Annotated in this window: 49 protein-coding genes, 1 tRNA gene and 2 pseudogenes; 28 read left to right on the top strand and 24 right to left on the bottom strand. The window is 60.8% G+C overall.

Annotation, left to right across the window (positions count from 1 at the left end):
• The 4 genes and pseudogenes from FY112_RS20280 to ptsN all read left to right on the top strand — a co-directional run.
• A pseudogene (locus tag FY112_RS20280) lies at positions 1-432 on the top strand (RNA polymerase sigma-54 factor); the annotation flags it as partial.
• A 130-nt stretch (positions 433-562) separates the two neighbouring features.
• Positions 563-1,486: an EamA family transporter gene (locus FY112_RS20275; protein WP_131707849.1), complete on the top strand. Its 924-nt coding sequence runs from the start codon at positions 563-565 to the stop codon at positions 1,484-1,486.
• Positions 1,487-1,778: 292 nt separating this feature from the next.
• A complete protein-coding gene (raiA, locus tag FY112_RS20270) occupies positions 1,779-2,354 on the top strand; it encodes a ribosome-associated translation inhibitor RaiA (protein ID WP_017958734.1) in 576 nt (191 codons plus the stop codon).
• Positions 2,355-2,424: 70 nt separating this feature from the next.
• The gene (gene ptsN / locus FY112_RS20265; protein WP_017995882.1) at positions 2,425-2,889 is read left to right on the top strand and encodes a PTS IIA-like nitrogen regulatory protein PtsN; all 465 of its coding nucleotides are present in this window, start codon (positions 2,425-2,427) and stop codon (positions 2,887-2,889) included.
• A gap of 72 nt (positions 2,890-2,961) precedes the next feature.
• Here ptsN and FY112_RS20260 read toward each other — a convergent pair whose 3' ends face one another.
• The 3 genes from FY112_RS20260 to FY112_RS20250 form a co-directional block, all read right to left on the bottom strand.
• Complete coding sequence (locus FY112_RS20260) at positions 2,962-5,301, bottom strand: methyl-accepting chemotaxis protein (RefSeq protein ID WP_131707850.1); 2,340 nt, start codon at positions 5,299-5,301, stop codon at positions 2,962-2,964.
• 242 nt (positions 5,302-5,543) lie between these two features.
• On the bottom strand, positions 5,544-6,443 hold the full coding sequence (locus FY112_RS20255; protein ID WP_151519131.1) for a ribokinase: 900 nt from the start codon (positions 6,441-6,443) through the stop codon (positions 5,544-5,546).
• An 80-nt stretch (positions 6,444-6,523) separates the two neighbouring features.
• Positions 6,524-7,750 (bottom strand): DNA recombination protein RmuC, encoded by a 1,227-nt coding sequence (locus FY112_RS20250; protein WP_151519130.1) that lies wholly within the window; start codon positions 7,748-7,750, stop codon positions 6,524-6,526.
• 206 nt (positions 7,751-7,956) lie between these two features.
• Between FY112_RS20250 and FY112_RS20245 the strand changes: the two genes are divergently transcribed.
• The 6 genes from FY112_RS20245 (at position 7,957) to truA (ending at position 12,608) form a co-directional block, all read left to right on the top strand.
• A complete protein-coding gene (locus FY112_RS20245) occupies positions 7,957-9,453 on the top strand; it encodes a globin-coupled sensor protein (RefSeq protein ID WP_151519129.1) in 1,497 nt (498 codons plus the stop codon).
• Positions 9,454-9,550: 97 nt separating this feature from the next.
• A complete protein-coding gene (gene def / locus FY112_RS20240; protein ID WP_131707852.1) occupies positions 9,551-10,066 on the top strand; it encodes a peptide deformylase in 516 nt (171 codons plus the stop codon).
• Positions 10,067-10,130: 64 nt separating this feature from the next.
• Complete coding sequence (locus FY112_RS38620; RefSeq protein WP_151519128.1) at positions 10,131-10,415, top strand: plasmid stabilization protein; 285 nt, start codon at positions 10,131-10,133, stop codon at positions 10,413-10,415.
• Entirely contained in the window at positions 10,412-10,834 is a 423-nt protein-coding gene (locus tag FY112_RS20230; protein ID WP_151519127.1) for a type II toxin-antitoxin system VapC family toxin, read from the top strand. The genes FY112_RS38620 and FY112_RS20230 overlap by 4 nt, the downstream gene beginning before the upstream one ends.
• A gap of 20 nt (positions 10,835-10,854) precedes the next feature.
• Entirely contained in the window at positions 10,855-11,790 is a 936-nt protein-coding gene (gene fmt, locus FY112_RS20225) for a methionyl-tRNA formyltransferase (protein WP_151519126.1), read from the top strand.
• Positions 11,790-12,608: a tRNA pseudouridine(38-40) synthase TruA gene (gene truA, locus FY112_RS20220; protein WP_027666163.1), complete on the top strand. Its 819-nt coding sequence runs from the start codon at positions 11,790-11,792 to the stop codon at positions 12,606-12,608. Before fmt ends, truA begins: the two co-directional genes overlap by 1 nt.
• A 119-nt stretch (positions 12,609-12,727) precedes the next feature.
• On the opposite strand, the gene FY112_RS20215 is transcribed toward truA, so the two are convergent.
• The 3 genes from FY112_RS20215 to dapD form a co-directional block, all read right to left on the bottom strand.
• Positions 12,728-13,324 (bottom strand): hypothetical protein, encoded by a 597-nt coding sequence (locus FY112_RS20215; protein WP_017958745.1) that lies wholly within the window; start codon positions 13,322-13,324, stop codon positions 12,728-12,730.
• A complete protein-coding gene (gene dapE, locus FY112_RS20210; RefSeq protein ID WP_151519125.1) occupies positions 13,311-14,504 on the bottom strand; it encodes a succinyl-diaminopimelate desuccinylase in 1,194 nt (397 codons plus the stop codon). Before dapE ends, FY112_RS20215 begins: the two co-directional genes overlap by 14 nt.
• A 100-nt stretch (positions 14,505-14,604) precedes the next feature.
• Positions 14,605-15,465 (bottom strand): 2,3,4,5-tetrahydropyridine-2,6-dicarboxylate N-succinyltransferase, encoded by an 861-nt coding sequence (gene dapD, locus FY112_RS20205; RefSeq protein ID WP_017958747.1) that lies wholly within the window; start codon positions 15,463-15,465, stop codon positions 14,605-14,607.
• A 193-nt stretch (positions 15,466-15,658) separates the two neighbouring features.
• Between dapD and FY112_RS20200 the strand changes: the two genes are divergently transcribed.
• A complete protein-coding gene (locus FY112_RS20200; protein WP_094087689.1) occupies positions 15,659-16,525 on the top strand; it encodes an LOG family protein in 867 nt (288 codons plus the stop codon).
• Positions 16,526-16,614: 89 nt separating this feature from the next.
• On the opposite strand, the gene FY112_RS20195 is transcribed toward FY112_RS20200, so the two are convergent.
• Both FY112_RS20195 and FY112_RS20190 read right to left on the bottom strand, forming a co-directional pair.
• A complete protein-coding gene (locus FY112_RS20195) occupies positions 16,615-17,247 on the bottom strand; it encodes an EF-hand domain-containing protein (protein WP_151519124.1) in 633 nt (210 codons plus the stop codon).
• 104 nt (positions 17,248-17,351) lie between these two features.
• The gene (locus tag FY112_RS20190; protein ID WP_151519123.1) at positions 17,352-18,059 is read right to left on the bottom strand and encodes a pyrimidine 5'-nucleotidase; all 708 of its coding nucleotides are present in this window, start codon (positions 18,057-18,059) and stop codon (positions 17,352-17,354) included.
• A 102-nt stretch (positions 18,060-18,161) separates the two neighbouring features.
• Here FY112_RS20190 and FY112_RS20185 point away from each other — a divergent pair, with 102 nt between their 5' ends.
• A complete protein-coding gene (locus tag FY112_RS20185; protein WP_131643990.1) occupies positions 18,162-19,238 on the top strand; it encodes a trifunctional transcriptional activator/DNA repair protein Ada/methylated-DNA--[protein]-cysteine S-methyltransferase in 1,077 nt (358 codons plus the stop codon).
• Positions 19,235-20,005 carry an isocitrate lyase/phosphoenolpyruvate mutase family protein gene (locus tag FY112_RS20180; protein WP_151519122.1) on the top strand — a complete coding sequence of 257 codons (771 nt, stop codon included), beginning with the start codon at positions 19,235-19,237 and terminating at the stop codon, positions 20,003-20,005. Before FY112_RS20185 ends, FY112_RS20180 begins: the two co-directional genes overlap by 4 nt.
• A 170-nt stretch (positions 20,006-20,175) precedes the next feature.
• Here the strand turns inward: FY112_RS20180 and FY112_RS20175 are convergent, their stop codons facing one another.
• Positions 20,176-21,324: an alpha-hydroxy acid oxidase gene (locus FY112_RS20175; protein ID WP_017958753.1), complete on the bottom strand. Its 1,149-nt coding sequence runs from the start codon at positions 21,322-21,324 to the stop codon at positions 20,176-20,178.
• Positions 21,325-21,393: 69 nt separating this feature from the next.
• The gene (argB, locus tag FY112_RS20170) at positions 21,394-22,281 is read right to left on the bottom strand and encodes an acetylglutamate kinase (RefSeq protein WP_003556104.1); all 888 of its coding nucleotides are present in this window, start codon (positions 22,279-22,281) and stop codon (positions 21,394-21,396) included.
• A gap of 143 nt (positions 22,282-22,424) precedes the next feature.
• Here argB and FY112_RS20165 point away from each other — a divergent pair, with 143 nt between their 5' ends.
• The 3 genes from FY112_RS20165 to FY112_RS20155 all read left to right on the top strand — a co-directional run bounded on the left by FY112_RS20165 (position 22,425) and on the right by FY112_RS20155 (position 24,357).
• Positions 22,425-22,964 (top strand): sigma-70 family RNA polymerase sigma factor, encoded by a 540-nt coding sequence (locus FY112_RS20165; RefSeq protein ID WP_017958754.1) that lies wholly within the window; start codon positions 22,425-22,427, stop codon positions 22,962-22,964.
• The gene (locus FY112_RS20160; RefSeq protein ID WP_026158485.1) at positions 22,961-23,680 is read left to right on the top strand and encodes an anti-sigma factor; all 720 of its coding nucleotides are present in this window, start codon (positions 22,961-22,963) and stop codon (positions 23,678-23,680) included. Before FY112_RS20165 ends, FY112_RS20160 begins: the two co-directional genes overlap by 4 nt.
• 122 nt (positions 23,681-23,802) lie before the next feature.
• Complete coding sequence (locus FY112_RS20155; protein WP_003544994.1) at positions 23,803-24,357, top strand: fasciclin domain-containing protein; 555 nt, start codon at positions 23,803-23,805, stop codon at positions 24,355-24,357.
• Between the two features lie 273 nt (positions 24,358-24,630).
• Here the strand turns inward: FY112_RS20155 and FY112_RS20150 are convergent, their stop codons facing one another.
• From FY112_RS20150 to rpmH, 8 genes are all read right to left on the bottom strand, one after another.
• Positions 24,631-25,707: a histidine kinase dimerization/phosphoacceptor domain -containing protein gene (locus FY112_RS20150; protein ID WP_151519121.1), complete on the bottom strand. Its 1,077-nt coding sequence runs from the start codon at positions 25,705-25,707 to the stop codon at positions 24,631-24,633.
• A gap of 120 nt (positions 25,708-25,827) precedes the next feature.
• Positions 25,828-26,103, bottom strand: a complete 276-nt coding sequence (locus tag FY112_RS20145; RefSeq protein WP_024323874.1) for a hypothetical protein — start codon at positions 26,101-26,103, stop codon at positions 25,828-25,830.
• 121 nt (positions 26,104-26,224) lie between these two features.
• The gene (locus FY112_RS37925; RefSeq protein WP_027666179.1) at positions 26,225-26,449 is read right to left on the bottom strand and encodes a hypothetical protein; all 225 of its coding nucleotides are present in this window, start codon (positions 26,447-26,449) and stop codon (positions 26,225-26,227) included.
• 132 nt (positions 26,450-26,581) lie between these two features.
• Positions 26,582-26,791, bottom strand: a complete 210-nt coding sequence (locus FY112_RS20135; protein WP_017958759.1) for a cold-shock protein — start codon at positions 26,789-26,791, stop codon at positions 26,582-26,584.
• A gap of 265 nt (positions 26,792-27,056) precedes the next feature.
• Entirely contained in the window at positions 27,057-27,710 is a 654-nt protein-coding gene (gene yihA, locus FY112_RS20130) for a ribosome biogenesis GTP-binding protein YihA/YsxC (RefSeq protein WP_151519120.1), read from the bottom strand.
• Between the two features lie 149 nt (positions 27,711-27,859).
• Entirely contained in the window at positions 27,860-29,650 is a 1,791-nt protein-coding gene (gene yidC / locus FY112_RS20125; protein WP_131619507.1) for a membrane protein insertase YidC, read from the bottom strand.
• A complete protein-coding gene (gene rnpA / locus FY112_RS20120) occupies positions 29,650-30,051 on the bottom strand; it encodes a ribonuclease P protein component (RefSeq protein ID WP_017958763.1) in 402 nt (133 codons plus the stop codon). The genes yidC and rnpA overlap by 1 nt, the downstream gene beginning before the upstream one ends.
• 20 nt (positions 30,052-30,071) lie before the next feature.
• Positions 30,072-30,206 (bottom strand): 50S ribosomal protein L34, encoded by a 135-nt coding sequence (rpmH, locus tag FY112_RS20115; protein WP_003545006.1) that lies wholly within the window; start codon positions 30,204-30,206, stop codon positions 30,072-30,074.
• A 419-nt stretch (positions 30,207-30,625) separates the two neighbouring features.
• Here rpmH and FY112_RS20110 point away from each other — a divergent pair, with 419 nt between their 5' ends.
• The 3 genes from FY112_RS20110 to FY112_RS20100 all read left to right on the top strand — a co-directional run bounded on the left by FY112_RS20110 (position 30,626) and on the right by FY112_RS20100 (position 34,590).
• Entirely contained in the window at positions 30,626-32,623 is a 1,998-nt protein-coding gene (locus FY112_RS20110) for a methyl-accepting chemotaxis protein (RefSeq protein ID WP_151519119.1), read from the top strand.
• A 247-nt stretch (positions 32,624-32,870) separates the two neighbouring features.
• Complete coding sequence (locus tag FY112_RS20105; RefSeq protein WP_151519118.1) at positions 32,871-34,391, top strand: HAMP domain-containing sensor histidine kinase; 1,521 nt, start codon at positions 32,871-32,873, stop codon at positions 34,389-34,391.
• Positions 34,392-34,513: 122 nt separating this feature from the next.
• Positions 34,514-34,590, top strand: a tRNA-Arg gene (locus FY112_RS20100).
• Positions 34,591-35,122: 532 nt separating this feature from the next.
• Here FY112_RS20100 and FY112_RS20095 read toward each other — a convergent pair.
• Positions 35,123-36,070, bottom strand: coding sequence for a hypothetical protein (locus tag FY112_RS20095; protein WP_151519117.1), 948 nt, complete (start codon positions 36,068-36,070; stop codon positions 35,123-35,125).
• Between the two features lie 132 nt (positions 36,071-36,202).
• Positions 36,203-36,430, bottom strand: coding sequence for a hypothetical protein (locus FY112_RS20090; protein WP_151519116.1), 228 nt, complete (start codon positions 36,428-36,430; stop codon positions 36,203-36,205).
• Between the two features lie 403 nt (positions 36,431-36,833).
• Here FY112_RS20090 and FY112_RS20085 point away from each other — a divergent pair, with 403 nt between their 5' ends.
• Positions 36,834-38,705 (top strand): adenylate/guanylate cyclase domain-containing protein, encoded by a 1,872-nt coding sequence (locus FY112_RS20085; protein WP_151519115.1) that lies wholly within the window; start codon positions 36,834-36,836, stop codon positions 38,703-38,705.
• Between the two features lie 32 nt (positions 38,706-38,737).
• Positions 38,738-38,922: pseudogene (locus FY112_RS38615) on the top strand (hypothetical protein).
• A 91-nt stretch (positions 38,923-39,013) separates the two neighbouring features.
• On the opposite strand, the gene FY112_RS20075 reads toward FY112_RS38615, so the two are convergent.
• On the bottom strand, positions 39,014-39,259 hold the full coding sequence (locus FY112_RS20075) for a DUF982 domain-containing protein (protein WP_131627864.1): 246 nt from the start codon (positions 39,257-39,259) through the stop codon (positions 39,014-39,016).
• Between the two features lie 176 nt (positions 39,260-39,435).
• Positions 39,436-39,957, bottom strand: coding sequence for a hypothetical protein (locus FY112_RS20070; RefSeq protein WP_131707863.1), 522 nt, complete (start codon positions 39,955-39,957; stop codon positions 39,436-39,438).
• 207 nt (positions 39,958-40,164) lie between these two features.
• On the opposite strand from FY112_RS20070, the gene FY112_RS20065 reads away from it, so the two are divergent.
• Together FY112_RS20065 and FY112_RS20060 are read left to right on the top strand one after the other, a co-directional pair.
• On the top strand, positions 40,165-40,347 hold the full coding sequence (locus tag FY112_RS20065; protein WP_131639877.1) for a hypothetical protein: 183 nt from the start codon (positions 40,165-40,167) through the stop codon (positions 40,345-40,347).
• Between the two features lie 27 nt (positions 40,348-40,374).
• Complete coding sequence (locus FY112_RS20060) at positions 40,375-40,665, top strand: hypothetical protein (protein ID WP_131707864.1); 291 nt, start codon at positions 40,375-40,377, stop codon at positions 40,663-40,665.
• 78 nt (positions 40,666-40,743) lie between these two features.
• Here the strand turns inward: FY112_RS20060 and FY112_RS20055 are convergent, their stop codons facing one another.
• A complete protein-coding gene (locus FY112_RS20055; RefSeq protein ID WP_151519114.1) occupies positions 40,744-42,222 on the bottom strand; it encodes a hypothetical protein in 1,479 nt (492 codons plus the stop codon).
• Between the two features lie 388 nt (positions 42,223-42,610).
• Here FY112_RS20055 and FY112_RS20050 point away from each other — a divergent pair, with 388 nt between their 5' ends.
• The gene (locus FY112_RS20050; protein ID WP_151519113.1) at positions 42,611-43,198 is read left to right on the top strand and encodes a hypothetical protein; all 588 of its coding nucleotides are present in this window, start codon (positions 42,611-42,613) and stop codon (positions 43,196-43,198) included.
• An 84-nt stretch (positions 43,199-43,282) separates the two neighbouring features.
• On the opposite strand, the gene FY112_RS20045 is transcribed toward FY112_RS20050, so the two are convergent.
• Positions 43,283-43,984 carry a class I SAM-dependent methyltransferase gene (locus tag FY112_RS20045; RefSeq protein WP_017958772.1) on the bottom strand — a complete coding sequence of 234 codons (702 nt, stop codon included), beginning with the start codon at positions 43,982-43,984 and terminating at the stop codon, positions 43,283-43,285.
• A gap of 198 nt (positions 43,985-44,182) precedes the next feature.
• On the opposite strand from FY112_RS20045, the gene FY112_RS20040 reads away from it, so the two are divergent.
• The 4 genes from FY112_RS20040 to FY112_RS20020 form a co-directional block, all read left to right on the top strand.
• Complete coding sequence (locus FY112_RS20040) at positions 44,183-44,503, top strand: hypothetical protein (protein ID WP_131619500.1); 321 nt, start codon at positions 44,183-44,185, stop codon at positions 44,501-44,503.
• A gap of 190 nt (positions 44,504-44,693) precedes the next feature.
• The gene (locus tag FY112_RS20035) at positions 44,694-45,065 is read left to right on the top strand and encodes a cell surface protein (protein ID WP_151519112.1); all 372 of its coding nucleotides are present in this window, start codon (positions 44,694-44,696) and stop codon (positions 45,063-45,065) included.
• Between the two features lie 154 nt (positions 45,066-45,219).
• Positions 45,220-45,525, top strand: coding sequence for a hypothetical protein (locus FY112_RS20030; RefSeq protein ID WP_151519111.1), 306 nt, complete (start codon positions 45,220-45,222; stop codon positions 45,523-45,525).
• 442 nt (positions 45,526-45,967) lie between these two features.
• Positions 45,968-46,424, top strand: a 457-nt coding sequence (locus FY112_RS20020; RefSeq protein ID WP_151519109.1) for a methyltransferase domain-containing protein, incomplete at its 3' end; no start/stop codon positions are given.

Below are 46,424 nucleotides of genomic sequence, written 5' to 3'. Positions count from 1 at the left end.
AAGCGAAATCGTCCGCCAGCAGGACGCCTTCCTGCTGCACGGCGTCGATTACCTGCGCCCGCTGAACCTGAAAACGGTCGCCGAGGCGATCAAGATGCATGAATCCACCGTCAGCCGCGTCACGTCGAATAAATATATGCTGACGCCGCGCGGCCTCTTCGAACTCAAATATTTCTTCACCGTCTCGATCAGCGCCGTTGCCGGCGGCGACAGCCATTCGGCCGAGGCCGTGCGTCACAGATCCGTGCGCTGATCCTGCAGGAGAGCCCGGAGGCGGTGCTTTCCGACGACGATATCGTCGAGATGCTGAAGAAGGGCGGCGTCGATCTCGCCCGCCGCACGGTTGCGAAATACCGGGAGGCAATGAACATCGCCTCTTCGGTCCAGCGCCGCCGCGAGAAGCGGGCGCTCGCCAAGGTCGCGGGCTTCTGACGCAGCAATGCTTCGACCTCGATCGAAGCATCCGGCCTGAAAATCCCGTTATTCCTCTCCAGCGCGCCAGCGTCTTTTCAGACGCGCAACGGCGCCGCAACCCTTTGAATTGTCTTCAACCAAGATCGAAATGCCGACCATGACGCCGCAAAATTCCAACCTTGCCAGGGAGCTTTTCCTGCTGCTGGTGCTGGCGACCCTCTGGGGTTCCTCCTACAGCTTCATCAAGATCGGCGTCGAGACGATCCCGCCGATCACGTTGATCGCCGCCCGCACGCTGATTGCCGGCGGCATTCTGCTGGCCGTCCTGCGCCACCGGCGTGTCCGTCTGCCGCGTGATCGTGCCACCTGGCGGCGGTTTTTCGTTCAGGCCTGTCTGAACAGCGTCGTCCCCTTCACGCTGATCGCCTGGGCGGAACAGTCCGTCGATGCCGGATTGGCGGTGATCCTGAATTCGGCAACGCCGATCTTCACCTTCCTGCTGGCCGTGCTGATCACCGGCCATGAGCAGGTGACGCTGCGAAGGCTTTTCGGCGTCATGGCCGGGCTTGCCGGCATCTGCCTCGTCATCGGCATCGAAGCGCTCAGTGGTCTCGGTGAAAACCTGATGGCGCAGCTTGCCATCATCCTGGCGACTATCTGTTATGCAGGTGCCGCGATTTTCAGCAAGAACTTCAAGGGGCTTGATCCCGCAGTGCCGGCGGCCGGCTCGTTGATCTCAGGCGCGGTCGTTCTCTTGCCGATGAGTCTTATCATCGATCGGCCGTGGGAACTCGATCCTTCGGCGGCATCGATGCTGGCACTGCTGGCCCTCTCCGCCTTTTCGACGGCGCTTGCCTTTGTGATCTATTTCCGTCTCGTCCAGACGCTGGGTTCGGTCGGAACCACCGCGCAAGCCTATCTCAGAGTGCCGATCGGTGTTGCGATCGGCATCGTCTTCCTCGGCGAAAGGCTGAGTCCGACGGCCTGGATCGGACTCATCTGCGTCATATCAGGTGTCGCCGCCATGACGATCCCCGCCAGAAGGGGCGCAACGCAGGCGCGAAACGCGTAAAGTGGATGGACTGGCGGTCGGCGGTATGCCTTGCCCGACAAGGCATCCGCCACACGTTGATCGAGTGCCACTGTTGGTGATTCGGCGCCCTATTGACTTTTCGGCACGCTCTGGCTAGAAGCCCGCCGCAATCGATGCCGTGAACGGCGTCTGGAGTTATCCCCAGCATCAGAAGGGCACCAAGGACCCGCAGGCCTAAGCCGATCTTGCTTGAGATTGTGCGAAGTGCTTGGATGAACCTGAGGCTTGGCGTAAACTGATACCCGCAAACGACCATAAGAAGGGAAACTCCATGAGTGTGCGTGTATCCGGGAAACATATGGAAATTGGTGAATCTTTCCGTCAAAAGATCGAGGACCAAATTGGTATGGCCATCACGAAATACTTCGACGGGGGATATTCCGGCCAGGTGACCGTGGAAAAGGCGAGTTCTCGTTACTCGGCGGATTGCAAGCTGCATCTCGACAGCGGGGTGGTGCTGCATGCGGCCGGCGAGGCGACCGACCCGCAATTGGCTTTCGATGCCGCCTCCCAGCGGATCGAAAAACGGCTGCGGCGATACAAGCGCAAGCTGAAGGACCATCACGCCGGAAACCATCTGAATGGTTTTGCAGAGGTCTCCTACACGGTTATGGATTCCGTTCCTGATCACGATGATGAAATCGCTGACGATTTCGCTCCGGCGATCGTCGCAGAAAGCACGAAGCAGCTGAAGACCATGTCGGTCGCCACCGCAGTGATGGCGCTCGACATGACCGACGAGCCGCTTCTCCTGTTCCGCAGCCCCGGCAAGGAACATCTGAACATCGTTTACCGTCGGCACGACGGAAATATTGGCTGGATCGATTCAGCCAGTATCAAAGGCTGAGATCAGGGTGGTGAGCGGCGGTATTGCCGCCGCTCCTTGCATTTGATCCCGGCGACAGAAGGAAAAAGAAATGGCATTGGCAGATTTGCTCCATCAGGATGCGATCATTCCCGCCCTCAGAGTAAATTCCAAGAAACAGTTGCTTCAGGAATTGGCTGCAAGAGCCTCCAGGATCACCGGGCTCTCCGAACGGGAGATCTTCGACGTCATCCTGCAGCGCGAACGCCTGGGCTCGACAGGAGTCGGCAACGGCATCGCCATTCCCCACGGCAAGCTGGGAAACATCCATTCGATCGTCGGCATCTTCGCCCGGCTGGAGCAGCCGGTCGATTTCGAGGCGCTGGACGACCAGCCTGTCGATCTCGTGTTCCTGCTGCTTGCGCCGGAGGGCGCGGGCGCTGATCATCTCAAGGCTCTGTCGCGTATCGCCCGCGTGCTGCGCGATCACGATCTGGTCGCCAAGTTGCGCGCCACCGATTCCGCCTCGGCGATCTACGCCTTCCTCAACGAAGAGCAGACGTCGAACGCTGCCTGAGCTGTATTATCCCCGAATGTGAAAAGGCGCCTGATATCCCAGGCGCCTTTTGCGTTACGAGGGGCTGAACGATCAGAACTCTTCCCAGCTGTCCTGCGCCACGGCAGCGGATCCGCGCGACGGGGCAGTTGCGCGGCGGACCGCCGGGGCGCTCGCGCGAGGCGAAAGGGCTGAAGTCGCCGGCGCCCGCATCCTTTGCGCGACGGAGGCAAGGGCCGCGGCGTTGCCCGAACCCGAGACGTTGAAGCGCGTGGCGAGCGCCTTCAGCGTTTGTGCCTCGTCGTTGAGCGCGACGCTGGCAGCGGTCGCTTCCTCTACCATGGCCGCATTCTGCTGCGTCACCTGATCCATCTGGTTCATGGCCTGGTTGATTTCCTTCAGGCCGACAGCCTGTTCGCTGGCCGATGCCGAGATTTGCCGGATGAGGTCGTTGATGCCCATCACCTGTTCGGCGATCTTGTGCAGCGTGCCGCCGGCGCGCCCGACGAGATCGACGCCCTCCTTGACCTGGACGGCCGAGCTGTTGATCAGCGTCTTGATCTCCTTGGCGGCATTGGCCGAACGCTGTGCGAGTTCACGCACCTCCTGGGCGACGACGGCAAAACCCTTGCCGGCTTCCCCGGCACGGGCCGCCTCGACGCCGGCGTTGAGCGCCAGCAGGTTGGTCTGGAAGGCGATCTCGTCGATGACGCCGATGATCCGCGAAACCTCCGTCGAAGATTGCTCGATCCCTTGCATCGAGGCGATCGCTTTCTGCACCACTTCGCCGGACTTTTCGGCATCCTGGCAGGCGAGGTTGACGTTGTCGGCCGCCGTGCGCGCATTCTCGGCGCTGGAATCGACCTGCGCAGTGAGTTCGTTGAGCGCGGCCGCCGTCTCTTCCAGGCTGGCAGCCTGCTGCTCGGTGCGCTTGGCGAGGTCGGAAGCGCTGTTGCTGATTTCACCAGTGCCTGAGCCGATATTGGCGACGCTGAGGTTCATCGTGTTGATGGTCTCTTCGAGGCTCGCGAGCGCGGCGTTGAAATCCTGCTTCAGCTTACCGTACTCGCCGGGGAACTCGTCGGTGATGCGGTGGCTGAGATTGCCCTGCGACAACTCGGAAAGGCCGGCGCCGACGATCGAGACGATATGGCGCTGCAGCGACACCGATTCCTGGCGCTCCGATTCCGAGCGGCTGCGCTCGGTCTCGGCCGCCTGTCTCTGGTCTGCGGCCTCGTCTTCGAGGCGGCGGCTGTCTGCGAGCGTGAAGCGGAAGCCTTCGAGCGCCTTGGCGACCGAACCGACCTCGTCGCTGCGGTCCTGGGCGGCGACCGGTTCGCCATACTGGCCGTCGCTTAGCGCCTTGACGCTGGCGACCAGCCCGCCGAGCGGCCGCTGCACGAAAGAGCGGACGGCGAAATAGAGCGCCAGCATGACGGCGCCAAGCACGATCAGCCCGTTGATGATCATCATGTAGGTCTGGTCTCGCACCGGCGCGTTGATCGCCGTGTGCGGCACGTCGACGAGCACCACCCAGGTGGCGTTGACACCGGGAACCGCGAATGGATAGACGACACGATCGAAGGGATCGAGACCATCATAGGTGAGGTTCCTGACCAGACCGGGCTGCTTGCTCGACAGCGCCGTCTTGACGATGTCGGCGCCCTCGCCGTCATATTCCTTGGTCATCAGCTCGGGGATCGGCGCGACGATCCAGTTGCCGGCCTGCGACAGCAGCGTCACGCGGCCCGAACCGAAAGGATGCAGCGCCTGCAGCTTGTCGGTCAGCGACTTCAGCGAAATGTCGACACCGCCGACGCCGATCATCTTACCATCAGACATGACCGGATAGGCAATCGAGGTCAGCAGCGTCGGCACGTCTGTTCCTTCGGCCATATAGGGCGTAGTGATCGCGCCCTTGCCGCTGTCGGCGGCAAGCTTCCACCATGCGGCGGTATAATCATTGTCGAAGGTTGAATATTGGATGCCGCCGTCCTTGGTCTTCGACCAGTAAGGCGTGAAAGCGCCGTTCTTGTTCGTGCCTTCGTCATTGTTGTTGGCGATCTCGGTGCTCTTGCCGTCGAGCGCGCCGAGCTGCTCGCAGAACCAGCTGCCGAAGGCGAAGGCATTCTGCTCGAGATTGGCCTTGAGCACATTGATCATGCCCTTGCGATCGAGCGACTTGCCTTCATGGCCGCGGCCGATGACGCCCGACATGGTGCGCGCGGCGCTGGCGAGTTCGCCGACATTGGCGGCGATTTCATTGGCGATCGATTTTGCCTCGAGGTTGGCCTGATCCATCGTCAGCGTCTGGACGCGATCCCGGGTCTGGCCGATGAGGAAAAAGTTCGAAACGATGAGAACAAGCGCTATGGCGATGCCGGTGATGACGATGAGTTTCGCGGCAAGCGATTTCATGCGAAAAATGAACATGGGGTCCTCGGGCAAGGATGCGCCGAACGGGCATTTTCCGGCGCAGGAGCAAAGGCTTCGCCCCGTCATGGAGCAGCCGCGTGGACAGCTGGATTCCAAAAGCGCAAAGAACCAGCGACCACGGGCAACATCGCCGGAGATCTCTTAAATTTGAATGAAATTCGATCGATCGAGCCGAGGAAAATCGCCGGAACGCCCTGAATTACCGGGAGTTTTACCGGCGGCTTCGCAAAGAGACGCCCCTATATCCTGTCTGCGACTTCCTCGCTCAGAGGGATCGACGGTTGTGCTCCGGCCTTGAGGCATGCGAGCGAACCGGCAACCGCCGCACGGCGCAGCGCCGAGACAAAATCGAGGCCGTCGTCGAGGCTGGCGGCGAAATAGCCGCAGAAAGTGTCTCCCGCGCCGACCGTATCGACAGGTTCGATCTTGAGGCCCTGCGCCCTTGAAATCGCCCCGTCACGAATGGCGATGACCCCGTCGGCGCCGAGCGTCACGATCAGCGTCTGGCCCGTCTCCGCATGCAGATGCACAAGGGCTGCCTCCCGTGCTTGTGCGTCCATGCCTTCCTGTCCGGCGAGCCGCTCGAATTCGGTCTCGTTGGCAATGACGATATCGGCGAGCCGGCCGAGACGCGGCGCATCGGGGATCAGCGGCGCGAGGTTGAGGATGCTGGTGACGCCCTTGGCGCGGGCCGCCGACAGCGCGCGTTCGACGGCAGCAGCCGGCACTTCAAGCTGCAGCATCAGGATATCGCCTTCGTTCATGCGGCCGATCGCCGTCTCGGCATTGGCAGGCGTGACCCGGCCATTGGCGCCGGGAACGACGGCAATCATGTTTTCGCCGTCGCCGCCGACAAGGATCAGCGCCGTGCCGGTGGGACCGTCGACATGTTTGATCAGAGAAAGGTCGGTGCCTGCATCATCGAGCAGGGCCAGCGCCTCCGCAGCAAAGGCATCCTTGCCGACGGCGCCGGCCATATGCACATAGCGGCCGGCGCGCCGCGCTGCCAGCGCCTGGTTGGCGCCCTTGCCGCCGGCGGCCGTGGCAAAGCCGTTGCCGGCCACCGTCTCGCCGGGCTTCGGCAGGCGCTCGGTCGTGGCGATGAGATCCATGTTGATGGACCCGAAAACTGTGATCATGAATGTGTCCCGTCTTCCGGAGCATGCGGGCGAAATCATGCTCCTACTGTTTCATGCGGGCGCGACACTGCCCGAAGCGGTCACTCCTCGTCAACCACCCGCAGCTTCAGAAGACCGGTGCGGCTTTCCACCGATTTGGCCGCGGCTTCGCCGTCGCGGGCGGGCTTGGCATCGCCGCCGCCTGCCTCGAATTCCAGCGCTTCGATCCTGGCGCCGCGCTTGGTGAGCTTGTCGGCTGACGTGACCACCATGTCGATATCCTTCTGCGCCATGGCGAAATGGCCTTGCAGTTTGCGCACCCGCTCGTCGAGGCGGCTGAGGTCGTCCATCAGGATCGCCACCTCGCCCTGGATCAGATGCGCCTGCGCCCGCATGCGCTGGTCTTTGAGCACGGCCTGGATGACCTGGATCGACAGCATCAGCAGCGACGGCGAGACGATGACGATGCGTGCGCGGTGCGCCTTCTGCACCACCGGCTCGAAATGCTCGTGGATCTCGGCGAAGATCGATTCGGACGGCACGAAGAGAAAGGCCGTATCCTGGGTTTCCCCCTGGATCAGATATTTCTCGGAAATGTCCCTTATATGGACCTCCATGTCGCGGCGGAATTGCTGGCCGGCGATCTTGCCGGCCTCGGGGGTGCCGGCGTCGCGGATCGCGTTCCAGGCTTCGAGCGGAAATTTTGCGTCGATCACCAGCGGCGGTGCGCCGTTCGGCATGCGAATCGTGCAGTCCGGCCGCGAACCGTTGGACAGCGTCTGCTGGAAGGCGTAGGCGCCCATCGGCAGGCCGTCGGCGACGATCGTTTCCATCCTGGACTGGCCGAAGGCGCCGCGCGTCTGCTTGTTGGACAGAATGGCCTGCAGCCCGACGACATCCCTCGCGAGCGTCTGGATATTGTTCTGCGCGGCATCAATGACCGCCAGCCGCTCCTGCAGCCGCTGCAGGTTCTCATGCGTCGATTTGGTCTGCTCGGTGATCGTCGAGCTGACGCGTTGCGACATGCCGTCGAGGCGTTGGCTGATCGTCTGGTTGAGTTCGCTCTGCCGCGCCCCGAAGACCTCGGTCATTGCCGCGATGCGGCCCTGCATCTCCGCCTGGATCTTCAAAAGCTCGGCCATGCGCGCTTCGTTTTCCTGAGCACGAAAGCTCGCTTCCTCCGCCTGCTCGCGGCGAAGGCTGACGCCGCGCAGCAGAAGCACGATCACCAGCAGGGCGAAGGCGGCGAGAACGCCGCCGACAAGCGCCAGCATGGCCGGGCTGATCGAGGAAAGGGCAAGGGCGAGCGATTCGGAATGGATGGTCATGTCGCAAGCATAACAGAAGAAATGGCGATATATAGATCAAAACGTGAACGGAATGAGCCGCCCTCAATATCCTTCCAAGCCATCGCTCTTCCTCGCCCGGGGAGAAGAAATCGCCGTCTCATTTAACGATTGCTCAACCATATTGGCCAAAACCTGCGGCGCAGAAATTCCTTCCCGCGCGCGTCGCGCCAAGTACAGAGATCTCCATGACCGCCCAGCAGACCGACAGTGCCCTCAGGCAGCGCCTCGATTTCATCGAACTGGATGAGGCAGCGCTCAAGTCGATGCGGGATCTGCGCCCTGTCATATCAGAGCTGATCGGCGGCGCCCTCGATAAATTCTACGCCAAGATCGCCAAGACCCCGGCTGTCGCAGGCTTTTTCGCCGATAAGAACCATGTCGGCCATGCCAAGAAGCGCCAGCAGGATCATTGGGCCAATCTTGCTGGCGGCGCGTTCGACGAGAGCTATGTCAACGGCGTGACCGCGGTCGGCCGGACGCACGCCCGTATCGGGCTGGAGCCGCGCTGGTATATTGGCGGTTACACCATCGTCATGTCCGAACTCGTCAAAGGCATCATGGAGAAGCAGTGGCCGTCGATCTTCGCGCGCCAGCAGGGCAAGGCATTGGCCGAGAAGCTGTCGGCCGTCATCAAGGCCGGCATGCTCGACATGGACTATTCCATCTCGGTCTATCTCGAGACGCTCGAAGCAAAGCGCCGCGCCTTGGAAGAGCAGCGTGCTAAGGCCGAATCCGATCAGGCGATCGCGCTGGAGCAGCTGCGCCGCGGCCTGGAAGCGCTGTCGAACGGCGATCTCGAAGCCACCCTGCCATCCGACCTGCCGGGCAATTTCCGGCAGATGGCCGAGGATTACAACCGCGCCGTCAGGGCGCTAAGCCAGTCCTTCGCCTCCGTGCGCGAGACTTCGGGCCATATCATGAGCGGCGCCGATGTCATTTCCAATGCAACCAACGATCTGGCGCTACGCACTGCCCAGCAGGCGGCAGGCGTCGAGGAGAGCTCGGCCGCCCTGCAGCAACTGTCCGTCAGCGTCGGCCAGACGGCCGCCAATGCCGAGAAGGCGTCGGATGCCGTGCGCGAGACGCAGCAGAAGGCGAAGAACTCCGGCGAACTCGTCACCAGCGCCGTCTCGGCGATGGCCGGCATCGAGAAATCCTCGACCGGGATCTCCAAGATCATCGGCGTCATCGATGAGATCGCCTTTCAGACCAATCTGCTGGCGCTCAACGCCGGCGTCGAGGCGGCGCGTGCCGGCGATGCCGGCAAGGGTTTTGCCGTCGTCGCCCAGGAAGTCCGCCAGCTCGCCCAGCGCACCGCGGAAGCGGCCAAGGAGATCAAGAACCTGATCTCGCAGAGCTCGACCCAGGTCAATCAGGGCGTCAGCATCGTCTCCAGCACCGGTGAGGCGCTGAACGACATGATCAGCCGCATCGATATCATCAACCGTTTCGTCGCCGATATCGCCGCCGCTGCCCGCGATCAGGCGACCGGGGTCAACGAGGTCAGCCTCGCCGTCCGCAACATGGGTGCGATCACCCAGCAGAATTCAGACATGGTCGAGCAATCCTCGGCGGAAACCCGCCGGCTCAAGGACGAGGTGGAGACGCTGATCGAGCTGCTGCGGCGTTTCCGCGCCCGACTGGAGGGCCGCTCCGCCGGTGCTGCTCGACGGGCTGCCTGAGGCCAATATGGCAAAATTCCAGACGGGGATGCAAAAAAGCGTATTCCCCGCCTACCGGATAATTCCATAGTCGGAAAAGATGGGTTATGGGAACGCCATGACCATCAAGCCACTCATCATTCTTCCCGATCCCGTTCTCCGCCAGCTGTCCAAGCCGATCGAGCGGGTGGATTCCGACCTGCAGCGTCTTGCCGACGATATGCTGGAAACCATGTACGACGCGCCGGGCATTGGCCTTGCGGCGATCCAGATCGGCGTGCCGCGCCGCATGCTCGTCATCGACATTTCGCGCGAGGGCGAAGAAAAGCAGCCGCAGGTCTTCATCAATCCGGAGGTCCTCACATCCTCCGACGAGCGCTCCGTTTATGAGGAAGGCTGCCTTTCGATTCCGGATTATTATGCCGAGGTCGAGCGCCCGGCCACTGTCTCGGTCAAGTATCTCGACCGGAACGGCAAGGAACAGACGGTGGAAGCCGATGGCCTGCTCGCCACCTGCCTGCAGCACGAGATCGACCACCTGAACGGCGTGCTCTTCATCGATTACATTTCGCGGCTGAAGCGGGAGATGGTGATCAAGAAGTTCACCAAGGCGGCGAAGTCCAAGGCGCTCTGACGCTGCGTTGAAAATTCATCGGCGAGATACTATGATATCACTGATATCATAGTGGAGGTGCCGAATGGGTGATTTTCTGATCAGAAACATTTCCGAAGTATTGAAGCGAGACATTGCGCAATCGGCGCAGCGGAGCGGAAACAGCCTTTCGGACGAGGCCAAGGAGCTTTTGCGGGAAGCGCTGAAAAGAAAAACCGAAGCAAAGCCCGAGACTTTGTCGGCGTATGACGCAATACGCGCCGCTTTCGTCAGCGAAAATGCAGTCGACGATAAATTTGCTGCAATCATGGACGAAATCGAGGCCGCGCGGAAAAAAGATTTCGGCCGTCCGTTCGAGGATTTCGAATGATCGTTCTCGATACGAATGTGATTTCCGAGTTCGCCAGGCCAGCGCCGAATGAAAAGGTGAAGGCCTGGATATTGCAGCAGGATGGCTCGAGAATCTGGCTTTGCACGGTTGGCTTGATGGAGCAGATTTACGGAGCCGAAAGGGTTTTCTTGAAGACAGGATCGGACCGCTTCTTTCGCGCGATCGAGAATTTGGTGAAAGGCCAGTTTCGCGATCGTATCGCCGGCTGGGATTTGGAAACGGCCATGGCAACCGGTCGCTTGCGGGCGAAACGCGAAAGCATGGGGCGGCCGATTTCGGTCCAGGATGCCATGATTGCCGCCATCTGCCTTGCAAACGGCGCGACGCTTGCGACCCGCAATACCCGAGATTTCGAGGGGCTTGATCTCAAGCTCGTAAACCCGTTTGAAGACGGTTGATCCTCAATTGGCGAGATAAAATGTCTCTTCGCATCATCTTCATGGGAACCCCGGAGTTTTCGGTTCCGACCCTGCGCCTGCTCGTCGATGCCGGCCACAGGATCGTTGCGGTCTATACGCAGCCGCCGCGGCCGGGCGGGCGGCGCGGCCTCGATCTGCAGAAATCGCCGGTGCATCAGGCGGCTGAACTGCTCGGCCTGCCGGTCTTCACCCCTGTCAATTTCAAAGACCCCGGGGAGCGCGAAAGGTTTCGGGACCTGAATGCCGATGTCGGCGTCGTCGTTGCCTACGGACTGTTGCTGCCGGAAGCGATTTTGAACGGCACAAGGGATGGCTGCTACAACGGCCATGCCTCGCTTCTGCCACGCTGGCGGGGTGCGGCTCCCATCCAGCGGGCGATCATGGCCGGCGACGCAAAGACCGGCATGATGGTGATGAAGATGGACAAGGGTCTGGATACCGGCGCGGTCGCGCTGACCCGCGAAGTAGAGATCGGCCCGAACATGACGGCTGGCGAATTGCACGACCGGCTGATGCTGGTCGGCGCCAAGGCGATGGCGGAGGCCATGGTGAAGCTCGAGATGAACGACCTGCCGCTGACGCCGCAGCCGGAAGAGGGCGTGCTTTACGCCGCCAAGATCGACAAGGCAGAGACCCGCATCGATTTCGCCCGTGATGCGCGCGACGTGCACAATCATATCCGCGGCCTCGCGCCGTTTCCGGGTGCCTGGTTCGCGCTCGAAATCGGCGGCAAGCCGGAGCGGGTGAAGGTGCTGGCGTCCGAACTGGCTGAAGGGCAGGGTGCTGCCGGGTTATTGCTGACGGATGATCTGGTGGTCGCTTGCGGCTCGGGCGCCGTGCGGCTGACCAGGCTGCAGAAGGCCGGCGGCAAGCCGCTGGCGGCGGCCGATTTCCTCAGGGGCACGCCGCTTGCGGCGGGCACGAGGCTTTCCTGATGCCGCGTTTCCGCATGACCGTCGAATATGACGGCGGCCCCTATGTCGGCTGGCAGCGGCAGGAGAACGGCCCCTCGGTGCAGGGCGCGATCGAGGCGGCGGTGCTGTCGCTGACCGGCGAGACCGTGTCGGTTCGCGGCGCCGGACGCACCGATTCCGGCGTCCACGCCATGGGGCAGGTGATCCATGCCGATCTTTCGAAGGACTGGTCGCCCTACCAGCTGCAGAATGCCTTGAACGCGCATCTGAGGCTTGCCGGCGAGCGCGTCTCCATACTCGACGTCGAGGCGGCGCCCGAGTTCTTCGATGCGCGCTTTTCGGCGCTGCGGCGCCATTACCTCTATCGCATCGTCAGCCGCCGGGCGCCGCTGGCGCTCGAAGCCGGCAAGGCCTGGTGGGTGCCGAAGGTGCTCGATCACGAGGTCATGCATGCCGCCGCCCAGAGGCTGGTCGGCCGGCACGATTTCTCCACCTTCCGCGCCGCCCATTGCCAGGCAAACAGTCCGGTCCGCACGCTCGACCGGCTGGATGTGACGCGCAACGGCGAGCTGATCGAGATCCGCGCTACGGCGCAGAGTTTTCTCCATAACCAGATCCGTTCCTTCGCCGGCACGCTGAAGCTTGCCGGCGAAGGCAAATGGACACCTGATGATGTCGAGGCGGCGCTTGAAGCGCGCGACCGCAAGGCCTGCGGCCCGGTGGCGCCGCCGGACGGGCTCTATTTCATGCAGGTGGATTATCCCGAGGTGATCCCCGATCGCCGAAGGCCGGTCACCGATGCCGATGCCAATGACGAGGATGCTGATGATCCCTCGTAAGCTTGCCTAGAACAGGATGATTTTAGGCCGGGTCGGCCTAAAATCTGAATCCTGTTCTAAATTAAAGAATTAGAGCATGATGTCGCCCGAAAACCGCTCACACTTTTCGGCATCATGCTCTAGGCGGGATAGATGCCGAGGAAGTGCTGCAGATATTCCGAAAGGATCATCGACGGCACGAGCAGCACCAGTGTCAGCGCCCCGGTCATCAGCGCATGGCCATGGCAGATCATCCGGAGAATGCGCGCCAGCACGAAGACCTGCGCCAGCATGAAGGCGAGCAGCAGCAGCGAGACGAGGCCGACGGATCCGGGCAGGAAGAACACCAGCGCCAGCAGCAGCCCGTTGATATAGGAAAGCGGCACGCCGAGCCAGTTGACGCTGACGACGACCGGGGCGAAGCGCTCGCCCATGCGGAAGGCAAGCAGCAGCAACCCGGCAAAGATCAGCGGCACGAACCAGTTGGCGACCTCAACGAGGCCGAGCCTGATATAGAAAGGAAGATCGACATCGGCTTCCGGCGGCATCGCCCGCAGGAAGGCCTGTCGCCACCAGAGCCAGGAAATGCCCATCGGCGGCAGGCACCAGAGCATCGCCCAGAACGAACGGTTGACGCCGCGCTCGGACATGTCGAGGTAGCGGAAGCCACGCGGATCCAGCCGGATCAGCAGCCAGAGGCCGGCCAAATAGTACTGAACCTCCCTAAAGCCCGGCATTGGCGAACCAGCGGGCGATGAAGGTTTCGTAGATCGCCGTCAGCGTCTCCAGATCGGCGACAGCGACGCGCTCATCGACCATGTGCATCGTTTGGCCGACGAGGCCGAACTCGACGACCGGGCAATAATCCTTGATGAAGCGCGCATCCGATGTGCCACCGGTGGTCGAAAGCCGCGGCGACTGGCCGGAAGCGCTTTCGACGGCTGAAGACAGCGAGGCGATCAGCGCATTGTTGCGCGTCAGGAAGACATGGCTCGGCCGATCGGCCCAGACGATATCATAGGCCACCGGTTCGCGGCCCGGCCGCAACGCGCCGTTGTCTGCGGCGGCGTCGAGACGGCGCAGGATTTCGGCACGCAGCGTTTCGACCGTCCAGCTGTCGTTGAAGCGGATGTTGAAGCTTGCCGATGCCTTGGCCGGAATGACATTGGTCGCCGGATTGCCGACATCGACCGTGGTCACTTCGAGGTTCGATGGCTGGAAATCGTCGGTGCCGCCGTCAAACGGCGGGTCCATCAGCGCCTGCGTCAGTTGCAGCATGCCGCGCACCGGATTGTCGGCAAGATGCGGATAGGCGGCATGGCCCTGGACGCCGCGAACGGTGATTTTACCCGACAGCGAGCCGCGCCGGCCGATCTTGATCATGTCGCCGAGCCTGTCCGGATTGGTCGGCTCGCCGACAAGGCAGGCATCCCAGCGCTCGCCGCGCTCGGCCGCCCATTGCAGCAGCTTGATCGTGCCGTTGATCGCCGGGCCTTCTTCGTCGCCGGTGATAAGAAAGGAGATCGAGCCCTTGGGCGGCCCGTTTTTCTCGATATGGCGGGCGACGGCGGCGACGAAACAGGCGATGCCGCCCTTCATGTCGACGGCGCCGCGGCCGAAAAGCTCGCCCTTCGAAATCTGGGCCTCAAAGGGCGGATGCGTCCAGGCGGCTTCGTCGCCGACCGGCACGACATCGGTATGCCCGGCAAACATCAGATGCGGACCGTCCTTGCCGAGGCGGGCATAGAGGTTTTCGATGTCGGGTGTTCCCTCTTCGCTCGCCTTCACCCTGTCGACCGTAAAGCCGAGCGGCGCAAGCATCGCCTCCAGCGCCGTGAGCGCGCCGCCTTCGGCGGGCGTCACGGACGGGCAGCGAATCAGCGTCTGGAGATTGGCGACGGGGTCGGTAGCGGTCATGGCGGTCGAACTATCCGGCGGGAATGGCAAAGACATGGCAAGGCGGGGCCGCCTCGCGTAAAAGACGCCGTCTGTTTACCGGATCAATGTCCCGGTGTCATCAATCTCTGAGCAGCTCGTTGATGCCGGTCTTCGAGCGGGTCTTTTCATCGACGCGCTTGACGATGACGGCGCAGTAGAGATGCGGCGCCGGCTGGCCGTTGCCCATCGTCGCATTGCCCGACGGCATCGAGCCGGCGACGACGACGGAATAGGGCGGCACTTCGCCATAGGTCACCTCGCCGGTGGCGCGGTCGACGATCTTGGTCGACTTGCCGATAAAGACGCCCATGCCGAGCACCGAGCCTTCGCGGATGATGCAGCCTTCGACCACCTCGGAACGGGCGCCGATGAAGCAATTGTCCTCGATGATCGTCGGGCCGGCCTGCATCGGCTCCAACACGCCGCCGATGCCGACGCCGCCGGAGAGATGCACATGTTTGCCGATCTGCGCGCAGGAGCCGACCGTTGCCCAGGTATCGACCATCGTGCCTTCGCCGACATAGGCGCCGAGGTTGACGAAGGAAGGCATCAGGATGGCGTTCGGCGCGATATAGGCCGAACGGCGCACGACGCAATTCGGCACGGCGCGGAAGCCGGCGGCGCGGAACTGGTTCTCGCCCCAGTTCTCGAATTTCGAGGGCACCTTGTCCCACCAGGTGGAATTGTCCGAGCCGCCCTTCACCACGTCCATGTCGTTGAGGCGGAAGGACAGCAGCACGGCCTTCTTCAGCCATTGATTGACCGTCCAGGCGCCGTCGGCGCCGCGTTCGGCGACACGGGCCTTGCCGGCATCGAGCAGATCGAGCGCTGCTTCGACGGCATCGCGAACCTCGCCCTTCGTCGACGTGTTCACATTGTCGCGATTGTCGAAGGCGGCTTCGATGATCTTTTCGAGGGATGCGAGGTCGGTGGCGCTCATGAGAATTCCTTAAACTTCGATCTTTATCGTGGAGACAGCCGGTCTCCGGAATGCGGTTGGGCGGGGGTGCGTCCTGCTCTACAGCATGAAGCCGTAGAACGGAATGATTTTTCCGACAAGATCATATCTGGATTCAAGGCGTTATAGCGACATATCCGGCTTCGTGGCCGGCAATACTGAAAGGCATTTCGACATGGCGAAGGGACGAAACGGCGGTTCGCGGCGCAAGGATGGTGTATGGGACCCGTTGAAGAGCAGCTCGACCGATAGGCAGCGCGCCGAAGCCGTGCCGAAGACGCCGCAGACGATGTCGCCTGCCTACCGCCTTGCCTATGTCGACGAGGATTTTCTTTGCCGCGAGGAGTTACGACCGATCCGGCTGCAGCTGGAGCTGTTGAAGACGGAGATGATGCTGACCGAACGCGGCATCAAGTCGACCGTCGTCATGTTCGGCGGCGCCCGCATTCCCGCCCCCGGTCAGAGCGCCTGGGCGGCCCGCAACGATATCCAGCGCGTCAACCTGGAGGCGGCCTCCGTCTATTATGACGAGGCGCGAAAATTCGCCCGGCTCTGCTCGAAATATTCGGCCACCTTCAATTTTCACGAATATGTCATCGTCACCGGCGGCGGCCCCGGCGTGATGGAGGCCGGAAATCGCGGCGCGGCCGACGAGGGCGCCCCTTCGATCGGGCTCAACATCGTGCTGCCGCACGAGCAGGCGCCGAACGCCTATGTGACGCCGGAGCTCAGCTTCAACTTTCACTACTTCGCCATCCGCAAGATGCATTTCATGGTGCGCGCCAAGGCGATCGCCGTCTTTCCCGGCGGCTTCGGCACGCTCGATGAATTCTTCGAATGCCTGACGCTGATCCAGACCGGCCGCATGGAGCGCCTGCCGCTAATCCTTTTCGGGGAGGCGTTCTGGCGGAGCATCATCAATTTCGAGGCATTGGCCGAATTCGGCACGATCGCACCTGACGACGTCAAACTGATCAGCTTCGTCGACACGGCCGAAGCCGCATGGAAGATCGTCCAGGATTTCTACGAACACCGCGAATAGGCGCTTCGGAGGGACAAGCCGCAAAGCCTCTCCCCTCCGAGGCGGGGAAAGGCAAGGGCAAGTTGTCGTCCGGCCTTTAGCGTCTGGCCTTAGAGCAGCGGCCGGTCCGGCATGTCATCGATCGAGATGACGCCATCCTTGTTCCGGTCCATCCGCGCAAACAGCTTGTCGAAGGCGGCTGTCGCTTCCTGTTTGGAAATCTGGCCGTTCTCGTCGGTGTCGACCCGGTGCATCATGATCGAGGCGCGCATGATGTTGCCGCCATGGCGCATCCAGCGATGCCCGTCACGACCATCGTGACCTTCGCGAGGCGACCGTCCATGGTCGTTATTGTCTGCCGTCGCGGCTGCGGCATTCGCATCCTTGTTTTCGCCGGCCTCCTGCTTGCGCTGGTCTCTCATCGCCTGCATCTGCGTTTGCCGGTACGCACGGATTTCGCCCGGTGTCAGCGAACCGTCCTTGTTGGTATCGATCGCGGCGAAGATCTTGTCGATACCGGCAGTCGCCTCGTCCTTGGAGACCTTCCCGTCCTTGTTCGCGTCGAACTGCTTGAGCATGCGGACATAGGTGATTTCGCGGAAGGCATCAGAGCCCGGACCGGGCCGGCCCATGCCATGATGCTGGCGCGGCCCGTCGCTGGGTGCGGCAAAGCCTGCCCCGGCGGCTGCGCCGAAGATGAGGGTGGAGGAAAGCGCTGCCAGTATCAGCTTGTTGCAGTACATCGTGTTTGCCTTTCATAAGGTGTCCCCTCACGAAAGAAGCTATGGCAGTGGGTCCGAAAGACCCAGTTAAACATCGGTAAGCTAAGTGAAAACTTGGTAATGCTTCAGCCGGTAATCTTGCCGAGGAAGACGGCGAGATCGTCGGTGACAAAATCGATATGATCCTCCTCGCCGCTGGTCTTTTCCCACCATTCGACGACCGTCTCTTCCAGATTGCGCGGCACCAGCAGCACAGTCTGCATGCCGAGCGCCTTCGGCACCGTCAGGTTGCGCGGCAGATCCTCGAACATAGCCGCCTTGGTGGTTTCGACCCGCTTCAGCGCCGCGAACTTGTCGTAGGTCGCCTGCGCCGGCTTCGGCACGTAATCGGCGGCGACGATATCGAAGATGTCGTCGAAATGCTCGAGAATGCCGAGCGCCTCCGCCGTCATTTCGGCATGCTTGACGCTGCCATTGGTGAAGATGAACTTGCGCCCCGGCAGCGCCTTGATCGCCTCGCCGAGTTCCGGCTGCGGCGTCAGCGCGGTGTAATCGATCGCATGCGCCTTTTCGAGGAAGTCGTTCGGGTCGATGCCGTGGTGGATCATCAGGCCCTGCAGCGTCGTGCCATGCTCGAGGTAATATTGCTTCTGCAGCTTGCGCGCCTCTTCCCGCTCCATCTGCAGGAGTGTCGCGACATAGGCGGTCATGTTCTTGTCGATCTGCGCGAAGAGATTGACATGATGCGGATAGAGCGTGTTGTCGAGGTCGAAGACCCAGTCTGTGACGTGCTGGAAATCTGCTTTATCAGGCGTGCGGTCGATCTTGGTCATGGCGGTCTTATGGCACGGCTTATCCGCCAAGGAAATCGACAAGAAAGAATAGACGCCCGATTTTCGGCGGACGGCGCAGGCACGGAATGCTAGAAAGCGGTCATGCTTTTCGAACGCCCCGATGACGATACGCTCTATGACGCCCTGATCGCACGCAGTGCCGATTATGAGGGCCAGGCCTATGTTTGCGTCAAGACGACAGGCATCTTCTGCCGCCTGACCTGCCCGGCGCGCAAGCCGAAGCGGGAAAACACGCTCTTTTTCGATACGATCGCCGCCTGCATGCATTCGGGCTTCCGCCCTTGCCAGCGCTGCAGACCGCTGGAGCAGCCGGGCAGGGAGCCGATCGTCGACGAGCTGCTTGCCGCATTGGACCGTGAGCCGCAGCTGCGCTGGACCGAGGATGAGCTCGTGCGCCGCGGCCATGATCCCTCGACCGTGCGCCGCGCCTTCAAACGCGGGCTCGGTGTGACCTTCCACGATATCGTCCGCTATCGCCGGCTGGGCGAGGCGGCCCGGCAACTGGCCGATGGCGCGCGCGTCATCGATGCGCAGCTCGATGCGGGATATGACTCCCCAAGCGGTTTCCGGGCGGCTTTCCAGCGGCTGGTCGGCAAGGCGCCGGCGTTGTCGCAGAACCGCGAGCTGCTCTTTGCCGACTGGTTCGACACGCCGCTGGGGCCGATGATAGCCGTTGCAGACCAGATGCATCTGCATCTTCTCGAATTCCACGACCGTAAGGCGCTGCCGACCGAGCTCGAGGCGCTGCAGAAGCGCGTCCGCTCGTCGGTCGCGATCGGCCGCACTCCTGTTATCGATCAGATCGAGGCGGAGATCCGGGACTATTTCGAAGGGCGGCTCGCCGTCTTCAAGACGCCGTTGGCGCTCGGCGGCACACCTTTCGAAAAACATGTCTGGGCAAAGCTCATGGAGATTCCCGCCGGCCAGACGCGCGCCTATGGCGATCTTGCAAGGGAGATGGAAAGGCCGGAAGTCGTGCGTGCCGTCGGCCGCGCCAACGGCGCCAACCAGCTTGCCATCATCGTGCCCTGCCATCGCATCCTCGGCGCGGATGGTTCGTTGACCGGCTACGGCGGCGGGCTCTGGCGCAAGCAATGGCTGCTGCGGCATGAACAGAAGATCAGAGCACAAGCACCCAACATGGAGGAGACGGCATGAGTCAGACTGAAAAGGCCAAGGCATTCGGTGCATTGCATCGCAAGGGCGACCCGGTTGTTCTCTACAATATCTGGGATGCCGGGACGGCCAAGGCCGTCGCCGATGGCGGCGCCAAGGCGCTTGCGACGGGAAGCTGGTCGGTGGCCGCTGCCCATGGTTATGCCGACGGCGAAAAACTGCCGATGTCGGTGCTGGTCGACACGGCGAAATCCATCACCGCTGCCGTCGACCTGCCGCTTTCGGTCGATTTCGAAGGCGCCTATTCGGCCGAGGCTGAAGGTGCGGCCGCCAACGTTGCCAAGCTGGTGGAGGTCGGCGCTATCGGCATCAATTTCGAAGATCAGGTGGTCGGCGGCGGCGGGCTTTATCCGGCCGAGAGGCAGGCGGCCCGCATCCGCGCCATTCGCGCCATGGCGGAAGGTAAGGGCGTCCCCTTCTTCATCAACGCTCGCACCGATCTCTTCCTGGCCGAGAGCGATCTTTCCAAACATGCCGGTCTGGTGGACGAGGCGATCGAGCGCGGCAAAGCCTATGCGGCCGCCGGCGGCAGCGGCTTCTTCGTTCCCGGCTTGATCGATCCCGCCTTGATCGAGAAGATCTGCGCGGCATCGCCGTTGCCGGTCAACATCATGATGCGGACAGGCGCCCCGGATGTGAAGACGCTGGCCAGGCTCGGCGTCGGCCGCGTCAGTTATGGGCCAGGGCCTTACCGGTCGATGATGGAAAAGCTGAAACAGGAGGCGGCGGCGATTTACAGCCTGCTATAACGTCGAATGTCCGAGGGCCGCAGATCTAAAGCATGTCGCGCAAAAGTGTGCAGCGGTTTTGCGACAACGGCATGCGTAAAACAAAGAGCTAAAGCGCGACGAGCGAATCCGAAAGGTCGCGACGCGCTTTAGTGCGACAATCTGCGGCCCGCAATGAAATCTCGTTCCGCTCAGGAACGGAAGCGCAGATTTCGCCGCGTCAGCTGGCTGACCGAGGTGCAGCCCATCAGCTTCATGCCGCGCTCGATCTCGGTGCGCATCGTCTCCAGCGCCCGTTCGACGCCGGGCTGTCCGGCAGCCGCAAGCGGGAAGAGATAGTAGCGCCCGAGCCCGACGGCTTTCGCCCCCAGCGACAATGCTTTGAGAACATGCGTTCCCCGCTGCACGCCGCCATCCATCATCACGTCGATCCGGTCGCCCACCGCGTCGACGATCTCGGCCAGCTGGTCGAATGCGCTGCGCGAGCCGTCGAGCTGGCGCCCGCCATGATTGGAAAGCACGATGCCGCTGCAGCCGATCTCGGCCGCGTGCTTGGCGTCTTCCACCGACATGATGCCCTTAAGACAGAATGGCCCGCCCCATTCGCGCACCATCTCCGCCACGTCGTCCCACGACATCGAGGGGTCCAGCATCTCGGTGAAGTATCGGCTGATCGACAGCGCGCCGCCATCCATCTTGACGTGGTTTTCGAGCTGCGGCAGCCGGAAGCGCTCGTGTGTCAGCCAGTCGATCGCCCAGGAAGGCTTGATCGCGAACTGGGTCATGCCGGCAAGATTGAGCTTGAAGGGAATGGCAAAGCCCGTGCGCTTGTCGCGCTCGCGGTTGCCGCCGGTGATGCTGTCGACCGTCAGCATCATCGCCTGCACGCCGGCATTTTTCGCTCGCGCCATCATCTCGCGGTTGAGGCCGCGGTCCTTGTGGAAATAGAATTGATAGACCTGCGGCCCGTTGCTGATCTGTCTGGCTTCCTCCAGGCTGATCGTGCCGAGCGAGGAGACGCCGAACATCGTGCCGTGTTTTGCCGCCGCCGCCGCGACCGCCCGCTCCCCCTGGTGGTGGAAAAGGCGCTGCAACGCGGTCGGTGAGCAATAGACCGGCATTGCGAGCTTCTGCCCCATGACGGTCACCGACATATCGACATCGGCCACACCGCGCAAAACGTCGGGCACCAGATCGCAAGCCTCGAAGGCCGCCGTATTGCGCCGGTACGTCACCTCGTCATCGGCGCCGCCGTCTATGTAGTCGAATATCGGCCCGGGAAGACGCCGTTTGGCCATGCGCCGGAAATCGTGAAAATTATAGCAGTCTGTCAGGCGCATTTCGTTCCTCGATACCCTGTTCCCGTGCTAGGAAGATCCGCCCTTCGCAAGTGAAGGGCGCAGCCTCGTTCAGGGAACGATCAGCGTTCCGACGCCGTGCTCGGTGAAGATCTCCAGCAGGACGGAATGGGCGGTCTTGCCGTTCAGGATGACGACACCCTGCACGCCGGCCTTGATCGCATCGATGCAGGTCTCGACCTTCGGGATCATGCCGCCGGAAATCGTGCCATCGGCGATCAGCGCATGCGCTTCGGCGACCGAAAGCTCCTTGATGAGCTGGCCGTTCTTGTCAAGCACGCCGGGCACATCGGTCAGGAACAGCAGCCGGGTGGCGTTCAGCGCGCCGGCAATAGCGCCGGCGAACGTGTCGGCATTGATATTGTAGGTGGCGCCGTCGCGGCCGGGCGCCACGGGGGCGATGACCGGGATCATTTCGGAGCGGGCAAGCAGATCGAGCAGCGTCCGGTCGACCTCGACCACTTCGCCGACGAAACCGAGATCGAGCACGCGCTCGATGTTCGAATCCGGATCCTTGATGGTCTTGCGCGCCTTTTCGGCGAAGACCATGTTGCCGTCCTTGCCGCAAAGGCCGATCGCCCATTCGCCGGTCTGGTTGATCAGCGCGACGATTTCCTTGTTGATCGAGCCGGCGAGCACCATCTCGACGATCTCGACCGTTTTCTGGTCGGTGACGCGAAGCCCGCCCTCGAATTTCGATTCGATGCCCATTTTGCTCAGCATGGCGCCGATCTGCGGGCCGCCGCCGTGAACGACGATCGGGTTGACGCCCGATTGCTTCAAGAGCGCAATGTCGCTGGCAAAGGCCTTGCCGAGCTCGGGATTGCCCATGGCGTGGCCGCCATATTTCACGACAATCGTCTTGTTCTCGTAACGCTGCATGAAGGGCAGTGCCTTGGCCAGAAGCCGCGCCTGCATTTCGCTTTCGGTTTCGTTCATGGGAACCCCGCAGAATTGTTCGCGGCCTTTTATCGCAAGTTTCTGGCAGAGGGAATAATCCAGAGGGCAATAGTTTTTCGTATCTGTCGCGGAGCCGGACGCCGTTACGGTCTGGCGCACGCAAGCTTGAGATGAGGAACGGCATGCAAGGCGATGAGATCGCAGACCTGATCGGCCGCGTCGCACTCGGCGATCGCAGGGCTTTCGTGGCCCTCTACAATCAGACCGGACCGAAACTTTTCTCGATCTGCCTGCGTATCTTGAAGGATCGCACGGAAGCCGAAGAAGCTCTGCAGGAAGTCTATATCAGCATCTGGCAACGCGCTCGCAGCTTCTCCGTCGCCTCGGGTTCGTCCTTGGCATGGCTGGCCGCAATTGCCCGCAACCGGTCGATCGATGCGCTGCGGGCGCGCAAGCCCGTCGCCGACGAATTGGACACGGTCTACGATCTTGCCGATGCCGGACCCGGCCCGGAAATGCAGACGGTGACCAAGGATGAAGGAAGGCGGATTGACACCTGCATGGAAGAGTTGGAAGCTGATCGTGCGGTCGCGGTGAAACGGGCTTATGTCGAAGGGCTGAGCTATCAGGAACTGGCCGATCAGTTTGGTGTTCCGTTGAATACGATGCGGACCTGGCTCAGGCGCAGCCTCTTGAAACTGAGAGAGTGCATGGAACGATGACATCGCCCGACAAAAGCAAGGGAGACCGCTCCCGCGACGAGGTTCTCGCCGGCGAATATGTGCTTGGCGTCCTGTCGTTGCAGGATCGCCGGGTGGTGGAAGAGCGCATACGCCACGACCGGCCCTTCGCTGCGATCGTCAGCCGCTGGGAAACCAACCTCTCCGCCTTCAACGACGAGTATGAAGGCGTCGCTCCGAACCGGGAAACCTTCAAGCAGATCGAGGCGCGGCTGTTCGGCGATGGCCAAAAGCCCCCCTCTTTTTCTCAGGGGCTGTGGAATTCCGCCGTTTTCTGGCGCTCGCTGAGCTTCGCCTGCATCGTCGTCGCCGTCAGCGCCGTCATCTTCGCCTCCGGCGTGGTGCCCGAGCCGCAGGGGCCGGCACCGCTGGTGGCCTCGCTTTCGGGCCAGAACAGTACCATCAATCTTCTGGCCTCCTACGAGCTTCAGAGCGGTCGGCTGAAGATCGTTCCGGTCGCCGCCGGCAAGCCGGAAGAGAAGTCGCTGGAACTTTGGCTGGTCCCGGGCAGCGGTATGACGAGATCGCTCGGTGTGTTCCAGCCGGGCGAAAGCGGTGAACTTGTCATTCCCGCCGAACTGCGCAGCATGATAGCCGATGGCGCAACGCTTGCCGTCAGTCTCGAACCCTTCGGCGGTTCGCCGACCGGCCAGGCGACTGGTCCGGTGATCGCAAGCGGTCCCCTGCACCGGCCGTAATCGTGCTGGCCATAAATCATGTCTCCTTTCTGAAACTCTTCGGCGCGGCTCTCCGTAGTTCGAAATGTCCGGACGACGCTCAGGCATAAAGCCCGCGGATGGTGTCCGGTGAGGAGAAAATCATGATCAAGTCCGTATTGCGCGGCTTCGCGCTCGCCACTGCAATGTCCGCCGTCGCCTTTGCCGCCGCGAAAAACCCGACGGTCGGCGGTGCGGCGATGTTCGATAGCAAGAACATCATCGAGAATGCCGTGAACTCCAAGGATCACACGACGCTGGTCGCAGCCGTCAAGGCAGCAGGCCTGGTCGGCACGCTCGAGGGTAAGGGCCCCTTCACCGTCTTTGCACCGACCAACGAAGCTTTCGCTGCCCTGCCGAAGGGCACTGTCGATACGCTGCTGAAGCCGGAAAACAAGGCGACGCTGACCAAGGTTCTGACCTGCCACGTCGTTGCCGCCGATGCGATGGCCAAGACCGTTGCCAAGATGATCAAGGATGATGGCGGCGAGCACGACATCAAGACCGTCGGCGGCTGCGTGCTGAAAGCCAAGGAAAACATGGGTAAGATCACCCTGACCGATGAAAACGGCGGCGTCTCCCATGTGACGATTGCCGACGTCAAGCAGTCGAACGGCGTCATCCACGTCGTCGACAAGGTGCTGCTGCCGAAAATGTAAGCCCGCTCGTATCGGCAGATGCATTGGGGCGCTCCTAGAGCAATTCCAGGAAAAGTGCAGAGCGGTTTTCCGTCCGGAATTGCGCAAAAACAAAAGGTTAGAGCGGTTCTGCGCTTCCATAAAAAGCTGAACCGCTCTAAGGGCGCCCCAAACACACATTGATGAGGTTGCTAGCGCATAACCCCGAAAATCGGAATCGATTTTCGGAAAGGATTACGCGCAGATTCAAAGTGATAGAGCGTCCCTAGCGCGTCTGAAAAGACGCGCGGCGCTCTATTGGGCCGCTTCAGCTCTCGGGAAGACGAGGGTGACACTCATGCCGGTGTCAGGGGACGAGTTGACTTCGACCTCGGCGCGGGCGTTTTGTTTCAGCGACTGTACGATCATCGCGCTCAGCTTCCCGGGCTGCGGCCAGGTCACATCCTGGGGAAGACCGACCCCGTTATCAGCAACGGTGATCCTGCACCCGGTATCGCCGACCACACAGCGGAGCGTGATCTCGCCACCATCGCGCCCCACGAAGGCATGCTTCAGCGTATTGGTGAGGAGTTCGTTGATGACGAGGCCGGCCGGCATGGCGACATCGACCGAAACCGGCCAGGTATCGACCTTCATGTCCAGCCGGATCCCTTCCACGGCGTGGGCCGCCATCACCGAGGCGGCAATCTGGCTGACATAGGTGCCAAGATCGACTGTGGCGCCTTTCTCTTCGTCTGACAGCGAGCGATAGAGCAGGGCCAAGGCTTCAATTCGCCCGGCAAGCCGTGCAAACCTCTCGCTTTCCTCGTTCTGTTGAGCATTGCGCGCCTCCATTCGGATGAGCGCAGTGATCATCTGAAGATTGTTCTTCACGCGATGCTGAAGTTCCCGCAGAAGGACATCTTTCTCCGTCAGCAGTTCGCTGAAGCTTTCAGCGGCCGTCGCCTCATTGCGGGCAGCAAAGGCCACCAGTCGGAAAAGCGGCGTGTCATCATCGTCGACGATCGTATTCGACCAGACATCGATAATGATAGTGCTCTCGGGTTCGGCCACCAGCGAGAAGGCACCAATATACTCTTCTGCAGTGGTCACAGCGGCGGTCAGCGGCACCTCTCCGGAGACGGCGGTAGATTTCAATTCAATGTCCGGCCAGGGCTTTCCCTGGACTTGGGTTGCCTCGAGCGCCGTCAGCCGTTCGAATTCGAGATTGACATAAATCAGCGGCTCGTTGCCACCGAGTTCGGAGACAGCCACCGCAAACGGCACATGATCGAGAAAGTGTCGAAACCGGTCGTCATCAAGGGCTTCGGCAAGATGGGGCAAGTTGCCGACGCCTTCCGGCGAAATCGGCTGGTCTTTGCTATCGGTCATCAAATATTACTCGTGGACGCGGTTGCTCCGGACAGCAGGAGAACTAGGGTTGCTTTAAAAACTGCGGGGACGCAAGCGTTGATCGGCGGCACGTCCGTCGATTGCCGGCCGCAGGGTGATTTAAGCCCGGTCATAGGTAAATGACGTCAGCAGGGTCGTGACGAAATTGCTCGCCCTTTCCTTGACCAGGACCTCCGTCCATTCATCGGTCCCGCGCAGCCGCAAATCCGTGTAAATACTGTCGACGGCCGCTTCTTCGATACGCTTGATATGGGTCCTGAACGACGCTTCGCCGCCGCCGTGATACATGTCTCTGATCACCATGCGCAGGATCTCCTGAATGGCGATCTGCCAGGCCGTATTGATCGATTGAAGTTCGTTCGCAGTCTCTGCCATTGACGCTTCCTTGGTACGAGTGAATGCCAGCATGCCTTCGGCCATGCTGCAGCGCGAGAGCTGCAAGCCCGTCATTTCAGACGCGGTTTAAATCTCGAGCCTTGTCGATCGGGTTGTGATCTCAGCGGGCTCGGGCGCGTTTCGCAATGAGGGCAGAGGTTGCCGACACCCGGTTACTATGTTCCCGCGCAAGCCGGGCTTCCCGAAGCCGCAACGTCTTTGCCTGTTGCGATTGGGCGTCGGATTCGAGTTCTTCGGCCGCCTGGTTCTTCGCGAAGAACTGGGTCTGGACGTTACCGAAGGCTATCTCCGCCCGCTGGCGAGATTTGCTGTATGTCTCTGTCATCTTGGGTCCGATACTGCGGGCTCGACACGCGAGCGAAAACGAAAAAGGCCAGGCAAATCGCCTGGCCTTGGATTGATAACGTGCTTCCGGCAGTGCCAGTACATCCGTGGTCAAAGGGAAGCAGATACCGATTTAAGCGTTCTGGAGATTGCAAGCGGACATCTTGCCCGACTTGTTGTCACGCTCGAGGTCGAAGCCGATCTTCTGGCCTTCGACGAGTTCGCGCATTCCGGCGCGCTCGACAGCGGAGATGTGAACGAAGGCGTCGTCGCCGCCATTATCAGGCTGAATGAAGCCGAAGCCTTTGGTGGAATTGAACCATTTAACTGTGCCAGTGGTCATGATGAACCCTTTCATAGCAATATTGGAGAACCGCAACGCCAAGGCGATGCGGATGGTGATAGCGATTTTTGAAAGGAAGTTCGTTCAGGGCGCGGTGCCAATCGCGCGATAACCAAGCCAGCAAGCAAAATTCGATGCTCGCTATCTAGCTCATCAAGCTTGCGGCGTCAACCGTTAGTTTTCCGTTTGCGCTGTGTTCAACTTTTGGATGTCTCGGCGACCTTTACACCAAAGAGGGCTTCGCGTTCGAGGTGCTCAGCCCTTCCTACTTCCAGCGGGCGATACCGAGGGTTTCGGCGATCGCCTGGCGAAGTTCGTCCAATCCATCGCCTTTTTCGGACGAGGTGGACAGCACGCCGGGATAGGCGGCCGGGCGCTTGCGGATCTTTTCCGCCGTTTCGGCAATGAGCTTCGGCACACCGGCTGCCTTGATCTTGTCGGTCTTGGTGAGCACGATCTGGTAGGAGACGGCGGCCTTGTCGAGCAGATCAAGCACATCGTCGTCGTTCTTCTTGATGCCGTGGCGGCTGTCGATCAGCACATAGACGCGCTTCAGCGTCGCGCGGCCGCGCAAATAATCGAAGACGAGCTTGGTCCACTTGTCGACCTGCTCCTTCGGCGCCTGCGCATAACCATAGCCCGGCATGTCGACGATCGCCGTCGGCGGCAGGTCTTGGCCTTCGCCGGAATAGCCATCCGGAACGAAATAGTTAAGCTCCTGCGTACGCCCCGGCGTGTTCGAAGTGCGTGCCAAGCCCTTCTGGCCGACCAGAGCATTGATCAACGAGGATTTGCCGACATTCGAGCGACCGGCGAAGGCCACTTCCAACGGCCCTTCCGGCGGCAGGAAATTCAGGGACGGCACGCCGCGGATGAAGATCCATGGGTGGCCGAAGAGCGGCTTTTCGGTTTCGGGCATGCGGGTTCTTCTCTGGGTTGGGTCTTTTACCGGGCTTCATGGTTTTGCGGGCGGATGTCAAGCTTTTCAGGCGCCTGCGCGGCATGCCTTGTTTCCTTCGTCCGCCGCCCGGAAATGAAAAGCCCCGCCGGAGCGGGGCTTGGCAAGCGTCATTTCGACGGTACTTCTTTTCGTCGGAACAGACCCTTCAGATTGTCGAAGAGTTCGACCTTGACGCCGTGGCGCTTCATGATTAGCCCCTGCTGCGCCACCGAGAGCGTGTTGTTCCAGGCCCAGTAGATGACCAGGCCGGCCGGGAAGCTGGCCAGCATGAACATGAACACCAGCGGCATCCAGTTGAAGATCATCGCCTGTGTCGGATCGGGCGGTGTCGGGTTCATGCGCATCTGCACGAACATGGTGATGCCCATGATCAGCGGCCAGACGCCGAGGTGCAGCAGCGCCGGCCCCTCGAAAGGCAGCAGGCCGAACAAATTGACGATCGTCGTCGGATCGGGCGCCGAAAGGTCCTTGATCCAGCCGAAGAAGGGTGCGTGCCGCATTTCGATGGTGATGTAGATCACCTTATAGAGCGAGAAGAAGATCGGGATCTGCAGCGCCACCGGCCAGCAGCCGGCGATCGGATTGATCTTCTCTTCCTTGTAGAGCTGCATCATCGCCTGTTGCAGCCCCATGCGGTCGTCGCCGAATTTCGCCTTCAACTCCTCCATCTTCGGCTGCATGCGCTTCATGTTCGCCATCGAAGCGTACTGCTTGCTGGCAAGCGGGAAGAACAGGAGCTTGACGACGATGGTCGTGCACAGGATCGCCACGCCGAAATTGCCGAAGTAGCGGAAGAAGAAGTCCATCAGCTTGAACATCGGCTTGGTGATGAAATAGAACCAGCCCCAGTCGATCAGGCGGTCGAACTTCGGGATCGAGTAGCTGGCCTCATAACCGTCGATAACAGGCACTTCCTTGGCGCCGGCGAAGACGAGGTTCTTGAGCTCGATCGATTGGCCCGGCGCAACGGTGAAGGCATCATCCTTGTAATCGGCCTGATAGCGCGGCTGGCCATCGGCAAAGTGGGAGAAGCGCGCCTCGTAGGCCGCACTTTGCGGCGGAACGATCGTCGCCGCCCAATATTTGTCGGTGATGCCAAGCCAGCCGCCGGTGGATTTCGCCGGCGTGACGGCTTCCTCCTCGACGGCGCTATATTTGGTTTCGATCAGGCCATCGCCGATCACGCCGATGAAGCCTTCATGCAGCACGTAGACGGAGGGCGTCGTCGGCTTGTTGTAGCGCGTCACCCGGCCGTAGGAAGACAACGATGCGGGCGCCTGGCCGGTATTTTCGATCTTGTCGGCGACGGTGAACATGTAGCGTTCGTCGACGGAAATGGTGCGGGTGAAGGTCAGGCCCTTGTCATTGGTGTAGGAGAGCGTCACCGGCGTCTTTTCGGTGAGCTTGGCGCCCTCGGGAGCGGTCCAGAGCGTCGAGGCACCCGGAACGGCGCCTGTCGCGTCGCTGCCGATATAGCCGAGTTCGGTGAAATAGCCGTCCTTGGTCTCGGCCGGGCTGAACAGCGTGATGATCGGGCTCGAGTCGTCGACCGTCTCGTGATAACCCTTGAGCTTCAGATCGTCGAGGCGGGCGCCGGCAAGGTTGATAGAGCCGGAAAGTGCCGGCGTATCGATGGCGACGCGCGGGGTCTTTGTCAGCGCCTGCTCGAGCGTCGCTGTCGCGGCTGCCTGGCCGGAAGGGGCCGTACCGCTCGGCTGGGCCGGCGTCTCGCCGCCGGCTGCCGGCTGCTGCACCTGCTCGGTCTGTTGCTGCGCCTTCTGGGCTTCCTGCGCCTTGCGCTGGGCCTCGATGCGCGGATTCATATAGAGAAACTGCCAGCCGAGGACGATCAGCACCGAGAGAGCGATCGCAATGAAATAATTGCGGTTGTTTTCCATCATACGTTCCTGGGGCGTCCGTCTCCGGAGCGCCGGTGTTTCGGCCTGGTTTCCACGCGGGATTTCAGTTCCGCGGCCAATTCCTGGAAGGACGCGTCAAGCACGTCCCTGCGCGCGACAACCACATAGTCGTGTCCGGGCTGCATTGCAAACCCCGCATGAAGCCGCACCGCCTCTTTCAGGCGGCGGCGCATGCGGTTCCGCTCGACCGCGTTGCCATGTTTTTTGGTGACAGTAAAACCGACGCGTGCCTGGCTGTCAGGTTCCTTCCGGTCGAGGACTTCGAGAAGGAAGAAGCCGCCCCGGCGTTTTTCGCCCTCGCGCACGGCAAGAAACTGCGGGCGGCTCTTCAGCCGCCCGACAGTGTGTTTCTTTTCACTGGTCGTCAATTCGCCCGCCATCTCTTACCGGGCAACCCGGCTTACGCCGACAGACGATTGCGGCCCTGCGCGCGGCGGGCTGCGATGACCTTGCGGCCACCCTTCGTGGACATGCGGGCACGGAAACCGTGGCGACGCTTGCGAACAAGCTTGGATGGTTGGTAGGTACGCTTCATTTTATTTTAAACACCGCGGAGTGCGGCCCTTCTTGAATTTGCATAATGCAAGGAGCGTTATTTTTCGAACGGGCGGGCCATGAAAGGCCTAAAGTGACCGGACGTGCGCGGGCTTATAAGGATGAAGCCCTTAAAAGTCAATTATGCCGGATAATTTCGCTATGTGCTGCCGGCCTCGAAAGTAAATTCGCACTCTGGTGTTAAGAAATGCGGGTTGCCCTGAACGGTTGTAGTTTTGCGCCGTGACGGATAGATCACTCAGCTTTTCAAGCGTTTAGCATCCCGAAGACATTCGGCACGGATAATTTCCGAAGCCATAATCGTAAATTCTAGAAATCTAACTTTAATCAATTTCGCCGATATTCAACGCATCGACTGGAATTTGCTTTCCAGCCAGTGGCGTAGCTAGGAGCATTGCATTGAAGATCCGGGGCAAAATTAATCTGCTGGTTTGCGTGATGGGCGCGGTGGCACTTCTGATCGGTGCAACGGCATTGTCCGCCATGCACGAATACAGTCGCAACCTGACGGCTTATGAGCATGCCGCCAGCCGTGCCTATGCCGGCGAACGCCTCAATCGTTTCGTCACGGCCGTTGTCATGGAATCGCGCGGCATCTATGCCGCCAAAACGATCAAGGATACGCCGAATTTCGCCAAGGGCTTGCTGGCCGGGCTCGATGAGATCGACAAGGTCATCTCCGGCTGGGCGCCGCTCGTTCCCGAGGGTGAGAAGGACGATTTTGCCAAGCTTGTCGCCCGCGCCGCGGAATTCCGCACCTTCCGCGCGGAAACGGCCCGCCTCGGCACGGAAGTCGGCCCCGAGGCCGCAAGCCAACAAGGCAACAACGAGGCCAACCGCGCCAACCGCAAGGCGTTCCAGGCGGAAATCGATGCCGTCGTCGCCATCGACAAGGCAGCGCTGGAGACCGTCAACGCCGAGATCGAGAGCTTCCGCTCCTGGGTGCTGATGCTTGTGCTCAGCATCACCGGCATCGGCATCGCGGTCGGCGTCGGCATGGGCTTCTATATCGGCACCAGCCATCTCAGCCGCCCGATCAAGCGCGTCACCCATGCGATCAAGGAAGTCGCCGACGGCAATTTCGACGCCGAGGTCCCCTTTGCCGGACGTCCGGACGAAATCGGCGAGATGGCCGCAGCGGTTGCGGTCTTCAAGGCGAACGGCCTTGCCGTCAAGCGCCTGAATGCCCAGGAGGCGGCGATGCGCGCCAAGAGCGACGACTTGCAGTCGAGCATGTCCGTCGTCGTGGCGGCGGCTGCGGCCGGCGATTTCGGCCACCGCATCAGCAAGGATTACGAGGACGACAACCTCAACCAGTTTGCCGGCAACATCAACATGCTGCTGTCGAGCGTCGATGCCGGCATCGGCGAGACCCGCCGCGTCATCGCAAGCCTTGCCGAAGGCGATCTCACCCAGACGATGAGCGGCAGCTTCCAGGGCGCCTTCGCCGAGCTGCAGCAGAACGTCAACAATACCTTCGTCACGCTGCAGGCGACGATGCGCGAAGTGCGCGAAACGACGGAAGCGATGAACGGCAACACCGCCGAGCTGCGCAATGCCAGCGACGACCTGTCGAAGCGCACCGAGCAGCAGGCAGCCGCCCTCGAAGAGACCTCGGCAGCGCTCGACGAGATCACCGCCGTCGTCCAGAATTCCACCGAGCGGGCGCATGAGGCCACCATCATGGTGTCCGAAGCCAAGGAGAATGCCGGCCGCTCCGGCGTCGTCGTGCGCAATGCCGTCGAGGCGATGGGCCGCATCGAACAGGCCTCGCGCGAAATCAGCCAGATCATCAACGTCATCGACGAGATCGCCTTCCAGACCAACCTCTTGGCGCTGAATGCCGGCGTCGAGGCGGCCCGCGCCGGCGATGCCGGAAAGGGCTTCGCGGTGGTCGCGCAGGAGGTGCGGGAATTGGCCCAGCGTTCGGCAACGGCTGCCAAGGACATCAAGGCGCTGATCACCAAATCCGGCAACGAGGTGCAGGTCGGCGTCAAGCTCGTCCAGGCGACCGGCGAGGCGCTGGCCGAAATCGGCACCCGCGTCATTGCCATCAACGACCATATCCATTCGATCGCGACGGCTGCGACCGAGCAGTCGACCGGCCTCAAGGAGGTCAATACCGCCGTCAACCAGATGGACCAGGTGACCCAGCAGAATGCTGCGATGGTGGAAGAAACCTCCGCCGCCACGCACAGGCTTTCGGCCGAAGCCGGTGGCCTGGTGCGCCTCATTGCCCGCTTCAAGCTGTCGGATGATGCGCCGGCACCTGTGGCGCTCGTTCGCAACGAGCCGCAAAGGCCGGTCGCTTCGCCCGCCCGCCGCGCGATCGCCAAAGTCGCCCGCGCCTTCGGCGGCAACGCGGCCGCAGCCGAGCAGAGCTGGGAAGAGTTCTAAGCTTTACTGATCACGCGCCTTTTAACGCCGCCTCCGGGCGGCGTTAGTTTTTTCTGCCCGGTCCGCGCCGGGCAAAGACTCCTCCCCACAAGGGGGAGGGGTTGGGGAGGGGCCTTCCTCCTCTCGGGCGGCGTTTCTTTGTGACGACGTGACGCTGCTCGCAAAGATTTGAAAGCGGAGCATCTTGGTCTAATATAGAGCTCAACGGTAGGGGCGGCCTGGGTGCTGCCGATCGGGCGAGACGAGAATGCCGACAAGAGACCAGGGCGACAATCCTTCGGCGGAAATCCCGGCGGCCGGCGAGGCCGCAAGGGCGCCGTGCCCGTCTGCCCGCATGTTCGGCGGCCTCTCCGGCAAGCTGCTCTGGCTCACCGTCGTCTTTATCATGCTCGCCGAAATCCTGATCTTCTTTCCATCGGTCGCCAGCATGCGGTTGCGCTGGCTGCAGGACAGGCTGAACACCGCCGCTGCCGCCGCCATCGTCATCGATGGGCTGCAGCCCGTCGAGCTGCCGCGGGCGCTGCAGAAGGAGACGCTGGAAGCGACCGGCACCAAGGCGATCGTGCTGCGCAAGGAGGGCACTTCGCGGCTCTTGGCGACGACCGATATGCCGGCCTCCGTCGATGAAGCCTATGACCTCACTGACGTGCCGCCGGTGACGGCGATACGCGACGCACTCGACACCTTGATCTTCGGCGGCAGCAGGATAATCCGCGTCTACGGCCCCGTCGGTGACACCAACACCGGCGTCGAGGTGGTGATGAAGGACCGGCAGCTGCGCACGGCGATGTTCGCCTATTCCCGCAACGTCCTGTTGCTGTCGGTGCTGATCTCGCTGTTCACGGCGACGCTGATCTTCTTTGCGATCAACCGTATCCTCATCGGCCCGATCCGCCGGCTGACCGGCAGCATGCAGCAATTCTCCTCCGATCCTGAGAACCCCGCCCATATCTATATCGGCGACGGCGGCCGCGACGAACTGGCGGTCGCCGGCCGCAATCTCACCTCGATGCAGATGGAGCTGCAAAAGACGCTGAAGCAGCAGAAGAACCTCGCCGCTCTCGGCCTCGCGGTGTCCAAGATCAATCACGACATGCGCAATATCCTGGCCTCTGCGCAGCTGATGTCAGACCGGCTGGTCGATGTCGATGATCCGATGGTCAAGAGCTTCGCTCCGAAGCTCTTGCGCACCATCGACCGCGCCGTCGGTTACACCACCGAGGTGTTGTCCTACGGCAAGGCGAGTGAATCGGCACCACGCCGCCGCCATATCCGCCTGTTGGAACTGACCCAGGACGTCAAAGACATGCTGGCGATCGATCCGCAAAGCGGCATCGAATTCGCAGAGCAGATCGGCGCCGAGCTTGAGGTCGATGCCGATAGCGAGCAGCTTTTCCGCGTCATCCACAATCTCTGCCGCAACGCGCTGCAGGCGCTGACGTCGCCGGGCGAGGGCGGCCCGGGCTCCGTCAAGCGGATCACCGTCTCCGCCCAGCGCGTCGGCAGCGTCGTCAGCATCACGGTGGATGATACCGGCCCCGGCATGCCGCTGAAGGCGCGCCAGAACCTTTTTGCCGCCTTCCGCGGCTCCGCCCGCTCCGGCGGCACCGGCCTCGGCCTCACCATCGCCCGCGAACTGGTGCTCGCCCATGGCGGCACGATCGCGCTGGTGGAAAAACCGACGGTCGGCACGCAGTTCCGCATCGAGATCCCCGATCGCCCGGTTTCGCTGGAGGATTACCGCAGCCGGACGCATATTGAAAAGTGACGGGGTTTCGCAAGGTGCGGCTGCCCGCAGACAAAGACGCGATTTTTTCAGAAATGCTCTTGCATTGTCCCGAAGGACGTTTTAGAGGATCGCCACGCAAGCGGCACCGCCGCATTTTGCACGCACCCGTAGCTCAGCTGGATAGAGCACCAGACTACGAATCTGGGGGTCAGGAGTTCGAATCTCTTCGGGTGCGCCATTCTTTTCCAATAAATCCCAAATTTATCAACGGCCTCAAGGCCTAGACGATCATTCCGGTCCACAACGGGGTCCACGCGAGGTCCTAGTACGTTAAGGTCACCAGCTCGGGTACGTTTCACTATCGAAGGCGTGTCCCCAAGGACATGGCCGTTTCAACCGGACAGACCGAGTTCAAGAGATTCTTGGGCAAGAGCGAACGTGAAGCTCTGCGGAACTACCCTGAGACCCATGCCTTTCATGAACGACTTATCGAGGAGTTCAGGAACTTCGCCCACAACAGGGCCAATCTTACGGCTCTGGAAGCTCACAAACTGGCCGAGCGAAAGGCTGCCGATCTGAACGGTGGACGAGGGAGCGCCAGGAACGAGAAGGTTCAGACAAAAAGGGGAAACCGGACCTTGGTGGCTATAGGGCGGCGACCATATGGGGGGTCACGCTATCCCAGAACCGTCTAGCTGGAGGTCTCAGAAATTTTGCCCATTTTCAGATCGCCAAATCTATCCTGAGACCCGGACCGTGCTCAACCCGAGCTAGGTAGTATTCGGCTTCTTGAGATCACGTAGGGGAACCTCCATCACAATGCATTCGTCGCTATCAGACCCACCCTCCCTGCGGAATAGTCCATCATCGGCATCAAGCTCACCCACGGGAACCGGCTTGCCCGTCCACCCGCAGTCCTCGCAAGTAGGTCGCTCCCAAACCACCTCTGGAAGCTCCTCATTATAACCTTCCTGTGGAGACAGGTGCGGCGAGCCACAGTCGGGACATTCTTCGGGGACCATACGGATGTGTCGCAGGACTAGAGAGGTGGCTAAGCCAAGGCCATGTTCGACGGTCGACAGAGCGGCTTCTGCGTCGTGCCACGTCGCTGAGTGAGCGTGTGTCAACCAGTTCGCGAAACTCCATGCATCGCTAAGGAGCGACTTGAATAGGTGTCTGCGGTCCTTCTGTGAGCCGCCAGAGAGGATTGTGTCACAGATGACATCATTCCATCCCCGAAAGTCTGCTCGTTTTGGCGGTTGCTCTACAGGCCACTCAGAGGCGTCTTGTGCAGCGGCGACGTACGCAAGAAGTGCTTCTCGGCTTCGCACACCAATGGCCTGATAGTCCGCGACGTTATGCGCCTGATGGAGGGCGTCGTTCGCTTCGCGTAACCTGTTGAACACTTCCCCAAATGGCAGCACGCGACGGCTTTCGATGCGCTGTTGCCGGGTCCGTGGGATGCGGAGGCACAACCCCATATGGAAAGTGACAGCAAGGTCCATGTTCGGGAACTGGTCTTGGGAGTAGAGGTTTGTCGGATTGGTGATGACCCACCATCGACCTTCGCTTGTATGCAAGTCCCAGACATCATGCCGATGACCCATCAGCGTTTCTGCATAGACCTTCTGGAGGAAGTCAACACGAGAATCTGGCGAAGATTGCGAAAGAAAGTAGCGGACGATATTCGCCTTTTCGTCTTCTGAGGCATGTAACATTTTACTTCCTAACCCCACTTATTGGCGGATATCGGGCCTAATGGCTGGGTGAATACATTAGTTCTGCGCCGCAAACTGCTGTGCGTAGCCATACCCCGCAAACGGACGGGGCTGGCTGAATATCTGACGCGCTCAGTAAACAACCTGCGCGGTATCAATGAACTGGCGGAATAGGTCCTGCCATTCGCCCACCTCACCCCTTTCTATGGCCTTGTAGATCGCTGCCATGTCAGTGGAAATGACCAGCGCGTAGATGTGACCACCCTGCTCCCTTACATTTTGCCGAATGCGTTCCAGCACTTCCTGCTGATCGCCCTTTTGGTAGCTAAGACTTCTGAGTTGGTCCAATTGCTCACTCACTCGTCATTCTCACCGCAGACGGCAAAGCACTTTGCGCGGACCAAACGGCGGGCCTTCGCGTAATCGAGCTCGTCCTTTAGCGAAGCGATGCGGCCCCGACAGCCGCCTTCACAAAAAGCATCTTACAGCGTGACGATCGCTGGCGCGAAGAAAAGCGGGCTCTGGTATATACCACCAAAGCACGGGCTGCCCTGTATTGCCGTCGCCCTCATCGGTGAGGCGATGGGGCGGCTCCAGACGAAGTGGAGGCCGGCGGACCGCGAATTGACGGTCTCAATATTCACGCATTTATGAGCTGTATTGATTACCGCTTCCCGAATTGCAGGACTAGTCTGAATGATCGCTGCACACCAATTGTTAGCAGTGACGGCCGTGTATCAAGCCACTCCGTTGGGAGACTGAAATGCAACGCAAGCTCGCGGCAATCATGGCTGCTGATATCGTCGGCTATAGCCGGCTGATGGCTGAGGACGAGTCTTCCACCTATGCGGAGCTGCGCACCGTTTTTGACCACCTGATCGACCCGACTGTCGCCCGCCATGGCGGAACCACTTTCAAAACGACGGGTGACGGCTTCCTTGCGATGTTCCCGAGCGTCAACGCGGCCGTTGATGCGGCACTTGCCATCCAGCAAGGTTTTGACGACGGGCCCTTCAAGCTGCGTATCGGCATCAACCTCGGTGATGTCATCGAGGATAATGGTGATGTCTATGGGGATGGGGTGAACGTCGCGGCCCGGCTTGAGGCCATGACCGAACCCGGCCAGATATTCGTCAGCGGCGCTGTGGTGATGGCCGCCGAGCGCAACCGCGGCGATCTGTTCGCTCGAGTCGGCCGCAGGCGCGCCAAGAATATTCCCGAGCTGCTTGAAGTGTACCGCGTAAGGCGGGCGGGCTCTCCCTGGTCGATCTGGCGGCAGGTGCCACATATCCTGCGCGGCAGCGCTGCGCGCTGGTCTTATGGCGTTGCTGCCATCGCTCTCATTCTCATCGGTACCCAGATTTCACCTCTTCCGCTGGCAGCGATGGTGAGCGGCATCCCGGCTGCACTTTCTCTGGACCAGACCCGTGGAGACCCCAGACCCTCGATTGCCGTCATGCCGTTCGCAACCATGAGCGGCAGCGATAACCAGCCTTACTTTGCAGACGGTCTGACCGAGGACGTGACCACGGCGCTCGCTCGTAATCCCGAGCTTCAGGTCATCGCCCGCGATTCCACCTATGCCGTGCGCGGTCAGGAGACGGATGTACGTAAGCTCGCGGCAAAGCTTGGCGTTGATTACGTGGTTGAAGGCAGCGCGCGCCGAGAAGGCGACCAGCTCCGCGTTTCGGCGCAGCTTATTGATGTAGGCACGGGGGCGCACTTATGGTCGCGCAGCTTCGACAAGAAGGTTGCTGACGTTTTCACCGTCCAGAGCGAGCTCACCACGGAAATCGTCGCGCAACTCGCGCCCTATATCGGCCGAAGCGAAGCGGCAGCGGCGGCGCTGCGGCCGACGGATAGTCTGCAGGCCTATGATCTCGTCTTGCAGGCCCGCGACCGTTACCGGCACGGCGCCGCTGACCAGAACGCTATTCTCGATGCCCGCGGCCTGTATCAGCGCGCCCTAGAAATGGACCCGGCTTATGCCGCAGCCCGCGCAGGCCTTGCGTTGACCTACATCGGCGAAGTGGCGCAAAGGCCCGGCGGTCAGGCCGCCGCGCCCGAACTGGATCTGGGTCTCAGTGAGGCGCGGCAGGCCGTGCGGCTCGATCCCAATCTCGGTTTTGGATATCAGGTAATCAGTTTTGGACTTGCGCTGCAGGCGGACTATTCCGGCGGACTTCGGGCGGCGCAGCGTGCGGTCGAACTGAACCCCAACGATCCCGACAGCATGATTGCGCTGGCCAAAGCGCAGGTCCGGTTCGGAGACTATCGGGACGCTGTCGCCAATGCGGAGCGGGCGCGCCGACTGCACCCCATGGCACCGGAATACTATGCCTACGTGCATGGTCAGGCGCTTTATGCCGATGGCCGCCGCGAAGAGGCGGCCACGGTCATCAGCGAGTGCCTTGTCAGAGCGCCCCGCGACGCGAATTGCCTTCTCATCCAAGCCGCGTTGCAGGGTGGAAGCGGAGAGCTTGAAAAGGCGCAGGCTACCATGGCGAGCCTTGTTGAAGCCCATCCGGCATTCTCGCTGGAAGCGGAAAGGGCTTATCGCCGGTTCGGCGACGAACCCTTGATGGAAGAGTTCCTGCAAGACCTGGCGAGAGCCAAAGCCCCGGAGACGGCTTGACGTTGCTGTCAGCGTCGCGGTTTTAGAAGTTCGTGGACCGAAGGCGACATGATCTCTGGGTCGCTGATCTGCACGCCGGCACGGTCGTGCCTCTTCCGTCTCCCAAGTCGGGCTGGCTGAAAGCGGTGACCGACCTTCACTTGTGACGAAGGGCTTCAATCTGGCCGTGGTTGTCAAGTCTGCGGAGGCAGCATTGTCTGGCCATTATGATGGCTGATTGCGTATAATCTCTGCGTCATCACGCTGGATGGCGAGCCGAGATGACCGCTCGCCGTCCAGCGCCAAATAGGCGCCGCACGGGTCGTGGCTTACTCCTTAATCGGGATTCCGGCTTCGATTGCAGCGTCGATGAACGCCTGTCGCGCCTCTTCCCGGTTTCGTTTTCCCGACATCACATCCGCGCAAACCGCGCAGGCCCTATCCAAGGCGGGGCCTTCTTCGGTCGGCCAGTCCTCAATCAACGCCCATGTTGCAGCCTGGGTCGTCTGGATCACCACCCACTGATCCGGGCCTTCAAGGGCGACCGTCACCGGCTTCTTCCAAATGGTTTGCATGATCTCAGGACCTCCGCTGCGTGCTCTCTGCCGTTGCAGCCTGCACACATAGGGCGATTCATCCGGCGTGGCGAGGCGCAGTATGAACGAGATGCCTTTCTCGGTCAGCGAACTGCTGGGATGTGCTTTTCGAAAAGGGTTTCGTGCCGCCGCTTTGCGCGCTTATGCGGAGCCTCCTAGAATTCCTGCACGAATTCACACGCCAGCAAGGTTTTGCCGGGCAAAGCGTCTCCCTGGCGGGCAACGATGGAGACCCTTCCGGGGCCGGCCATTCCGGGTTCTGGCTGCAGGTCTGCAGGAAGTTCAAGCGAATAGCCCTTGGTGGATGTGCCCAGCAGGTCCGAGGTCTCCGGCTTCAAACCATATTTCGCGGCCAGATCGTCGGCGCGTTCGCCCTCGATCAGGACGCCAACAGCGTTACTTGCAAAGAAAATCTCGGTCGACTTAAAGCCGTCGCGGCCTATCTGGTTCGGGAGTTTGTAGATCGCCGCGCCCAAGGATGATGTGTCCGGCTTGGCCAGAGCTTCCACGACATCATAGATCTTCATTGCCGATGTCATCGTATAGGGTGGCTTGCAAAGGGCTGCGTCAAAGAACTTGTCATCGGCCGAATCGGCCAGAACCTGCCCGGCCTGAAATGTCGCAAAAGCGACGCACGCAGAGAAGGCGGCGTAGCGAATGAATTTGGCGTTGTGCATGGAATATTCCTGAGAAAAGTGGCTCTAGCGGATTCGTGTGTACGAGTTCGAATGACTAGGGGATTCGAGGTAATTATGCTACCCAAAGTTTAATCTCTCAGATCCACTCTTCTCTTCTCTTCCGTCCGGCCGTACTGATGGGTAGGATGAGTGGCATCGGACGCGGAGACGGAGATATCGCAGCGCCGATCTGAAGGCAGGAAAGTCATGATCGCAGCCTATATCGATGAAATCATCATGTTTTGCGCCGGCCTGTGGATGACATCCGTGGGCTTTGGTTATCTGCCGTTTCCCGGCAAGCCGGCCAACCGGCCGCCGTTGGTTCGCCACTTCAAGTGGATGGGTCCCTTGCTGCTCGCGATCGCCATCATTCTGGCGGCTGCCTCATAAGCCGCGTGCTCAGACTGGGGTGAAGCAATGAACAATATGTTGGCCTGCCCGTCGTGCGGATTGGACAAAACGGAATCGATCGTCCACCGCGGTTCCTACATTCTCCGATGCGCCGCCTGCGGTGAAACGATTGTCGCCACATCATTCATGGCGATGCTCGATCTGGATCACCAGTGTTCGGCCTTTATCGATCCGGGTCCCGGAAACTCCCCTCCGCAAGAGACGCTCATTGCGCGTGGGCCACTGCGGCGGATCTCCGGGGCGATCAGTGCCGCAGCGCGTAATGGAATTCTGGTCCTTCTGATTTCTGAACCATAGGACTGAAGTCCGTTGGCGATGGAGCCGGCGGCTAAAATGAAGGAGGGGCAGCTCGCCAGCGCGCGGCAGCTGGCGCCATCATGGGCGTAACCGGACGAGAATCTTGGCCCCGGGACCCCTCAACTGTTCCGCCAGCGCTTCCAAATCTTTCTTATCCGTTCCCGCCAGAACGATGCGACCATCCGTGATCGGCTCCCTCATCCAGGGTTCCATGACGACCTTGTCGTTGATCAGCATCTGCGTTTGTCGTCCCAATACCGCCTGCGTGAAATCGCGGAATGTGGCGGCGCTTTCCGGGGTGAGCACGATATTCAGGCCGTGGTCGTAGGACACGGGGGACAGGCTTACCTCCGCACTCTTCACCTCAAGCGAGACAGGCGCAATCGCCTTGGCCGCGTCATTGTTTGCAGCAACGGCAGCTTCTTGCGATGCCGTTGGTGGAGCAGGCGGTGTCGAGAGCTCATCCAGGATGCCCGGCCCGGCCTTGGCTGATGGTAGCGGCTCGATATGCAAATCGGGCGTCTGCAAGTCTTTTGCTGTCAGCACGCCTGTAAGCTGCAAGCTGGCCGGCATATCCTCGCGTTGGATGTGGGTATATGTGCGCAACCTCGTCCCTCCTGCCTCAACGGTTACGATCTCCGACGCTTCGAGTGTCGAACCATCGTTCAGGGACACCACGAGCTCGACGCTGCGGCGCTTGCTGGCGCGTTTGAGGGAAGCCAGCTGATCGGCCGTGAGGTTCTTTGCCCGCTCGGCAAAGCCCGTGATCAAATTTGCGATCGCCGGCTGCTGCGACTGGCTGAACGCTGCGGCGTCGGCTTCCTCCGACAGGGAAAGGGTTGCCGTGCGTGCGGTCGCGTCGGTGGATTCCAGTGTCCAGGTCGATGTCACCGGAACACTAACGCCGTCATAATCTTCGTCCCTCGACGTCGCTGAGGCCTGACCAATCTCCATAGTCTCTGCCTGATAGGATTGCCCTGTGGCAAGCAGTTGCGCCTCCGGCACCAAGGCGGCAACAATCTGAAGAGGGTTTGCCTCCAGCTTGGCGATGATGTCATAGACCCCGCTTTGTGGTGCCGCGGGAACTCCACCCGGTCCACTGGCCGCTATCGCCCGCATGTGTGCCACGATCTGATCGACACCGGAGAGATCGCGCGGGTTGCCGTTCAGGTCGGCTTCGAGTTCGAGCGAAGCGGTGCCATAGGCCGTGAGGGAATTCCGATAGAGCAGGTTCATCTGATAGCTGTCGGCAAGGCCCGCAAGGCCTTCCGGCAAATCGGCGCTGAGAGACCAGCGGACCCGCATGCCGTCTTCATCCCGCGACAGGACCGTCATACGCTGGCGAAACGCGCCGCGCATCGTCATGGCCGAGGCGCCTGGCTTGTCGAACCAGAATGACATATCGGTTTCGGTTGCTTTTTGAACGCGGTAGCTGCGCTCGACGCCCATCGCTGGCGCGTAGCCCGGGATCTCGATGCCGCCGGCGGACCATGCCGGATGGGAGAGCGTGACGCACAGGCAAGCTGAGGCAAAACTTTTCCAGTACAATGATGTCATGCTGACAGGGCCCTGAACATTGAAGCTTATGCGGCGCCTTCCGGTCGCCGGCCGCGAGCTTATTTGCTGATGAAGAGAATGGGTAGTGCCGGCGATGCGATAATCGTCTTGCGCGAAACTGATTCAAGTTTTCATTCGGTATCGCGCTCCACTGCGTGAATCATTGCCGAAAATCTAGCAGAAGGGATCGGGTGACATAAAGATGCAACCTAAGAATATTTTCCTAGTCGACGGGCCGTTCTTGCGTTAGCTTATCCGCAATTGCAACCTTGGACTGGCGGATGTCGAGCAAGTTTTTCTCTATCGGCGATGTGATCGCGTCAACGAGCCCTGGCCGTCGCGCACGGTGTGATCAGGGTTCCCGCAATGGGTCTGAGGCGAGGGGCTGATGGCGGAATTCAACCCTCGCGACAAAAGCCGAACCAGTCAGGGAAAGACTCGGGCGATGGTGCGCAAGCATACCGCTCCGCCGGGCGCGGCGGACGACGGCAGCCTTCGCTGGCAATGGTTCACCATTCAGTTGCTGGAATCTGCGGCCTTCACGACCCTGAGTGCGAACGCCTGCCGCGCCTTCTTCCGCATCGTCATCGAGCACACGTCGCACGCTGCCTTGGAAAACGGCAAGCTGATCGTGACCCATCCTCAGTTCGTGTCTTACGGCGTGACCGGCGAATATGTGGCCGATGCGATCGATGAGCTCGAATATAAGGGGCTGATAAAAGTTCGCCGCGGCCGGGCGGGCAGCGGTGTCGCGCATCCCAACCGGTTCACGCTGACTTTTGTCGGTGACCATGAAGGTGCGCCACCCACCGACGAGTGGAAGCGATGCACGGCGGAAAGGTGCCGGAAATGGTCCGAGACCGACCGCAAGATTGCCGCCGACAAACGCGGGCGCGTCGGCAGGAAGAAAAAATCCCCACTTCGGAATCCCGAAATCCCCCCGCTTCGGGATTCCGGAATCCGCCGCGCTTCGTGAGCTGTCGACAGGGAGAAACTCTGAATGATTTCAATGCCCCAACCAATTTCGGGATTCCGAAGTGCTATATAGATTCTGGTGGAGTTACTGTCGGAGGCACTTTGCCACGATCAGGAACTCCGTCTCCCGCCCCCCGATCTTCCCGGCCGAGGTCGTGCGAAGCAGAAGACCGAAAGCTTCATAGAGCCAATAAAGCGGGGGAATTCTATCCTTGAGCGCATGCACCTGCGTCGACACATATTCGCCGACAAAGACGACATCCATGCCGAGGTCTTTCAATGTCCCGGCAATCTCCGAATGGGATGCCTCTGCGGCGTGCTCGACACGGAATGGGGCATAGCCCGGCTTTCCGGCGTTTTTCTGCCTGAGAACGTAGCGGTAGAACAAGACGTGGGTCCACCAGGGCGTCAGGTCGGTGAAGATCCCTTTGGCTGAATTCAGGATCGGACCCTTGACGAACACCAGACCACCGGGAGACAGGGTATCATGGGCTCTCAACAAGGCAGCGCGCGGGCTTTCCAAATGTTCGAGGACGTCCCAGAAGACGCAGGCGTCGAAGTGACGATCTCCATAGTCGATGGTTTGAGCATCGCCGAGGATCCTCTCAGCGGCGTCCTGGTTCTTTTCGAGTTGCTCCTTGGAGATGTCGACAACGGTATATCGCGCACCTTTCAAGGGGATATGCGTGCGGGAGCCGCCCCCGACCTCAAGGATATTTGTATCAGTCTTGCTGGAAAATGCTGATTGTGCGTGCGAGAGCGCGTCGTTTACCCACGGCGAAGCCATAATCTTTCCCTCCCGAAAGATTAGCGTTTACGACTACAAGTAAGCATTAATATAATATTTTAGCAATATTTTAAGCATGTCTGGTCAGGTGGTGCGTCCGGCGGGATTGGCGGCTAAGCCGTCAGCCTAGTTTCGCGCAACCTTCCTGATGTATCCGCAGGTCTGATGATCTTTAAGGCGCTTCAGCCGGAGGAATGCATGGCGGTGGGAATTTTTCGGGCTCTGGCTGTCCTGGCGATGATGACGGCCCTTGGCGGCTGCATCGACCATGCCAATGATCCCGTGCTCCTGGCGGTCGGCGTGCCGGTCAATCCGCCGGTCGTTGCGCACGGCCTTTGCATGACCGACGGCAACGCCATGTATGACGAGGCGAGGAAGCAGTATCAGCTGCGCGCCCAGCTGACCGGATATGCTCAGGCCGATGAGCTTGAGGCCGAAACGATAGCGCGCGCTGCCGCCCATCGCCAATATGTCGCTTGCCTCTCCGGCCAGGGTTACCGGACATTATACGCGAATTGAGAACAGAGAATTCACGTTTCGTCACAAGCGCTGTTCGAGCCCTTTCCTGATCGCGACTTTTCACGTTTTTCGGCGATTTAGTCACGCCGGATCGCCTGCAATCACGAGTTTTGGAAGTTGCATATAGCGGCGGAACTCCGCGCGTGGGAAAGGCATTCTCTCGAGATAAATCCAGTAAGGAGGGTTTATCATGAAGATGTTCAGTCTCACCCCTTCCACCGCCGCACTCGGCGCCCTTCTCGCCCTCACGTCGATCATCCCTGCGCAGGCAGCACCCGTTCAGACGGCTCGCCCGCCCGCTGTCTCGGATGTAAAAATGGTGCAATATAAATCACATGCCGGCACCTGGCACGGCTATCAGGGCTTTCGCACGGAGCGCCCCGGCACCCGCCGCCACTCCGATGGTTACTGGTATCCGCTTGCCGCCTTCGGCGTCGAGGCCGGCACCACGGGCTCCATCGTCCGCGCGCCGGTGAACAGGCCGGCAGCTCCGAAAATGTGCAACCCTACGTTTTCCGGATCGATCGGTCCCGGCAGCATGCCTTGCGATAACGGCTATTGAGCCGGCAAATGAAAGAGGCGGCGATGAGCCGCCTTTTTCTTGATCGAGCCGCCGCTCACATATCCGTGACCTCTGCTTTGGCACCGTAGTATGTGACAGATCGCCTTCCTAACTCCGGGGCGTAAACTCCACGAATCCTCCCAAGGAGACGATTATGACCACGACTTTCAAGAACGGCCTGATGGCCGCTGCCTTCGGCGTAATCCTCGGCCTTTCGGCCTTCTCGGCCATGGCAGCTCCCCTCCAGTCGAGCGCGACAGAGCAAGGTTCAGCCGAGCGTCCGGTTGCCCGACAAGAAACCACGGTTGAGCATGACAGGCGCACCACCGGTTCGATCGGTGAGCGCGGCTCGGAAACCTCAGGTCGGATGACGCCTTACATGATGAACCCGAAGAAGCCCCTCAAGATGGATTGCAAGCTCGGCTTCAACCCGGGGAGCGGCTCCAGCTGCAACTACTGACGAGACGCTCCGCGTCTTCGCGATCGTGAACGGCCCGCAATGGGCTGAAGGGGCGGCCTCAGGGTCGCCCTCAGTTTGTGGACAAACCTCGCTCTCCCCTCGGCGTCATCCTCGGCCTTGTGCCGAGGATCTGCTGCGTATCGACCGGCTGTAGATGCTCGGGACAAGCCCGAGCATGACGAAAGAGAGGTTGGTCGCCTTTTGGCCACCCTTTGCGTAGAGGTAGCGGCCAGCCGGATTCGGCATGTCTTCCCCAATTGCCGTTCGTACGATGTTGCATCGAATGCAAAAATGCAATAAGTACAGAATCACGCAAACTGTTGACGATGGTGTTGCGAAAAGCCGCAGCCAAGAGCGATTGACGCGTTTGCCTTGGAATTGCCATGCTCGCCGCGATGGTCGCATTTCATAATCAATCGAATTTCAGACGGGTGGGATAGTCATGACTGCAAAGGCCGCATGCTCCGATTTCCTGCATTTTTTCCGCTCCTGGGTCAGCAACCCGCTTCGGGTCGCGGCCATCGCGCCGTCGGGGGATTCGCTTGCCAGGATCATGACCAGTGAAATTGCCGCACTCGACGGGCCGATCATCGAGCTCGGCCCGGGAACCGGCGTTTTCACCCGGGCGCTGCTGGCGCGCGGGGTCAGCGAAGCGGATCTGACCCTGATCGAGTACGGTCCGGAATTCATCTCATCGCTGCAGGCGCGTTTTCCGACGGCGCGTGTGTTGCAGATGGACGCCGCCCATCTCGCCGATGCCGATATTTTCGAGGGCGAACCGGTCGGCGCGGTTGTCAGCGGCCTGCCGCTCTTGTCCATGTCGCCGCGCAAGATCGTATCGATCCTGGCCGGCGCCTTCGCCTATATGCGGCCGGGCGGCGCCGTCTATCAGTTCACCT

The organism is Rhizobium sp. PEPV16 (assembly GCF_008919455.1).
In the GTDB taxonomy this organism is placed as follows: domain Bacteria; phylum Pseudomonadota; class Alphaproteobacteria; order Rhizobiales; family Rhizobiaceae; genus Rhizobium; species Rhizobium leguminosarum_Q.
The sequence above is the reverse complement of the archived record's forward strand: the minus strand, read 5'-3'. Positions and strand labels throughout refer to the sequence as shown.

What these genes read in the sequence shown, in the direction of transcription:
- FY112_RS20275 (WP_131707849.1), top strand. Translation starts at nt 563, where the DNA reads ATGCCGACCATGACGCCGCAAAATTCCAACCTTGCCAGGGAGCTTTTC.
- raiA (WP_017958734.1), top strand. Translation starts at nt 1,779, where the DNA reads ATGAGTGTGCGTGTATCCGGGAAACATATGGAAATTGGTGAATCTTTC.
- ptsN (WP_017995882.1), top strand. Translation starts at nt 2,425, where the DNA reads ATGGCATTGGCAGATTTGCTCCATCAGGATGCGATCATTCCCGCCCTC.
- FY112_RS20260 (WP_131707850.1), bottom strand. Translation starts at nt 5,301, where the DNA reads ATGTTCATTTTTCGCATGAAATCGCTTGCCGCGAAACTCATCGTCATC.
- FY112_RS20255 (WP_151519131.1), bottom strand. Translation starts at nt 6,443, where the DNA reads ATGATCACAGTTTTCGGGTCCATCAACATGGATCTCATCGCCACGACC.
- FY112_RS20250 (WP_151519130.1), bottom strand. Translation starts at nt 7,750, where the DNA reads ATGACCATCCATTCCGAATCGCTCGCCCTTGCCCTTTCCTCGATCAGC.
- FY112_RS20245 (WP_151519129.1), top strand. Translation starts at nt 7,957, where the DNA reads ATGACCGCCCAGCAGACCGACAGTGCCCTCAGGCAGCGCCTCGATTTC.
- def (WP_131707852.1), top strand. Translation starts at nt 9,551, where the DNA reads ATGACCATCAAGCCACTCATCATTCTTCCCGATCCCGTTCTCCGCCAG.
- FY112_RS38620 (WP_151519128.1), top strand. Translation starts at nt 10,131, where the DNA reads ATGGGTGATTTTCTGATCAGAAACATTTCCGAAGTATTGAAGCGAGAC.
- FY112_RS20230 (WP_151519127.1), top strand. Translation starts at nt 10,412, where the DNA reads ATGATCGTTCTCGATACGAATGTGATTTCCGAGTTCGCCAGGCCAGCG.
- fmt (WP_151519126.1), top strand. Translation starts at nt 10,855, where the DNA reads ATGTCTCTTCGCATCATCTTCATGGGAACCCCGGAGTTTTCGGTTCCG.
- truA (WP_027666163.1), top strand. Translation starts at nt 11,790, where the DNA reads ATGCCGCGTTTCCGCATGACCGTCGAATATGACGGCGGCCCCTATGTC.
- FY112_RS20215 (WP_017958745.1), bottom strand. Translation starts at nt 13,324, where the DNA reads ATGCCGGGCTTTAGGGAGGTTCAGTACTATTTGGCCGGCCTCTGGCTG.
- dapE (WP_151519125.1), bottom strand. Translation starts at nt 14,504, where the DNA reads ATGACCGCTACCGACCCCGTCGCCAATCTCCAGACGCTGATTCGCTGC.
- dapD (WP_017958747.1), bottom strand. Translation starts at nt 15,465, where the DNA reads ATGAGCGCCACCGACCTCGCATCCCTCGAAAAGATCATCGAAGCCGCC.
- FY112_RS20200 (WP_094087689.1), top strand. Translation starts at nt 15,659, where the DNA reads ATGGCGAAGGGACGAAACGGCGGTTCGCGGCGCAAGGATGGTGTATGG.
- FY112_RS20195 (WP_151519124.1), bottom strand. Translation starts at nt 17,247, where the DNA reads ATGTACTGCAACAAGCTGATACTGGCAGCGCTTTCCTCCACCCTCATC.
- FY112_RS20190 (WP_151519123.1), bottom strand. Translation starts at nt 18,059, where the DNA reads ATGACCAAGATCGACCGCACGCCTGATAAAGCAGATTTCCAGCACGTC.
- FY112_RS20185 (WP_131643990.1), top strand. Translation starts at nt 18,162, where the DNA reads ATGCTTTTCGAACGCCCCGATGACGATACGCTCTATGACGCCCTGATC.
- FY112_RS20180 (WP_151519122.1), top strand. Translation starts at nt 19,235, where the DNA reads ATGAGTCAGACTGAAAAGGCCAAGGCATTCGGTGCATTGCATCGCAAG.
- FY112_RS20175 (WP_017958753.1), bottom strand. Translation starts at nt 21,324, where the DNA reads ATGCGCCTGACAGACTGCTATAATTTTCACGATTTCCGGCGCATGGCC.
- argB (WP_003556104.1), bottom strand. Translation starts at nt 22,281, where the DNA reads ATGAACGAAACCGAAAGCGAAATGCAGGCGCGGCTTCTGGCCAAGGCA.
- FY112_RS20165 (WP_017958754.1), top strand. Translation starts at nt 22,425, where the DNA reads ATGCAAGGCGATGAGATCGCAGACCTGATCGGCCGCGTCGCACTCGGC.
- FY112_RS20160 (WP_026158485.1), top strand. Translation starts at nt 22,961, where the DNA reads ATGACATCGCCCGACAAAAGCAAGGGAGACCGCTCCCGCGACGAGGTT.
- FY112_RS20155 (WP_003544994.1), top strand. Translation starts at nt 23,803, where the DNA reads ATGATCAAGTCCGTATTGCGCGGCTTCGCGCTCGCCACTGCAATGTCC.
- FY112_RS20150 (WP_151519121.1), bottom strand. Translation starts at nt 25,707, where the DNA reads ATGACCGATAGCAAAGACCAGCCGATTTCGCCGGAAGGCGTCGGCAAC.
- FY112_RS20145 (WP_024323874.1), bottom strand. Translation starts at nt 26,103, where the DNA reads ATGGCAGAGACTGCGAACGAACTTCAATCGATCAATACGGCCTGGCAG.
- FY112_RS37925 (WP_027666179.1), bottom strand. Translation starts at nt 26,449, where the DNA reads ATGACAGAGACATACAGCAAATCTCGCCAGCGGGCGGAGATAGCCTTC.
- FY112_RS20135 (WP_017958759.1), bottom strand. Translation starts at nt 26,791, where the DNA reads ATGACCACTGGCACAGTTAAATGGTTCAATTCCACCAAAGGCTTCGGC.
- yihA (WP_151519120.1), bottom strand. Translation starts at nt 27,710, where the DNA reads ATGCCCGAAACCGAAAAGCCGCTCTTCGGCCACCCATGGATCTTCATC.
- yidC (WP_131619507.1), bottom strand. Translation starts at nt 29,650, where the DNA reads ATGGAAAACAACCGCAATTATTTCATTGCGATCGCTCTCTCGGTGCTG.
- rnpA (WP_017958763.1), bottom strand. Translation starts at nt 30,051, where the DNA reads ATGGCGGGCGAATTGACGACCAGTGAAAAGAAACACACTGTCGGGCGG.
- rpmH (WP_003545006.1), bottom strand. Translation starts at nt 30,206, where the DNA reads ATGAAGCGTACCTACCAACCATCCAAGCTTGTTCGCAAGCGTCGCCAC.
- FY112_RS20105 (WP_151519118.1), top strand. Translation starts at nt 32,871, where the DNA reads ATGCCGACAAGAGACCAGGGCGACAATCCTTCGGCGGAAATCCCGGCG.
- FY112_RS20095 (WP_151519117.1), bottom strand. Translation starts at nt 36,070, where the DNA reads ATGTTACATGCCTCAGAAGACGAAAAGGCGAATATCGTCCGCTACTTT.
- FY112_RS20085 (WP_151519115.1), top strand. Translation starts at nt 36,834, where the DNA reads ATGCAACGCAAGCTCGCGGCAATCATGGCTGCTGATATCGTCGGCTAT.
- FY112_RS20075 (WP_131627864.1), bottom strand. Translation starts at nt 39,259, where the DNA reads ATGCAAACCATTTGGAAGAAGCCGGTGACGGTCGCCCTTGAAGGCCCG.
- FY112_RS20070 (WP_131707863.1), bottom strand. Translation starts at nt 39,957, where the DNA reads ATGCACAACGCCAAATTCATTCGCTACGCCGCCTTCTCTGCGTGCGTC.
- FY112_RS20065 (WP_131639877.1), top strand. Translation starts at nt 40,165, where the DNA reads ATGATCGCAGCCTATATCGATGAAATCATCATGTTTTGCGCCGGCCTG.
- FY112_RS20060 (WP_131707864.1), top strand. Translation starts at nt 40,375, where the DNA reads ATGAACAATATGTTGGCCTGCCCGTCGTGCGGATTGGACAAAACGGAA.
- FY112_RS20055 (WP_151519114.1), bottom strand. Translation starts at nt 42,222, where the DNA reads ATGACATCATTGTACTGGAAAAGTTTTGCCTCAGCTTGCCTGTGCGTC.
- FY112_RS20050 (WP_151519113.1), top strand. Translation starts at nt 42,611, where the DNA reads ATGGCGGAATTCAACCCTCGCGACAAAAGCCGAACCAGTCAGGGAAAG.
- FY112_RS20045 (WP_017958772.1), bottom strand. Translation starts at nt 43,984, where the DNA reads ATGGCTTCGCCGTGGGTAAACGACGCGCTCTCGCACGCACAATCAGCA.
- FY112_RS20040 (WP_131619500.1), top strand. Translation starts at nt 44,183, where the DNA reads ATGGCGGTGGGAATTTTTCGGGCTCTGGCTGTCCTGGCGATGATGACG.
- FY112_RS20035 (WP_151519112.1), top strand. Translation starts at nt 44,694, where the DNA reads ATGAAGATGTTCAGTCTCACCCCTTCCACCGCCGCACTCGGCGCCCTT.
- FY112_RS20030 (WP_151519111.1), top strand. Translation starts at nt 45,220, where the DNA reads ATGACCACGACTTTCAAGAACGGCCTGATGGCCGCTGCCTTCGGCGTA.